The sequence below is a fragment of the Occallatibacter sp. genome (genome assembly GCF_049510455.1).
Classification (GTDB): domain Bacteria; phylum Acidobacteriota; class Terriglobia; order Terriglobales; family Acidobacteriaceae; genus Telmatobacter.
The window spans coordinates 1-52,265 of the sequence record NZ_JBEKYX010000014.1; the positions used below are offsets into that span (position 1 = coordinate 1).

General features: G+C 56.7%; 44 protein-coding genes and 1 pseudogene. 29 read left to right on the forward strand and 16 right to left on the reverse strand.

The features are described 5' to 3' along the window. On the forward strand, nucleotides 1–201 hold a 201-nt coding region (locus ABSG47_RS04205; RefSeq protein ID WP_424166802.1), incomplete at its 5' end, for a DUF2277 domain-containing protein. A gap of 12 nt (nucleotides 202–213) precedes the next feature. Here the strand turns inward: ABSG47_RS04205 and ABSG47_RS04210 are convergent. The 5 genes from ABSG47_RS04210 to cdd all read right to left on the reverse strand — a co-directional run bounded on the left by ABSG47_RS04210 (nucleotide 214) and on the right by cdd (nucleotide 4,058). Further along, a complete protein-coding gene (locus ABSG47_RS04210) occupies nucleotides 214–429 on the reverse strand; it encodes an antitoxin Xre/MbcA/ParS toxin-binding domain-containing protein (RefSeq protein WP_424166805.1) in 216 nt (71 codons plus the stop codon). Continuing rightward, nucleotides 423–836 carry a hypothetical protein gene (locus tag ABSG47_RS04215; protein ID WP_424166808.1) on the reverse strand — a complete coding sequence of 138 codons (414 nt, stop codon included), beginning with the start codon at nucleotides 834–836 and terminating at the stop codon, nucleotides 423–425. Before ABSG47_RS04215 ends, ABSG47_RS04210 begins: the two co-directional genes overlap by 7 nt. After that, nucleotides 833–2,107 (reverse strand): NupC/NupG family nucleoside CNT transporter, encoded by a 1,275-nt coding sequence (locus tag ABSG47_RS04220; RefSeq protein WP_424166811.1) that lies wholly within the window; start codon nucleotides 2,105–2,107, stop codon nucleotides 833–835. Before ABSG47_RS04220 ends, ABSG47_RS04215 begins: the two co-directional genes overlap by 4 nt. A 141-nt stretch (nucleotides 2,108–2,248) precedes the next feature. Then, the gene (locus ABSG47_RS04225) at nucleotides 2,249–3,616 is read right to left on the reverse strand and encodes a thymidine phosphorylase (RefSeq protein WP_424166813.1); all 1,368 of its coding nucleotides are present in this window, start codon (nucleotides 3,614–3,616) and stop codon (nucleotides 2,249–2,251) included. Nucleotides 3,617–3,629: 13 nt separating this feature from the next. Then, on the reverse strand, nucleotides 3,630–4,058 hold the full coding sequence (gene cdd / locus ABSG47_RS04230) for a cytidine deaminase (RefSeq protein ID WP_424166816.1): 429 nt from the start codon (nucleotides 4,056–4,058) through the stop codon (nucleotides 3,630–3,632). 289 nt (nucleotides 4,059–4,347) lie between these two features. Between cdd and ABSG47_RS04235 the strand changes: the two genes are divergently transcribed. Genes ABSG47_RS04235 through ABSG47_RS04255 form a run of 5 tightly spaced genes read left to right on the forward strand, consistent with a single transcriptional unit; the run spans nucleotide 4,348 to nucleotide 9,422 of the window. Continuing rightward, complete coding sequence (locus ABSG47_RS04235; RefSeq protein WP_424166819.1) at nucleotides 4,348–6,564, forward strand: chemotaxis protein CheW; 2,217 nt, start codon at nucleotides 4,348–4,350, stop codon at nucleotides 6,562–6,564. After that, on the forward strand, nucleotides 6,561–7,046 hold the full coding sequence (locus ABSG47_RS04240) for a chemotaxis protein CheW (RefSeq protein ID WP_424166822.1): 486 nt from the start codon (nucleotides 6,561–6,563) through the stop codon (nucleotides 7,044–7,046). The genes ABSG47_RS04235 and ABSG47_RS04240 overlap by 4 nt, the downstream gene beginning before the upstream one ends. Before the next feature lie 25 nt (nucleotides 7,047–7,071). Continuing rightward, nucleotides 7,072–7,440, forward strand: a complete 369-nt coding sequence (locus tag ABSG47_RS04245; RefSeq protein WP_424166825.1) for a response regulator — start codon at nucleotides 7,072–7,074, stop codon at nucleotides 7,438–7,440. Between the two features lie 3 nt (nucleotides 7,441–7,443). Beyond that, complete coding sequence (locus ABSG47_RS04250; protein WP_424166828.1) at nucleotides 7,444–8,583, forward strand: protein-glutamate methylesterase/protein-glutamine glutaminase; 1,140 nt, start codon at nucleotides 7,444–7,446, stop codon at nucleotides 8,581–8,583. Nucleotides 8,584–8,585: 2 nt separating this feature from the next. Then, a complete protein-coding gene (locus tag ABSG47_RS04255; protein WP_424166830.1) occupies nucleotides 8,586–9,422 on the forward strand; it encodes a CheR family methyltransferase in 837 nt (278 codons plus the stop codon). On the opposite strand, the gene ABSG47_RS04260 is transcribed toward ABSG47_RS04255, so the two are convergent. The 3 genes from ABSG47_RS04260 to ABSG47_RS04270 all read right to left on the reverse strand — a co-directional run bounded on the left by ABSG47_RS04260 (nucleotide 9,419) and on the right by ABSG47_RS04270 (nucleotide 14,241). Next, entirely contained in the window at nucleotides 9,419–12,070 is a 2,652-nt protein-coding gene (locus ABSG47_RS04260) for an AMP-binding protein (protein WP_424166833.1), read from the reverse strand. The two genes, ABSG47_RS04255 and ABSG47_RS04260, sit on opposite strands and share 4 nt — an antisense overlap. 72 nt (nucleotides 12,071–12,142) lie before the next feature. Then, complete coding sequence (locus tag ABSG47_RS04265) at nucleotides 12,143–12,925, reverse strand: response regulator transcription factor (RefSeq protein ID WP_424166836.1); 783 nt, start codon at nucleotides 12,923–12,925, stop codon at nucleotides 12,143–12,145. Continuing rightward, the gene (locus ABSG47_RS04270) at nucleotides 12,922–14,241 is read right to left on the reverse strand and encodes a sensor histidine kinase (RefSeq protein ID WP_424166840.1); all 1,320 of its coding nucleotides are present in this window, start codon (nucleotides 14,239–14,241) and stop codon (nucleotides 12,922–12,924) included. Before ABSG47_RS04270 ends, ABSG47_RS04265 begins: the two co-directional genes overlap by 4 nt. A 425-nt stretch (nucleotides 14,242–14,666) precedes the next feature. Here ABSG47_RS04270 and ABSG47_RS04275 point away from each other — a divergent pair, with 425 nt between their 5' ends. The 3 genes from ABSG47_RS04275 to ABSG47_RS04285 all read left to right on the forward strand — a co-directional run bounded on the left by ABSG47_RS04275 (nucleotide 14,667) and on the right by ABSG47_RS04285 (nucleotide 16,858). Continuing rightward, the gene (locus ABSG47_RS04275) at nucleotides 14,667–16,097 is read left to right on the forward strand and encodes a glutamine synthetase family protein (RefSeq protein WP_424166843.1); all 1,431 of its coding nucleotides are present in this window, start codon (nucleotides 14,667–14,669) and stop codon (nucleotides 16,095–16,097) included. Nucleotides 16,098–16,236: 139 nt separating this feature from the next. Continuing rightward, nucleotides 16,237–16,515, forward strand: a complete 279-nt coding sequence (locus tag ABSG47_RS04280) for a type II toxin-antitoxin system RelE/ParE family toxin (protein ID WP_424166846.1) — start codon at nucleotides 16,237–16,239, stop codon at nucleotides 16,513–16,515. A 16-nt stretch (nucleotides 16,516–16,531) separates the two neighbouring features. Next, nucleotides 16,532–16,858, forward strand: coding sequence for a HigA family addiction module antitoxin (locus ABSG47_RS04285; RefSeq protein WP_424166848.1), 327 nt, complete (start codon nucleotides 16,532–16,534; stop codon nucleotides 16,856–16,858). A 35-nt stretch (nucleotides 16,859–16,893) separates the two neighbouring features. Here ABSG47_RS04285 and gad read toward each other — a convergent pair whose 3' ends face one another. Continuing rightward, nucleotides 16,894–18,306, reverse strand: coding sequence for a glutamate decarboxylase (gad, locus tag ABSG47_RS04290; RefSeq protein ID WP_424166851.1), 1,413 nt, complete (start codon nucleotides 18,304–18,306; stop codon nucleotides 16,894–16,896). Nucleotides 18,307–18,539: 233 nt separating this feature from the next. Between gad and ABSG47_RS04295 the strand changes: the two genes are divergently transcribed. The 4 genes from ABSG47_RS04295 to ABSG47_RS04310 all read left to right on the forward strand — a co-directional run bounded on the left by ABSG47_RS04295 (nucleotide 18,540) and on the right by ABSG47_RS04310 (nucleotide 22,601). Continuing rightward, a complete protein-coding gene (locus ABSG47_RS04295) occupies nucleotides 18,540–19,904 on the forward strand; it encodes a DUF3300 domain-containing protein (RefSeq protein ID WP_424166854.1) in 1,365 nt (454 codons plus the stop codon). A gap of 128 nt (nucleotides 19,905–20,032) precedes the next feature. Continuing rightward, entirely contained in the window at nucleotides 20,033–20,950 is a 918-nt protein-coding gene (locus ABSG47_RS04300) for a DUF2950 family protein (RefSeq protein WP_424166856.1), read from the forward strand. A 41-nt stretch (nucleotides 20,951–20,991) separates the two neighbouring features. Then, nucleotides 20,992–22,170: a serine hydrolase domain-containing protein gene (locus ABSG47_RS04305; RefSeq protein WP_424166859.1), complete on the forward strand. Its 1,179-nt coding sequence runs from the start codon at nucleotides 20,992–20,994 to the stop codon at nucleotides 22,168–22,170. A gap of 128 nt (nucleotides 22,171–22,298) precedes the next feature. After that, nucleotides 22,299–22,601: a hypothetical protein gene (locus ABSG47_RS04310; protein WP_424166861.1), complete on the forward strand. Its 303-nt coding sequence runs from the start codon at nucleotides 22,299–22,301 to the stop codon at nucleotides 22,599–22,601. A gap of 160 nt (nucleotides 22,602–22,761) precedes the next feature. Here ABSG47_RS04310 and ABSG47_RS04315 read toward each other — a convergent pair whose 3' ends face one another. Further along, the gene (locus ABSG47_RS04315) at nucleotides 22,762–23,127 is read right to left on the reverse strand and encodes a response regulator transcription factor (protein WP_424166864.1); all 366 of its coding nucleotides are present in this window, start codon (nucleotides 23,125–23,127) and stop codon (nucleotides 22,762–22,764) included. Nucleotides 23,128–23,375: 248 nt separating this feature from the next. Here ABSG47_RS04315 and ABSG47_RS04320 point away from each other — a divergent pair, with 248 nt between their 5' ends. The 4 genes from ABSG47_RS04320 (at nucleotide 23,376) to ABSG47_RS04335 (ending at nucleotide 28,989) form a co-directional block, all read left to right on the forward strand. Beyond that, the gene (locus ABSG47_RS04320) at nucleotides 23,376–26,378 is read left to right on the forward strand and encodes a sensor histidine kinase (RefSeq protein WP_424166867.1); all 3,003 of its coding nucleotides are present in this window, start codon (nucleotides 23,376–23,378) and stop codon (nucleotides 26,376–26,378) included. A 58-nt stretch (nucleotides 26,379–26,436) separates the two neighbouring features. After that, nucleotides 26,437–27,516 carry a LamG domain-containing protein gene (locus ABSG47_RS04325; protein WP_424166869.1) on the forward strand — a complete coding sequence of 360 codons (1,080 nt, stop codon included), beginning with the start codon at nucleotides 26,437–26,439 and terminating at the stop codon, nucleotides 27,514–27,516. A 69-nt stretch (nucleotides 27,517–27,585) separates the two neighbouring features. Beyond that, nucleotides 27,586–28,242, forward strand: coding sequence for a response regulator (locus ABSG47_RS04330; RefSeq protein WP_424166872.1), 657 nt, complete (start codon nucleotides 27,586–27,588; stop codon nucleotides 28,240–28,242). A gap of 444 nt (nucleotides 28,243–28,686) precedes the next feature. Continuing rightward, nucleotides 28,687–28,989 (forward strand): hypothetical protein, encoded by a 303-nt coding sequence (locus ABSG47_RS04335; RefSeq protein WP_424166875.1) that lies wholly within the window; start codon nucleotides 28,687–28,689, stop codon nucleotides 28,987–28,989. A gap of 7 nt (nucleotides 28,990–28,996) precedes the next feature. Here the strand turns inward: ABSG47_RS04335 and ABSG47_RS04340 are convergent, their stop codons facing one another. Then, nucleotides 28,997–29,257: a hypothetical protein gene (locus tag ABSG47_RS04340; protein ID WP_424166878.1), complete on the reverse strand. Its 261-nt coding sequence runs from the start codon at nucleotides 29,255–29,257 to the stop codon at nucleotides 28,997–28,999. Nucleotides 29,258–29,293: 36 nt separating this feature from the next. Further along, nucleotides 29,294–29,560, reverse strand: coding sequence for a hypothetical protein (locus ABSG47_RS04345; protein WP_424166880.1), 267 nt, complete (start codon nucleotides 29,558–29,560; stop codon nucleotides 29,294–29,296). A gap of 40 nt (nucleotides 29,561–29,600) precedes the next feature. Between ABSG47_RS04345 and ABSG47_RS04350 the strand changes: the two genes are divergently transcribed. The 6 genes from ABSG47_RS04350 (at nucleotide 29,601) to ABSG47_RS04375 (ending at nucleotide 39,576) form a co-directional block, all read left to right on the forward strand. Further along, the gene (locus ABSG47_RS04350; protein WP_424166883.1) at nucleotides 29,601–31,121 is read left to right on the forward strand and encodes an autotransporter outer membrane beta-barrel domain-containing protein; all 1,521 of its coding nucleotides are present in this window, start codon (nucleotides 29,601–29,603) and stop codon (nucleotides 31,119–31,121) included. A 140-nt stretch (nucleotides 31,122–31,261) separates the two neighbouring features. Beyond that, nucleotides 31,262–31,504: an excisionase family DNA-binding protein gene (locus tag ABSG47_RS04355; RefSeq protein WP_424166886.1), complete on the forward strand. Its 243-nt coding sequence runs from the start codon at nucleotides 31,262–31,264 to the stop codon at nucleotides 31,502–31,504. 180 nt (nucleotides 31,505–31,684) lie between these two features. Further along, nucleotides 31,685–33,427, forward strand: coding sequence for a S1 RNA-binding domain-containing protein (locus tag ABSG47_RS04360; protein WP_424166889.1), 1,743 nt, complete (start codon nucleotides 31,685–31,687; stop codon nucleotides 33,425–33,427). 451 nt (nucleotides 33,428–33,878) lie between these two features. Next, nucleotides 33,879–37,292 (forward strand): TonB-dependent receptor, encoded by a 3,414-nt coding sequence (locus ABSG47_RS04365; RefSeq protein ID WP_424166891.1) that lies wholly within the window; start codon nucleotides 33,879–33,881, stop codon nucleotides 37,290–37,292. Nucleotides 37,293–37,345: 53 nt separating this feature from the next. Then, a complete protein-coding gene (locus ABSG47_RS04370) occupies nucleotides 37,346–39,319 on the forward strand; it encodes a S9 family peptidase (protein ID WP_424166894.1) in 1,974 nt (657 codons plus the stop codon). A 59-nt stretch (nucleotides 39,320–39,378) separates the two neighbouring features. Beyond that, entirely contained in the window at nucleotides 39,379–39,576 is a 198-nt protein-coding gene (locus tag ABSG47_RS04375; protein ID WP_424166897.1) for a hypothetical protein, read from the forward strand. 272 nt (nucleotides 39,577–39,848) lie between these two features. On the opposite strand, the gene ABSG47_RS04380 is transcribed toward ABSG47_RS04375, so the two are convergent. Further along, the gene (locus ABSG47_RS04380; RefSeq protein ID WP_424166900.1) at nucleotides 39,849–42,089 is read right to left on the reverse strand and encodes a formylglycine-generating enzyme family protein; all 2,241 of its coding nucleotides are present in this window, start codon (nucleotides 42,087–42,089) and stop codon (nucleotides 39,849–39,851) included. Between the two features lie 267 nt (nucleotides 42,090–42,356). Between ABSG47_RS04380 and ABSG47_RS04385 the strand changes: the two genes are divergently transcribed. Continuing rightward, entirely contained in the window at nucleotides 42,357–42,542 is a 186-nt protein-coding gene (locus tag ABSG47_RS04385; RefSeq protein WP_424166903.1) for a hypothetical protein, read from the forward strand. On the opposite strand, the gene nqrF is transcribed toward ABSG47_RS04385, so the two are convergent. Together nqrF and ABSG47_RS04395 are read right to left on the reverse strand one after the other, a co-directional pair. Then, entirely contained in the window at nucleotides 42,501–44,780 is a 2,280-nt protein-coding gene (nqrF, locus tag ABSG47_RS04390) for an NADH:ubiquinone reductase (Na(+)-transporting) subunit F (RefSeq protein ID WP_424166906.1), read from the reverse strand. The genes ABSG47_RS04385 and nqrF overlap by 42 nt on opposite strands. A 102-nt stretch (nucleotides 44,781–44,882) precedes the next feature. Then, complete coding sequence (locus ABSG47_RS04395; protein WP_424166909.1) at nucleotides 44,883–46,271, reverse strand: sugar porter family MFS transporter; 1,389 nt, start codon at nucleotides 46,269–46,271, stop codon at nucleotides 44,883–44,885. 180 nt (nucleotides 46,272–46,451) lie between these two features. Between ABSG47_RS04395 and ABSG47_RS04400 the strand changes: the two genes are divergently transcribed. Further along, a complete protein-coding gene (locus tag ABSG47_RS04400; RefSeq protein ID WP_424166912.1) occupies nucleotides 46,452–47,288 on the forward strand; it encodes a helix-turn-helix transcriptional regulator in 837 nt (278 codons plus the stop codon). A 7-nt stretch (nucleotides 47,289–47,295) separates the two neighbouring features. On the opposite strand, the gene ABSG47_RS04405 is transcribed toward ABSG47_RS04400, so the two are convergent. After that, the gene (locus ABSG47_RS04405; RefSeq protein WP_424166915.1) at nucleotides 47,296–48,015 is read right to left on the reverse strand and encodes a FadR/GntR family transcriptional regulator; all 720 of its coding nucleotides are present in this window, start codon (nucleotides 48,013–48,015) and stop codon (nucleotides 47,296–47,298) included. A 184-nt stretch (nucleotides 48,016–48,199) separates the two neighbouring features. On the opposite strand from ABSG47_RS04405, the gene ABSG47_RS04410 reads away from it, so the two are divergent. From ABSG47_RS04410 to ABSG47_RS04425, 4 genes and pseudogenes are all read left to right on the forward strand, one after another. Then, complete coding sequence (locus ABSG47_RS04410) at nucleotides 48,200–49,195, forward strand: zinc-binding alcohol dehydrogenase family protein (RefSeq protein WP_424166917.1); 996 nt, start codon at nucleotides 48,200–48,202, stop codon at nucleotides 49,193–49,195. Next, nucleotides 49,195–50,820, forward strand: a complete 1,626-nt coding sequence (locus ABSG47_RS04415) for a sodium:solute symporter (RefSeq protein ID WP_424166920.1) — start codon at nucleotides 49,195–49,197, stop codon at nucleotides 50,818–50,820. The genes ABSG47_RS04410 and ABSG47_RS04415 overlap by 1 nt, the downstream gene beginning before the upstream one ends. A gap of 6 nt (nucleotides 50,821–50,826) precedes the next feature. After that, nucleotides 50,827–51,759 carry an aldo/keto reductase gene (locus ABSG47_RS04420; protein ID WP_424166923.1) on the forward strand — a complete coding sequence of 311 codons (933 nt, stop codon included), beginning with the start codon at nucleotides 50,827–50,829 and terminating at the stop codon, nucleotides 51,757–51,759. A gap of 282 nt (nucleotides 51,760–52,041) precedes the next feature. After that, a pseudogene (locus ABSG47_RS04425) lies at nucleotides 52,042–52,265 on the forward strand (EamA/RhaT family transporter); the annotation flags it as partial.

Genomic DNA, 52,265 nt, shown 5'->3' on the forward strand with positions numbered 1-52,265 from the left:
TCTGTGCAGTTTGTGCGGAAGATCAGTGGGTTTGCTAAGCCTTCGAAGGCGAATGAGGCGGCGTTTGATGCGGCGGTGAGTGAGATTGCTGCGGCTTCTGCGCGGTTGCTTGGGGCGCTGGAAACGAATGCGCCGCAGCGGAATCGGGAAGAGGAGGCTGCGAAGGCTAAGGCGCGGGGTGAGGCGCGGTTTGCCAAGTAAGGATTTATTTCTTCAGGCGGGGACGCCGTGTTCAATTCGGCCAAGAACGGCGAGAACGCGCTCACGGCCGTTGGCGTCGTGCATGAGGGAGATTGGCGTTGCGTAATTAAGAGCACGCACTGGAGTGCCAAGCCAGCACATCGCTGCGGGCTGATCGCCTATGACTTCAATGGCGCGACGAATAACAGCGGACTGTACCTGATCGGTAGCATCTGCATCTATTAACATTGATTCCATTCTTCGTTCGTATAGTACAGAACGGCATACCAGTATCTTTCGAGCCGATGTACTTCTGGAACATCACAAGGAATGCCATTGAACTTGCCTGATAAGTGCTTGCGCGCCGGTTCGGCGAGTGAATCGTCAGGATCAAAGACAAGATAAACATCTGTGTCGCTTCCGAAACCTCCCCAGCCATCCCATTCGATATGGCGTAATTCGCGATTTGGCGGAGTTGGCTGTGCCATAAGCTCTGCTTTGTAGCTATTCGAATGAAAAAGCCATCTTACGGTGCTACTCAGTGGATGTATATTCGCAGCGCCTGCAATAACACCGGCGATGAGTAGCGGCAGAACTACCGCTGCCACATAAACAAATCGCAGCAAGATCAGCCTTGTCTTTCTTTTCCTCCTCATGTCTGACTTATCCGAGAAACATTCCTGCGATTGAGGCGCTGATCAGGTTGGCCATGGTGCCGGCTAGCATGGCGCGGATGCCTAGTTTTGCGAGGTCGTTGCGGCGTTCGGGGACAAGTGCGCCGATGCCGCCGATTTGCATGCCGATGGAGCCGAGGTTTGCGAAGCCGCAAAGTGCGAAGGTTGCTATGGTGAAGGCGCGGGGTGAGAGCGTGTGAGAGCGTGGACCTTTCAGCGCCGAGTTGGATGTAGGCGATGACTTCATTGAGGGCCATGCGCGTGCCTAGTAGGTTGCCGATGGCGAGGCAGTCATGCCAGGGCACGCCGATGAGCCATGCTACCGGGGCGAAGACGAAGCCGAGGATCTGGCCGAGGCTCGATGGGAACCAGCCGATGTGCGTGTGGACCCATGCGAGCAGCATGTCAAGCAGGGCTACGAGCGCGAGGAAGCTGATGAGCATGATGGCCACGTTCAGGGCGAGCTTGCCTCCGTCGATGGTGCCGCGGGCGATGGCGCCGATGAGGTTCTCGTCCTTGTGCTGCTCATCCTTGGGGATGACGACTTTGCCTTCGGTGGCGGGGATTTCGGTTTCCGGCACGAGCATCTTGGCCATGAGGATGGTGCCGGGCGAGGTCATGATGACGGCGGAGAGAAGATGGCGGGCTTCGACGCCCTGGGAGATGTACATGGCCATGATGCCGCCGGAGACGTGCGCCATGCCGCTGGTCATGATGGTCATGAGCTCGGAGCGCGTGGCCTTCGAGAGAAAGGGGCGGATGGTGAGCGGGGCTTCGGTCTGGCCCATGAAGATGGAGGCGGCGACGTTCATGCTTTCCGCGCCTGAGATGCGCATGGTTTTGAGCATGATCCATGCGAGCGCGCGGATGATGAGCTGCATGACGCCGATGTGATACAAGACCGCGAAGAAGGCGGAGATGAAGATGATTGTCGGCAGAACCTGGAAGGCGAAGATGGAGCCTGATGCGGGCGCGATGAGCTTGCCGAAGGCTCCGGCGTTGGGGAGGCCGAGTTCCCCGAAGAGGATGCGGGTGCCTGCGGTGGTGGCGGAGAGCATGCTGTTGACTACGCCGCCGGCCCAGGTCATGAATTGCTGGCCGAAGGTGAATTTGAGCACGAAGAAGGCGAAGAGGACTTGCAGGCCGAGTCCCCAAGCTACGGTGCGCCAGCGAATTTTGCTGCGATTGGTGGAACCAAGCCAAGCCGCAAGCAGCACGGCGAGAATCCCTAAAATGCCCGTGAAACGATCCAAGATAGCTCCTGCGGAGCTAGGGACTAAGGGACTTGGGGACTGAGGGACTAGAAGCCCAATCGAACTGCATGCAATCATGGGCACTTTGACTTGTCCGTAGTACCTGGTACCTGTTCCCTGCTTTTGAAATACCTTAGCAAACTAGGCCAGATATTCCCTTGCAATTTCTTGGGTGATGATGCGGCTTACGAGCGGGGGACCTGCGGACGGCGACTCTTTGGAGATGTGGATTGCGGAACGAAGCAATGCCTCGGCTTCCGCGAGATGCGTTTCGCTTGTGCCGTAGAACGTGGCTAGCGGCTGGCCCTTTTCGATGCGCGCGCCGCGTTTGGCGTGGAACTCGATGCCTGCGTGGGGATCGACGGACTCGCCTGCCTTCTCTCGGCCTGCGCCGGTGCGTTGCACGGCCCAGCCGATGACTGTTGTGTCCATCTCCGCGACGTAACCGGATTCCCATGCTGCGAGGACTGTGGTTGCGGCGGGCTTGTGCGAGGCTTTTAGATCGTTAAAGACGCTGAGATCGCCGCCCTGCGCTTTCACCATTTTTAGAAATGCGGTCAATGCGGAGCCGCCTGCGAGAGCGCGTTCGGCGGATTGGTAGCCCGCTTCGGCTGAGGGGGCCTGGCCGCCGAGGTAGATCATCCATCCGGCGAGGATGAGCGATAGCTCGCGGAGGTCTTCACTTGCTGCAGGCCGCTCGCCGCGCAGGAGAGCGATGCACTCAGCAATTTCAATCCAGTTGCCTGCGGTGTAGCCGAGCGGCTGGTTCATGTCGGTAAGCAGAGCCACGGTGCGTGTGCCGGCGGCTTCCGCTGTGGCCACCATGAGCGCGGCGAGAAATTCGGCATCTTCGTATTTGCGGAGGAATGCGCCGGAGCCAGTTTTGACATCGAGCACGAGTGCGTCGAGGCCCGCGGCGAGCTTCTTGCTGAGGATGGAGGCGCAGATGAGGCCCGGGTTTTCGACGGTCGCAGTGCGATCACGCAAGGCGTAGAGAACACGGTCGGCGGGAACGAGCTTTGGCGTCTGACTGACAATGGACGCGCCGCATGTGCGGAGTACAGATTCGAATTCTGAGAGCGAGAGCGCGGTGCGGAAGCCGGGGATGGATTCGAGCTTGTCGAGCGTGCCTCCGGTGTGGCCGAGGGCACGGCCGCTGATCATGGGCACGGCTACGCCGCAGGCCGCCGCGAGAGGCGCGATGAGGAAGCTGGTCTTGTCGCCTACGCCGCCGGTGGAATGCTTATCGACGGCGACTTTGCCGAGGCTGTGTGGGTTGAACTTTTCGCCGGAGTCACGCATCGCCAGGGTGAGAGCGCGAACTTCATCGAGGGCGAGGCCGCGCAGCCAGGCGGCCATGAGCCATGCGGCGAGTTGATCCGATGGGATGGAGCCGGTGGCTGCGCCTGTGACGAGAAATTCGATCTCGCGCGCGGTGAGGGTTTCGCTGTCGCGTTTTTTGCGGATGAGATCGACGGCGTGGAGGGGAGTTTCTGCGCTACTACTCATTAGGAACCGCGCCTCACTTCAGTTTCATATCAAAACAGTTGGGCAGGAGATCAGAGAAGGTCATGGTGCGCGGGCCGTTGATGGATGGGAAGACGACTGGCGTATCGGGCTCGGCGAACTCTGCGAGCATCTGACGGCATGCGCCGCAGGGAGGGCTGGGAGCATCGTTGAGATTTGCCACGGCGACGGCTTTGATCCGAATTGCGGGACCGAACTCTGCGATGGCGCGCACCAGTGCTGAGCGCTCCGCACAGAAGGTGAGGCCGTAGCTGACGTTCTCTACGTTGGTCCCGGTGACGATGGAGCCGTTTGAGAGCAAGAGTGCTGCGCCGACCTTGAAATTCGAGTAAGGCGAGTAGGAGTTCTGCGCAACGCGGCGCGCAGCCTTCATGAGCAGTTCCAGTTCAGCGCCCATCGCTTGCGTGCTCTCTGCATTCATCATGAGAATTTGAGGCTAGCACAACGAGGACGCCCCTCATTAGCGTTCTTCAATCTATGTAACATCTCAGTCTGAAGAAACTACCTCAGAGGCTAAAGCCCAATTTTATTTTTATCGTCATTTTGGCACGACTAAAGTCATGCCCTGTTACAAAGCAATTCAAATTAGTGTTTTTCAATCTCCACCTTCCGTTCCTTCTCATATTCTGACCTGCCCTCACTCAAGTTGCCCCGCAACTCTACCGATATACGGCAATAAGGCCACCGCTGCGCAAAAGGCAGAAGACGAGATTATGGATGAATTAACGCGGGAGTTTTTGATTGAAAGCCAGGAGGGGCTGGACCGCATGGAGCGGTGCCTGACTGAGCTGGAAAGCAGGCCGGATGACACAGCGTTGCTGGCCGACATCTTCCGCTCAGTGCATACCATTAAAGGCACGACGGGGTTTCTGGGGTTTAAGCGGCTGGAGAAGCTGGCTCATGCGGGCGAGAATCTTCTGGGGCTGTTGCGTGACGGGAAGCTGGCCGCGAAACGATCCATCATAACTGGGCTGCTGGAGCTTCTGGATGGTCTGCGGTCCATTCTGAGCAACATTGAGGCCGACGGTGACGAGGGCGCTGGCGAGGACGTGGAACTGATCGCCAGGCTGGAAGAGTTGCAGGAGCTGGACGAAGAGCTGCAAGTTGAAGAACACAATGCCGCGTTGACCTCTACGCAGGTGCAGAATCCACTGATAATGGCGATGGTGCAGGAGCAGAAGCAGGCTGAGACGCAGAAGAAAACTGCTGCTGAAGTTGCTGCGCCTGCAAGCGCGGCCGAACCCGTGAAGGCCGCAGCAATGACTGCCTCCTCATCTGCCGCGGAGAGCACGCTGCGCGTGGATGTAACTCTGCTGAACAGGATGATGAACCTGGTGGGCGAGCTGGTGCTGACGCGCAACCAGGTGCTTCAGGCTACCGCCTCCGATCCCAAGATGACTCTGCTTACAAGGCGGCTGGATATGGTAACGGCTGACCTGCGCGAGAGTGTGATGAAGGCACGCATGCAGCCGGTTTCAAATATCTTTTCGAAGATGCCGCGCATTGTGCGCGATGTTTCGCAACTACTGGGCCGCAAGGTGCGACTTGAAATGGAGGGCCAGGAGACGGAGTTGGACAAGAGTCTGCTGGAGGCAATCAAGGATCCGCTGACGCATGCTGTGCGGAACTCGCTGGATCACGGTATTGAGCCGCCGGAGGTTCGTGTTGCTGCTGGGAAAAGTGTTGAAGGCACGCTCAAGCTGCGGGCTGCGCAAGAAGGCAGCCACGTGATTGTGGAAGTGGGCGATGACGGCGCAGGAATCTCGGCCGAGAAGGTTCGCAAAAAAGCGGTTGAGCGCGGGCTGATTACGTTTGAGGCTGCGACGCAGCTTCCTGATCGCGAGTTGTTGAACCTGATCTTTTTGCCTGGTTTCTCCACTGCCGCCGCTGTGACCAGCGTGAGTGGACGTGGCGTGGGGATGGACGTGGTGAAGACCAATGTGGAGAAGATTGGCGGCAAGGTGGAGATTGAATCGCGCCTGGGCAAGGGCACGACGCTGCGCCTGCGGATTCCGCTAACGCTGGCGATTATTCCCGCGCTGATTGTTCGCAGTTTGGAAAAGAGCTTTGCGGTGCCGCAAGGGGCTCTGTCAGAGCTGGTGCATCTGAGCGTTGAGCAGGCCGCGGAAGCGATTGAGTGGATAGAAAATGCGCCGCTGTACCGGCTGCGCGGGCAGCTATTGCCGCTGGTCTTTTTGGACCGGATGTTGACGGCGGGCAAGAGCGCGCAGTTGAGCGAGGTGCGGGATGTGTTTGTCGCGGTTCTCGATGCAGATGGCCGCAGGTACGGTTTGGTGGTGGATGGGTTGGCCGATCCGGAAGAGATTGTGGTTAAGCCGCTGAGCCCTGTGCTCAAGGACATTGGTTTGTACTCAGGCGCGACTGTGCTGGGCAATGGAGACCTGGCGCTGATTCTGGATCCGGGGGCAATTGCCGCGAAGGCCGGTGTGGCCATGCGCGCAGAGGAGCAGATCAAGATGAGAGACACGGAGGTTGAGGCCGAAGAGGCGCAAGGCAACGAGTATCTGCTTGTGGAAGTGGCCGGACGACGCGCAGCGGTGCGGCTTGCGGATGTGCTCCGCATTGAGCAGTTGCCGGCATCGCGAGTGGAATACATTGGCGTGCGGCCTGTGGTTCACTTCGGTGGGCAGTTGCTTGCTGTGGAAGATGCGGGGGGCCTGCTGGCAGAGGCGCGCGGTGAGATGCAGGTGATTATTGTGGTCTGCCGCGAAGCCGGCCGCCAGGTGGGCATTGCTGTTTCGCATGTGCTGGATGTGGCGGCGGGCAGCGATCTGTTTGAGGCCGGCACGGCGCAGACGGCGAGCGGCGTGACTCTGCTCAAAGATCGGGTAACCGGCATTGTTGATCTGGGCAGCGTTGCTGCGCTGCCCATGCCAGAAGCTGCTGCATATATGGAGAATGAACAATGAGCGCAACTGCAAACAGCCTTCGCTCCCGCAAGAAAGAGACCGCCGCAGAAATGGCCGAGGTCTGCTCTATTCATCTTGGCGATGGTCTTTATGGTCTCCCCATCTCGCACATTCTGGAGATTGTGGGCGATACGAAGCCTGAGACCGTGCCACTGGCGCCAGCCTTTGTGGGCGGGCTGGTGCACTATCGCGGCGATGTGCTGACGACGGTGTGCGCGCGCCAACTGCTGGGCATGCCGCCGCTTGAGGGCAAGGTTCCGGACCTGCTGGTGGTGGAGAGCGTCAACGGCTGCTTCGGCCTGATTGTGGATTCGGTGCGCGAGGTACTTACTGTTTCGCGGGAAGACTTTGAGCCGAACCCGTCCACGATCCACGAGCGATCGAAGGCCTTCTTTGCGGGCACATACAAGCTCAAGGATAGGCTCATGGTCATGCTGGACCCGGCACGCATTGACCCGCTTGAACTGGCCAGAGCAAACTGAGCCGCATTTACTGAACGGAGAGATTATGCGAGCGCTCATTGTCGACGACTCACGCTTTATCCGCAACCATCTGCGCGGCCTGCTTGCGCCGCTTGGCATGGAGTGCGAGGAAGCCGCCAACGGTGCGGATGGATTGGCGATGCTTCACTCGTCTACGCCATTTGACCTGGCACTGCTGGACTGGAATATGCCCATCATGAGCGGCCTGGAGATGCTGAGCCAGATGCGGGCTGAGGGATATACCTCGGTGAAGGTTTTGATGGTGACTACGCGGTCTGAGAACGATAACATCATGCGCGCACTGGAGGCTGGTGCGGACGAATATTTGATGAAGCCGTTTGAAGCTGAAGCGCTCTCCGGCAAACTGGCAATGATGGGCCTAGTGGAGGCGTAGCCGATGCTGGAGTTACAGTCAAAGGCGCGTGCAGCGTCCCGCATTCGTGTCCTTATTGTGGATGACTCCGCAGTGATGCGCAGTTTGCTCCGCTCGGTGGTCTCGACAGACTCCGTTCTGGAGGTGGCCGGAACGGCATCGGATGGGCTTTCCGCACTCAACGCGCTTTCTGTTGTGCGGCCCGATCTTGTTTTGCTGGATGTGGAGATGCCGGTGATGGATGGGCTTGCGACGCTCAAGCAGATGCGCGAGCGCGCTCCGCGGCTGCCCATCATCATGTGCAGCGCACTGACGCAGCGCGGCGCGCAGGTCACGATTGAGTCGCTTGCCAGCGGAGCATCCGATTATGTGGCCAAGCCAACAGGGCAAACCAGCCGCGAGGCGGCCATGCAGGCGCTGGCTGCGGAACTGATTCCGAAGATTCGCGCGCTGACGATGCGCAGCACTTTGTCGTCGGCAACTCGCTGGCCGAATCTCCCTGCTGGCACGGCTGCGCCGCATCTTTCCGCGCGCCCGGCGCACTCCGCCGCTCCGGGTGCTGTGGTGATTGGAGTTTCTACCGGCGGCCCAGCGGCGCTCGATGTGATTCTGCCTGCGCTGCCCGCGTCGTTTCCAGTGCCGGTGTTTGTGGTGCAGCACATGCCCGATCTTTTTACGCGGCAACTTGCGGAACGGCTGAACAGGCGCTGCGCTCTTGGAGTTTGTGAGGCAGCAGAGGGAATGGCAGTGCGCCCCGGACAGGTCTATATTGCCCGCGGCGACTGGCATTTGAAGCTCGTGACTGCGCCGGGACAGTCGCAGACGCTGCATCTGGATCAGTCTCCACTGGAGAATCACTGCAGGCCATCCGTCGATGTATTGTTCCGCTCAGCGGCTCAGGCCTATGGCGGAAACCTGCTGGCGGTGATGCTGACCGGGATGGGCCATGACGGCCTGGAGGGCGCGCGTACTCTCTATGATCTGGGCGCAACGATTCTTGCTCAGGACGAAGCCAGCAGTGCCGTGTGGGGCATGCCGGGAGCGATTGTTCATGAAAATCTGGCGCACGCTGTGCTGCCTCTTCAACGAATGGCGGCGGAGATTTTGCGCCTTTGCACCAAGCCCGATAGCGAAGCGATCATGCTTCGGGAATCGGCGGTATAAATATGCAGGCCGATTTCAACTATCTGCGCAAGATGGTGAATTCCCTTTCGCACAATGTTCTTGATCCCTCTCGCGATTATCTCTTTGAGACGCGATTGGCGCGGCTGCTGCGGAGTCGCGAGATGAGCCACATTGGCGAGCTGGTGGAGCAGCTTCGCGGGCAGCGCGACGCGGCGCTGGAACGCGCCGTGGCTGAGGCCATGACGATCAATGAGACGAGCTTCTTTCGCGATGGACGACCTTTTGAGCTGCTCCGCACGGAACTGCTGCCGAGCCTGATTGAAAAGCGGATGAGCACGCGCAAGCTGCGCTTCTGGTCTGCGGCCTGCTCTGCCGGGCAGGAGGCCTATTCACTTGCGATGCTGCTGCGCGAACATTTTCCGCTGCTTGCCAGCTGGGAGATTCGCATTGAGGGTACGGACTTCTCCGCGGAGATGGTTGCGCGCGCGAGTGCAGGCCGCTATCACCGCATCGAGATCAACCGCGGGCTGCCGGCGCGCTCTGTGGTCCGCTTCTTTGAGCATCAAGGCGAGGAGTGGGCGATCAAGCCGGAGCTTCGGCGGATGTGCAACTTTCAGCAGGCCGATCTCTGCCAGACGCCGCTGCCCCTTGCGGAGCGATTCGATGTGATTTTCCTTCGCAATGTGATGCTTTACTTTTCAAATGAGTCACGCAGGAAGGTGCTGGCTGAAGCGCACAGGCTGCTTGCGCCGGATGGAGTGCTCTTTCTTGGATCGAGCGAACAGCCTGCGGATCTGTCGCAGTGGAATCCTGTTTTGATCGGGGGAACTTGCCACTATACGCCGAAAGCACAACTGACCAATCGCAACATCGCTTAACCATTGACGAGGCGTGCGATCTCCGTGTGCAACTGTTCGGTGATGTGCGCCTCGGTCACATCGCGATCAAAGCGAATGGGCTCGCCGACGCGAACTTCAATTTTGCCGGAGCGGAACCAACCGCGGCCTTTCTGCTTCAGCTCGCCGAGGCCAAGCAATGCCACCGGGAAAACGGGTACGTTGGACTGTTTTACCAGCAATCCAATTCCCTGCCGGAATGGGGCCAGTTTGCCTACTTCCGAGCGCGTGCCCTCTGGAAAGACGAGCACATTGTAGCCGCGATCGAGCGCGTGGCCTGCGTGAGTGAAGCTGCGTTGAAAGTCGCGCGCGCGAGGTAACGGGAAGACGTTGTAGAGCGCCGTGATGAGGAACCATGCGATGGGTCCGAAGGGGGAGAATTTGCCGTAACGCGGGCCGCGCTCAGGATTGCGGAAATGGAGCATATCATCGAGCATCTCGCCCGACATGGCTGCTGCGATGTGACGGCGCAAATGGCCGGGGAGTGCATATTGCACGAGTGGGCCGTCGTAGCTGGAGATGTGGTTGGCGATGATGAGCATGGGGCCGGCGGGAGTGCCGAGGTTCTTCTGCTTTGAGACGCGTGGGGCGGCGAGGAACCATGTGAGAGGACGTGCAATGACTTCTTGAAACACGGCGCGCAGTGCTTGCGCAGGCCAGGTCCATGGCCAGAGGGGATAGGTGTAATTTCGCGCCGCACGCGAAGCTACCGCTTGAACTGAAGTGGTGGTTTCGCTTGTGGCCGACGATTGATTGGTGTGTGGGGCGTTTGCTGAGGCTGTATCTGCATACGATGCGCTGCCACCTGCCAGTGCGCGGAGTTCGCCGAGGGTGCGAATCTCTTCGAGGAATCCGGATTCGGGCGGCATGCCCAGCTTTTGCTCGATTGCGGCGGCAAGCTGTACGCGGCCCAGGCTGTCGAGATGCAGGTCTTCATCGAGGCGCAGTTCGTCGCCTACGTTGTGCGGCGTTTCGCCGGTGATTCCAGAGATCAGATGCAGCAGCCAGTCCGAGGACGGCGCGAAAGCTGTTTCAGAGCGAAGGCCGAGCCGAGCAGCTTCGACGCTGTGAACCCATTCGGAGACGGCTTTGCGGCGAACCTTGCCTGTCGTCGTGCGCGGCAGGTCCGGTTCCGGCCATAACAGCCAGCGACGTATGCGCTGAAAGCCTGCGAGACGCGTGTTGGCTTGGTCGATTGCATCAACTGCGCCTTCACCTGCACCGCGCATGGCCAGCACTGCACACGGCTCAGGACCTGACGGAGTTTCAAGAGCAACCACGGCGCAGGCCGCTACACCTGGCTGCTGCTCAATGACTGCTTCGAGGTCTTCCGGATGAATGTTGACGCCGGATGCGGTGACGATGACTTCGCTTTTGCGGCCGAGGAATTTAAGCTCGCCGGTTTCCTGAGCTTCCGCAAGATCGCCTGTGGCGAGCCATTCATCTTCACGCTGGTGCAACTCACCACCGGACCATGTTGCGCTGGAGATCATGGGACCGCGCACAAGCACTTCGCCATCGGCGCCGATTTTTACTTCGCGTCCGGGGAGTGGCTTGCCGATGGTGCCCTTTGCAACTTTGAAAGGATGATTGAGCGTGATGAGGGCGGTAGTTTCGGTCATGCCATAGCCTTGCACGAGCACGAATCCGAGGGCATTCCAAAATTCTTCGACGCTTGGGGAGAGCGCGCCACCGCCTGAGATGAGCGCCCAGAATTTGAACCCGAAGGCTCGATGCACGCTGCGATACCACCACCAGCGCTTCCAGCCGAACTTGCCTGCGGGTTTGCCGCGCGATTCCTCGACATGCACCGACAAATCAGGGATGGTGGCTTCAAGATGCGTTTTGAGCAGCGCAAAAACGCGTGGCACCGCAGCGAGGACGGAGATGCGCTCGCGCTGGATGGTTTCGATCAGGCGAGGAGCTACGAGGCGGCTTTCAAAATGGACTTCAGCGCGAAAGATGGGCGGAATCCAGAGGCCCATGGTTTGCCCGAAGACGTGGCTGAGCGGCAGCGTGTGGAGAAACCGCAGAGGATGCACGTACTTTTCATAGCGCATGTAACGCTGCGCGGCCTGCTCGATGGGGCCTATGCTGGCAAGCATATTTCCGTGGGTGTGGACGATACCTTTGGGGTCGCCGGTGGTGCCGGAGGTGAAGAGTATCTGCAGCGGAGTGTCGCGGTTGAGCCCTTCGATTGAGCGTAGCTCCTGCTGCGGCAGGACTGCGGGACAATCTTCGAAAGCGATGAGCGGAAAATGATGATCCGCGTCTGAGGGTAGCTGCTTCAGGAGATTTGCGTCGCCTACGGCAATTTTGGGTTGGACATCGGCGGCTATGCGGGCTGCGAATTCTGCGCTGCCGAAGGCATCGAGCGGCACTGCGAGTGCACCGCGCAGAATGCAGCCGTGAAATGCGGCGATCCATTCGGCGGAGTTTTCACCCCAGATGAGAACGCGGTCGCCGGGTGCGACATGATGTGCCGCAAGCAGCGCGGCGAAGCGCCCGGCGAGGGCTGCTATTTCGCCATAGGTGGCGACACGGCGGCGATTGCCCTCCGTACGCACCACGGCAATCTCATGCCCGTAGCGGCGAAAATCTTCAACGAGTGTGGCAAGATGCTCGCGCATACATTAGCAGCATCATGTTAACAAGCGCGGCTCATGCAATTCGGACGCGATTGGGACAGTTTTCAAACTGCGTTATTCCTGAGCGGCCTCCGCGGGCACTACGCCGTCCGCCGAGCCGGGCTCACGTGCCGCGTGCGCTTCTTCGAGCATCTGCTGATCGGCAAAGCGATAGCCAACGTAAATATCGGTGAGCAGGTAGACGGGCCGCGCTGGATCATCCTCGATTTTTTTGCGAAGCTGGCGGACAAACGTCCGCAGATACTCTACTTCTTCGCGGCAATCTGCGCCCCATACCGCTGTGAGCAGCCGGGCATACGTCACTACGCGACCGGCGCGGCTCATGAGGCAGTGGAGAATGTCGAACTCCTTGCGTGTGAGGTGAATCGGCTGGTTGCGCCGTGTGACCAGGCGCCGAGGAGGATTCAACTTGATCTCGCCGATCTCAATAGGGGCGTCGTCTTGCCGCTGCGGCTGCTGTACACGGCGCACCGTGGCGCGAATGCGAGCTACGAGCTCGCGCACGCTGAAGGGCTTGGTGACGTAATCATCCGCACCGGCCTCAAGCGCATGCACCTTCTCATCTTCAGTATCGCGAACGGTGAGCATGAGCACCGGCAGGCGAGGCGAGGCTGCACGAATCCGCCGCAGCGTCTCGAGGCCGCCAATGCCGGGCATATTTACATCGAGCAGGACCACGTCATAGGGCTCGGCGCGGAGCATCTCCAGGGCAATCTCGCCACGCGAGGCCTCGGCAACTTCAAATCCCAGCTCCGTCAGCGGAGGCCGAAGAGCGCGGCGAATTGCCGGTTCGTCATCCACGATCAAAACGCGCAGTGCCGTCTGCGTCTGCGTCATATAGCCATGCTCCTCTTTCGGTTCGCGGCTACAGGAGCCGCCTCTGTCCCATTTGCGGGGGCGAGCGGAATTGCGGCGAAGAAAGTAGTTCCCTCCTCCGCGCCGCTTGCTGCCCATACCGATCCGCCATGCGCCAGCGCTACGCGCTTGGCCACGGAAAGCCCTATGCCCGTGCCTGCGGCGTGCGCAACGCCGGAGGCCGAGCGGTAGAAGCGATCGAAGATGCGCTCGCGATCTGACTGCGGAATGACAGGGCCGAAGTTCCGTACGGAGAAGATCGCTTCATCGCCCGTGCGCTCGGCGCGTATCACAATGGGTGTGCCCATGTCTGAGTACTTGCAGGCATTCTCCACATATTGAGCGAGCAGCAGGGAGATCATCTGCCGGTCACAGCGCAGCGCCAGCTTTTCGTCCGGCAATTCCAGTTGCGTGTCGGCAGCGCGCTCGCCCAGAAGCGTGCATGCCTCTTCCAGGAGGCTGGCCGCGGATACCGCGGAAATCTGCAGCGTGAAGGCTATCTGACTGGCTTCTCCATCGCCGCCTGCCAGTCGCGCGGTCTTGAGCAGGCGCGTGGTCAAGTCGCTGAGCAGGCGCGCCTGATCGTCAATCAGCGCCACGAGATCCGCCTGTGACGGACTGAGCTTCTGCATCTCCTGCAGACCGCTGGCAGCGGCGCGAATGGCGGTCAGCGGCGTTTTGTAAGCGTGGGCAAGGCCGTCCAATACTGCTGTCCGCAACTGCTCGGCCTCGCGTTCGGCCTCAATGCGGCTCTCGTTCGCCGTTGCGCGATAACGGTCAAAGGTCATTGCCGCTATATCCGCAATGGCATCATTCACCAGCGGAGAAATCTCGCCGCGCAGCACCAGGCTGCCGACGGGCACAGCGCCAAGGCGCAGAACACGCCTGCTGATGCCGGTCGCCGCATCGTCGGAGGTCGTCTCGAAGTGATACACATTCTGAGCGAGCTCGCCGGGATCTTTGCTCCACTCTCCGGCCTGATACACGGCATGCAGATCGCGGTCAAAGATAGCAACTGCTTCCAGTGCAAAGATTTCGTGGATAAGCTCGGCGAGGCGCGGACCGGGCTCCTGGTGCAAATCCAACTGCAGAGTACGCCGCGTGAGCTCGTGCAGGCTGCTCATCTCCCATTCCGCGGAGCGCGCTTCTGCAGGGACTGGATTGGGCGCTTTGGGGTTCTGCCGTGGGGATGCGACTGCGCGCAATCCAGCCACAATCCGCCGGATACCACCCTTAGCCTGTGCGCGTTTCTGGGCCCGGTTAGCCGGGTCGCGCATTGGTACGGGAAACCCTGCCAAAACTGCCCCCTGAAAACTCCCTGCAGAATTCGCTCTGCGCCGGGTAAAACGTTGTTCTACTTATTCAACTGGGCTTAGCTCGAAGTCTTTCCGGCAATAATCGATAAAGAAGTAACTGGCTATTGTATGGATTCTAACAGATTCCTTACCGCATCTTTACAGTAATGTGCCAATTCAACCTCCCTTTCTGATGCGGCCAGCATTGCATTTTTACGGCACCGCCAGACTGCGGCGCCTGGAGCTTGCTGCTGGATGGCGGCTGATTTACTTGCATCCTTCCTGTTTCCGGTTGTTATTCTGTTTTTGACAATCCCTGGATGCCGGCGCTTCAGGAGAGCTTCTGCGAATATTTTCATGTGATCCTTATGAGCCGAACCCTAGACTGATCTGTTCGCAAACCTTTATTCCGCACCTGAAGGAGATTCATGTCCATTGAGTACCGCAATTTTCTGGCTCTTCCCTATGACGAGCTGGAAGAACTGAACCTGACAGCCAAGGCCGATCGCATCAACCGCGTCTCTATTGACGAAATCCGCGAGAAGCGTCTCAAGTATCTGGCCGAAGAAAAGCGCATCAAGGCCGTGACGGTTCTCTTCTCCGATCTCGAAGGCCGCTTGCATCTGCTCGATTACGACAAGAAGTTCCTGCTGAGCAGCTATGAGAACCTGACCTTCGACGGCTCATCGATCCGCGGCTTTACTGCGCAAAAGGAAAGCGATCTGCGGCTCGGCATTGACTGGAGCGCGTTTTACTGGGTTCCGGCGGACGTGTTCGGCACGGGCAAGGTGCTGGTCTTCGGCATTGTCATCGACAAGGATGGCACGCCCTACTCTGGCGATCTGCGCGGTGTGCTCAAGGCGTACTCCGACAAGCTGTACGCCGAAAAGGGCTACACGCTGAATGCGGCGAACGAGATTGAAGGCTTCCTGTTCGCGGGCAAGGATGCGGAAAAGAACTTTCACACGACGGGCAGATTCGATTATGTGAATTCGGGTGGCTATTACCACTCGCTTCCGCTTGATCCGCTGCGCCAGTTCATTGATACCGCTGCTGAAGTACAGCGCTCCATGGGCTTCCAGAACGAGAAAGACCACCCCGAGGTTGCGCCCAGCCAGTTTGAGATCAACTACGGCTACGGCGAAGTGGTTGCGGCTGCGGATCAGATTCAGCTCTACAAGCTGCTGACGCGCCAGATTGCCACCAACATGGGCTACACGGCGAGCTTTCTGCCCAAGCCTGTTGTGGGCGTAAACGGCTCCGGTATGCATACGAATCTTTCGGTCTCGCACAACAAGACCAACCTGATGTGGGACGAGCACGGCCAGGAGAAGCTCTCGGAGTTCGGCTGGGATTTTATCGACCGCATTCTGTCGCGCGCGCTTGATATCTGCCTCATCCTAAACCCCAGTGTGAATGCTTATCGCCGCCTGGACCCGCACTTTGAAGCGCCGAACCAGATCAAGGCTTCCGCCACGGATCGTGGCTCCATGGTGCGCGTGCCGATCGGCAACTCGAAGTCGATGCGCGTGGAAGTTCGCTCAGTGGCTCCGGATGCGAACCCGTACCTTGCGCTCTACTCCATCTTCAAGACCGGCATTGACGGCACCAAGGCGGAGATCAAGAACCTGCGCCAGGCCAGCCGCTATCTGCCCGATAACGTACAGCAGGCCATTGAGGACTTCAAGAAATCCAAGTGGATTGCGGAGATTCTTGGAGCCGATGTGCAGGGCCGCTTTACGGAACTGAAGCAGTCTGCAGCGGATCGCTGCCCCAAGGCTCTCGGTACGTTCGTGAAGGGACCCGAGGTGCAGTACCACCATGAGGTTTATAACCAGTCGCTTTGGAACTTGTTTTAGACGATAGCTTGGTGAGAAACGCGATCGGCGCGGCCTACAAGGCCGCGCCGATTTGTTTCATGACAGAATGAAAGAATCATTATAATACGGAAAACATATAATGCTTTACATATAACGGTATTCGCAATATCCTTATTTCATGATCCAAAGCTTCCGGGACGCAGACACGCAAGCGCTTTTTGAAGCCCGATCCAATAGACGATGGGCTGCAATTCAGTCCGTGGCTCTCCGCAAGCTTGATCAAATGGAGGCCGCAACGGCTCTAAATGATCTAAGGATGCCGCCGGGGAATCGTCTGGAAGCTCTGAAAGGCGATAGACCCGGCCAGTACAGCATTCGAGTCAACAATCAGTATCGGATTTGCTTCATTTGGGTGGAAGACGGCGCACACGAAGTCGAGATTACGGATTACCACTAGCCGGAACGGAGTGATTATGACCATCAAGAGACCAACATCGGGGTGGAAGCTGAACCGAGTTACCACGCATCCCGGTGAAATGCTGCAGCAAGAGTTTCTTGCTCCGCTCAGCCTCTCGCAGAATGCGCTGGCGATGAAGATTCGCGTGCCCGCTACGCGCATCGGCGACATTGTGCATGGCCGCCGCGGCATCTCGCCGGACACAGCGCTGCGACTTGCGCGCTTCTTCGGCACCAGTCCTGAGTTCTGGCTGAATCTCCAGCAGATGCACGACCTCTCGAAGGCCCGCCTTGAGCTTGGCAAGACCATTGAGCGCGAAGTAGAGGCCTACTCCGCTGCCTGACAAGCGGAGCAGGCCGGCCCGGACGCAATCACAGTCTAGTGATGAAACCCCGCTCCATTTTCAGATGCTTTGAAGCCGGGCTGCGAAGCGAACCAGTGGATATGTCGTTCGATATCGCGTATGAGCATGGCTGCCAAATCATGCGTGAAACCGTTGCGGATTACCGCGCGCTGCACGATTACATATTCGCGATTAGCCGGCAGGCGATAGCTTGGAACCTGCCAGCCGCGGTCGCGCAGGCGGTCTGACAGATCGTAGAGGGACCAGTTTGTGGGTTCCTTCAGCTTCCATGCAACGACAGGCAAATCATGTCCGGTTGAAAGAACATCAAATGGTCCGAGTTTGCCAATCTTGTGCGCGAGCTCCGCTGCTACTTCGCGGCAGGCTTCATGAACGGCGCGATACCCGGCACGTCCAAGGCGAATCAGGTTGTAATACTGGGCGACGATCTGGCTTGCGGGGCGTGAAAAATTGATAGCCAGCGTCGGCATCTGTCCGCCGAGATAATCCACGTTGAAGACCAGAGCCGGATCGAGATCTTCCGTTGTACGCCAGATGATCCAGCCCACGCCGGGATAGACAAGACCATATTTATGTCCAGAAGTATTGATAGATTTCACACGCGGCAGGCGAAAATCCCACTGCAACTCCGGCTGCAGAAATGGCGCGACGAAGCCGCCGCTTGCGCCGTCGACATGAATGGGAATGTCGAGGCCGGTGCTCTGCTGAAGCTGATCCAACGCTTCGCTTAACGCGGGTACATCCTCGTAGTGGCCGGTGAAGGTGCTTCCCAGCACGGAGACTACTCCGATTGTGTTCTCATCGCAGACCGCAGCAGCTTTTTTAGGATTTGTTACCACCTCTCCGTGTTCGAGCGGCACTTCGCGCGGTTCTACATCCCAGTAACGCGCAAACTTGTGCCAGCAGACCTGTGTGTTCGATCCCATGACGAGATTCGGCTTGTCGGTTGGCTTGCCCAGCTTGCGCATCTTTTCTCGCCAGGCCCACTTCAACGCCAGCCCGCCGAGCATGCATGCTTCGCTTGAGCCGATGGTGGATGTGCCAATCGTGCGGCGCGGGTCGGGCGCGTTCCACAGATCGGCCAGCATGTGTACGCAGCGCATCTCCAGCTCCGCGGTCTGCGGATACTCATCCTTGTCGATCATGTTCTTGTCGAATGTTTCGGACATGAGCTTGTGCGCTTCCGGCTCCATCCACGTGCTGCAGAAGGTAGCCAGATTAAAACGCGAGCTGCCATCCATGATCAGCTCGTCATGAATCAGATGGTAGGCCGTGCTCGGCGCCATGCTGTGCTCCGGAATGGCGTGCAGCGGGGCCGGCCCCAATAGCGCATGGCGCGCATACATGGGACGAATCGAATCAAGACTGTAGTGTTTCCGCGCGGGGTGAGTTGGGGACTGACCAACGATTTCCGGCTCTGTGGACATGTGCAACCTCCAGAAAATTCATCCTATCTGCAAGACCGCACTCAACGCGTCAATACTTTGCGAATCTTCACAAGATAAGTGGCCAGCACCTGTGTGGAACTACACGGATGGTTGTGTAGCGCCCTCTATTGGATGCAAGGTGGAAGTCGCATACTCTCGTCTTGGACATACTCATTCCTACATGAAAGAGCGGTCCGCAGCCCGGAATTACAGGGGTTGGAACGGGAGAAACCATGATGCTCAAGGGAACCAAATCGTCTTTCACGCATGCATCGCGCTCAAGCCTGATCGCTCTTCTTGCCCTGACGGGCATAGCGCAGGCAGCCGTGTCTCAAACGAGTTCAGGCGCGCCTTCGGCGACACCGGCGGCTACATCCGCGCCGACCGCAGCGCCGCTGAGCAAAGACAAGCTTGATGCGCTGGTTGCGCCGATTGCTCTTTATCCCGATTCCCTGGTGGCCCAGATTCTGGCGGCGGCGACGAACCCGGAAGAGGTGGCGACGGCCGAGCAGTGGATGAAGCAGAACAATACGCTGAGCGGATCGATGCTGGTGTCTGCGATTGACGAGCAGCCGTGGAATCCGAGCACCAAAGCTCTCACGCAGTTCCCTTCTGTGCTGGCAAATCTTGATAGCAATCTGCCGTGGACATCGAGTCTGGGAGAAGCCTTCAGCCATCAGCAATCGGATGTGATGCACGCCGTGCAGAGAATGCGCGCCAAGGCACAGGCCGCAGGAAATCTCACGTCCACGTCACAGGTAAAGGTCGTGCAGCAGAATCCCTCGACGATTGTGATTCAGCCTGCGAGCGCGCAGACCATTTATGTGCCGCAATATAATCCGGCGCTGGTTTATGGAGCGCCTATCGTGGTGCCGTATTACACGCCGCCTGTGGTGTTGGCTTCGCCGGTGCTTGCCTGGGGACCGGGAATCACAGTGAATGTGGGGTGGGGCGGCGGCTGGGGTGGTTGGGGCGCATGGAACTGCAACTGGGGTGGCGGGGGTGTGTTCTACAACAACACTGTCTGGATCAATAACAACACCTACAACAACTATCATCCGTGGGGACCTGGGTGGGGACCACATGGACCTTATGGGCCGAATGGGCCTGGCGGTGGTGGATTTGGTCCTGGCGGCGGTGGCTATCACCCGATGGGGCCCAGTGGTCCTGGCGGTGGTGGGCAGCCTTACGGTCCTGGCGGCGGTGGATACCATCCCTCTGCTCCGAATGGCGGCGGTGGGCAGCCCAATGGTCCCGGTGGCGGCGGTGGATATCGGCCTTCAGGGCCAGGTGGCGGCAGCCCGCAAGGCGGCGGAGGCAATGGATTTCACCCCAATGGCGGTGGTTACCAACCTCAAGGCGGTTCTGCAAATGGCGGCCGCCCGTCCGGTTCCGGTGGATTTCAGCCTCAAGGTGGTGGCTTCAACGGAAACCGCAATTCGAATGGGCTCGGCATGAATCGCCAACGTTCGTATATGAGCGGCTCCGGGATGAACGATCGGGCTGCCGGCATGCGAGGCCGCTCCAGCATGGGCGGGTTCGGCGGAGGACGCGGCTCTGGTGGTGGTGGACGCGGCTTTGGCGGGGGCAGACGCTAAAGCTATCCGATAGCAGCGGAACAAACATTGCAAGGCTATCTTGCGCAAATACGCAACGCGAAGCCAGACGGAGTTAAAAAATGAAACTGAAATCACAACGCGCACTGAATTGGATCTTATGCATCGCGATGACCGTGCCATTGCTCGAAGTTGGCCTCATGCTTGGCTGCCGAAGCAAGCATTCTGAAGGCAAAGCGGCACAGGTCAGCTCCTTTGCCACGCCGGAAGAGGCTGGTGAAGTTCTTGCCAAGGCCGCGAAGGGTAACGATGATGCGGAACTGCTACGCGTGCTTGGGCCGGACTCGAAGCAGATTCTCAGCTCCGGAGACGCCAAGGAAGATCAGGGTGCGCTGGCCGATTTCGCCGCGAAGTATCAGCAGATGAATCGCTGGGCAGCAATGACCGATGGCAGCGAGATTCTCTTTATAGGAGCGGACAACTATCCTTTCCCGATTCCTCTTGTGAGCGATGGCCAGGGACGGTGGCGCTTTGACACGGAAAAAGGAAAGGATGAGATCCTTGCGCGGCGCATCGGCGAGAACGAACTGCTCGGCATCGACGCGGCGAATGCGATGGCTGGAGCTGAGGAGCTGTATCGCCGGCAGGCGCATGATGGCAACCCTGCGGGGCAATATACCACTTTGATTCTGAGCACGGCCGGCAAGCAGAACGGCCTCTATTGGGAGGTGCCACACGACAAGCCTTCGAGCCCGCTTGGGCGCCTGAATGAATTTGCCCAGGATGTCATTCATTCAACACCCTCGGGCGCCGCGCCGATTTTCGATGGCTACGAATTTCGCATTTTCACAGTAGCGCCGAATAAAACGCAGAGTAACGATCAGAGCCAATCTGATGCGGAAAAAGCAAAAAGCGAATTTGTCGTAGTTGCAGCTCCGGTTGAGTACGACAACTCCGGCATTATGACCTTCATCGCCGGGAAGGATGGCGTGGTCTATCAGAAAGACCTGGGCAAGGACACACGAGAGATCGCTGCTTCCATCAGCAGCTACAAACCTGGGGATGGCTGGGCGCGAGCCGACCAGTAAGAGGCATTGAGCCGCAAGCGAAAGACAGATAGGAACGAGTCATGATGAATCGACGTACGGCAATTCAAGAAATACTCGGCGCCGGCTTTGCGCTATCTCTTGCGCCACGGCTCCATGCGCTGGCCGAAGCCGGCATGGGACAGAACGGACACCCCCATCAGGAAGCCCACAAGGAAATGGTGGCCATTGGCCAGCAGTTCATGCAGCAGTACTTTGCACCGGCACTGTCCGTTGCCATAGTGCGCAATAGCCGCTTTGTGTATGAGCGGCCTTTTGGTATGGCCTATCCGAAGGGCTTTGAGCAGACAACCAGCGGGACGCTTTTTCGCATTGGAACGGCATCGATGCCCATTACGTCTGTGGCCATCTTTACCTTGATTGAGAAAGGCAAGATGAGTCTTGCAGACAAGGTGTTTGGGCCGAATGGAATTCTTGGCGATGCTTACAAGAAGAAAGAGTACAAGCAGTATGTCACCGACATTACAGTGGATCATCTGCTGACTCATACCTGCGGCGGATGGCCGAGCGACGCAACCGACCCGATGATGCACAACAATGGCTGGGACGCTGAGAAGTTGATCTCCTCGACGATCGAGGATTCTGCCTTGACTTCGGCTCCCGGCACAAAATGGGCGTATTCCAACTTTGGGTACTTTCTTCTTGGCCGCATCATCGAGAAGGTCTCTGGAATGTCGTACCAGGACTACGTTAAGCAGACCGTGCTTGCTCCGTGCGGCATTACCGCCATGCACATTGCCGCTAACTCGCTGAAGGAGCGCGATCCTAATGAAGCCGAGTACCTGGGTCAGTTCAACGAGAAGCCATACAGCATCAACGTGAGTCGTATGGACTCCGCGGCGGGATGGATCGCCTCTCCATCGGACATGGCGCGCTTTCTCACACATGTGGCAGGCACGCCTACGATTCCGAGTTTGCTGAGGCCCGAGACGATCATGCTGATGACCACACCGGTCGCGGCTTATCCGCAAAACTCGCCTGCAAGATACGCGCGAGGCTGGATGGTGGCCGAGAACGGAAAAGGGCTGTGGTTTCACTACGGTACGCTGCCGGGTTCAACTTCGGTCATTGTCAGAAGGCCGGACAGCATGTGCTGGTCTGCAATCACGAGCACCCGCAGTCTGCCCGCAGACACCATGACCAGCGCTCTGGACAAGATGGTCTGGGACATGGTTTCCCAGATGCCGCAGTGGGATTCGTAAGCAGCAGCGCCTTCGGACGCAGCTCACATTTCAGAAAGGAATGCATCATGACACACATACAACGTAAATCGATTCAACTTCTCCTATGCTCATTGCTTGCCTGCGTAAGCTTGTCAGCACAGCAGGAGATGTCAAACCAGGCTCCGGACAACGTTGCTGGTAAGTGGACCGTCTCTACGCTCGGTGAAACTGGCGTAGTTCATACCGATCACCTCACTATCAAGCAAGATGGCACCGTGCTGACCGGCAAATTCAAAGGGCCGAATCAGTCCGGTTCCATCAACGGGGGCATTAACGTGCACCATATCGAGATTCGAAGCAACACGAATCATCCGGTGGTGTTCCGCGGCCGTGTGGACGGCGACACGATCACTGGAAAGGTTCACGTGATGGGAAGAGTAGGAGAGTTTCGCGCGGTACGAGAGCCTTGATCTGCTGAATGCATCCGCAGCAAAGGCAATCGCCGCATCCTTGGATGCGGCGATTGCCTTTTGCAGCGAAAAATGTGCCCAATGCTCTCGGGCGGAAATGCTTACGGATATTTATGTGGCGCTGGTTTGCTCCAAATTCTGAATAATGTCAGGTCAGACTTTAATTCAGGCCTTCGTTTCGCATGCAAGTGGCGACAATCTCAGACAGGCTTGCGAGCTCTTCTTTCAAAACATAATTGCACGCTCCGGCCTTCACGGCCGCCGCGCGCAGATCGTCGTCATCGTAGTCGGTGACTAATATAATTCGCGCCGTGGGGTAGGAGCTGCGGATCTGCCGAGTCGCGGTCAGTCCATCCATCCTGGTCATGCGAACGTCCATCAGAACAACATCCGGCCGGTGCTTTTCATAGGCCCCCAAAGCATCCCAACCGTCGGTACACTCCTGGATCTCGCTCGCCATGTCCGCCAGAGATCGCCGCAGTACACGTCGGATTCCAGCATTATCATCCACAATCAATATCTTCATGTCGTTCTATTTCGTCCGTTCTGGAACTTCCAGTGCAGCACCCAGGTAAGCTAGCACGCAGCGAAAGGCCATCGATCCTTCTCAAGGTTAACGAAACCATACGTCCTGGAAAATAGAGGATGCTACATACAGACCCGTGTGGTACCACATGGGTTCCCGGCAAACCTCTTATAATCAAAGCCTAACCTCAGACCATGCTTTCGGTTCAGACAATTGTCCGGTAAATCTTCAGTGATATGTTGGCTCGTATGATTTCGGCCCGAAATCCAGATCAACTGCTTTACAGGCTGGCTCGCAGGCTCTCCGGCGGCTGGCTATGCGCAGTCATGGCCTGCCTGTTTTTGGCAGGATGGCCCGCCGCAGCTTCTGCCGCGGAATATCACCTGAAAACCTGGACTGTGGAAAATGGTCTTCCTCAAAATGTCATTCGCGGAATTGCTCAAACACCGGATGGTTATCTCTGGATTGCCACACTGGACGGCTTGGCGCGCTTCGATGGCGTGCGGTTTACTACCTTCAACAAGAGCAATGCAACTGGCATTGCTTCCAACCGGTTCAGCAGAATGGTGCAGGATCGGAGTGGCGATCTGTGGCTGAGCACTGAAAGCGGAGGACTGACGCGCTATCACGGCGGAACATTCCACTCGTTTGGGCCGGAAGACGGCATTCCGGCGGGCAGTGTCCGCGCGGTTCTCCGTGCCTCCGCTGGGGGAATATGGGTTTTGTCGGAAGATTCGATCCTGCGATTCAATCCGCAGACATCTGATTTTATGGATGTTACGCCCGCAGATGCCAAGGTACGCTATCAACCTCTTGTATGGGACAGCGCCGGATTTTGGGCCCAGGATAGCACGGGGTTACATCTTTTCATCGATGGAAGGTTTACCAGCTATCCACTGCCTGCCTGGCTTTCGGAAAAACCGCTCTGGGGTGTTGGCAGGGATCAAGGCGGCGGCCTATGGCTCGAAGCAGCAGATGGACGCCAAGGGATCATTCCCCCGGGTTCACAGACAGTTAAGCCAGTTGATACCAAACATCCTCAGACGACTCCTTACGTCGACTCCAATGGAAGGCAGTGGACGATCAGAATAAGCGGCCGACTGTCACGTCAACTGGAAGTCCAATCTTCCGGGCACATTGCCATTATTCCTATGACCCGCGTTTTTGAAGATAAAGAGGGCAACGTATGGATTGGTACGGAGGGTGACGGACTTTATCAACTACGGGAAGAAACAATCACTGTCTATTCAAAGGCCCAGGGATTGATTGACAAGGGTGCTTACCCTATCTATCAGGACAAATCCGGAACGATATGGATCGGCGCATGGAATCTTGGGCTCAGCAGCTTCCGTGATGGGCGGTTCACCAATTACTCGGTTGCACAAGGATTGCCTGCTCCACTGGTGAGTGCGCTGGGCGGAGACCGCGATGGCAACCTCTGGGTTGGCACGCATGGTGACTTAGCTGTCTTTCGCAATGAAACATTTCACACGCCCGATGTCTTTCTGCCTGAGCATTCGGTGGTCCACGCCATTCTGCAGGATCGCGGCGGAACCTTATGGCTCGGCACGACAAATGGTCTTGTTGCTTACAGGAATGGCCAGAGCCGCATCATCACCGAGCAGGATGGCCTGGCAAGCAATGACGTAAAGATCATCATCGAGAGCGCGTCAGGAGACTTATGGGTCGGAGGCTTCGGCGGCCTCACGCGGATTCACGGCAGCCAATTCACGCATTGGACAGAACGCGACGGACTGCCGAGCGACAACATCCGGTCCTTATATGAGGATGCGGACGGCGTTCTCTGGATTGGCACCTATGATGGCGGTCTGGGACGTTTCAAGAACGGGCAATTCACCCGCTACTCAGAACACAACGGCCTCTTCAACAACGGGGTATTCCAGGTTCTTGAAGATGGCAGAGGGAACCTCTGGATGAGCAGCAACAGAGGAATCTATCGCGTAAGCAAGAACGACCTGAATGCTGTGGCGAATGGCCGACAGACATCCATTACTTCCGTGGCCTACGGCAAGGCCGATGGCATGTTGAATGAGGAATGCAACGGAGGTATGGCTCCTGCCGGCATTAAGACCAAGGACGGCAAACTGTGGTTTCCGACGCAGGATGGCGTTGCCGTGATTGATCCTGGCACTGTCTGGATCAATCACCAATCGCCGCCGGTGATGATTGAATCCGCGTTAGTTGAAAGGGTTCCGGCGAACATCCAGAATGTCTTACGCATACCTCCGGGTAAAGAAAATCTTGAGATCGAATATACGGCTCTCAGCTTTGTTCGTTCGGAGCAGATTCGCTTTCGATACAAACTCGACGGGCTCGATTCCAACTGGATAGATGCTGGGGCCCGGCGCACCGCGTACTATTCGCACCTTCCGCCGGGGACATACACGTTTCACGTGATTGCCGCTAATAGCGACGGCGTGTGGAATACCGATGGCCAAAGCCTGACGATTACGGTGCAGGCGCCGTTTTACAGGACATGGTGGTTCATCGCCATTGTGGCGCTGTTTATCGCTGCATTGATCGCGCTTGCGGTTTACTATCGCATATCGCAGCTTAAGCATACGCAGGCTCTACAGAAGGCTTTTTCACAGCAGCTCATCGCTTCACAGGAAAGCGAACGGCAGAGAATTGCATCCGAACTGCACGATAGCCTCGGTCAGAGATTGCTGGTGATCAATAATCTGCTGAAGTTAGTGCTGGGAAAACAAAACAAAGGTATCGCGCCCAGCCAGGAAACGATGCAGGAGATCAGCGGGGAAACATCGCTCGCTATCCAGGAAACCCGCGAGATTTCGTACAACCTGCGGCCGTTTCAGCTGGATCGTCTTGGTTTGACCAAGGCGATAGAAATTGTGGGGCGTACAGTCTCTTCGGCTTCTAGAATTCCTATCGAATGCGATCTCGATAACATTGACGATGCATTGCCTGAGAATCTGCGGATCAACTTCTATCGAATTGTGCAGGAGTCTTTGAATAACGTCATGAAGCATTCGCAGGCTACCGAGGTAACGATCCGGATCATACGTAACGACGAGCGAATCGTGCTGACAGTTCGCGATAATGGCGTTGGCTTTATGCCGACAAATCACCCTTCAAAAGGCGGAAAGAGTGGATTCGGATTGACCGGAATGGCAGAGCGGGCGCATTCGCTTGGAGGCGTGTTCCGTTTTCGATCGGCCCCGACGCAAGGAACGACAATGACGGTCGAGATCCCGATTGACAACAGATGAAAGATGACTTCGGCGTAGCACTATTGCGGCAAGTGCAGTTGAATTAAGGAGGAAACCTGTGAAGATCGGGATTCGCAATTTGAATCTACTGACGTATTTCCCGATGACCGTAGGGCTGCTGTTGGCTGGCTGCAAATCACAGGCTAAGCCTGCGATTGCAATTACGCAGGTGCCGACGGCAGCTACGGGTGGGCCATCGCAGATGGAGCCGATAGCAGGAAACGTCACCAATGCCAAAACTGGCGACCAGGTGGTCCTGTATGCGCGAAGCGGCGTGTGGTGGCTTCAGCCGCTCACGGATCAGCCATACACCAAGGTTCCGGCAGACTCCCACTGGAAAAATCTCACACATCTCGGAACCGAATATGCCGCGCTGCTGGTTGAGCCCGGCTATAAGCCGGCCTCGAAGGCCATTACATTGCCAGCCGAAGGCGATGGCGTTCTGGCGGTCGCTGTCATGAAAGGCAGTGCAACTGCGGCTGACACGCCTCCAGGCATTCAATTCAGCGGGTATGACTGGACTGTCCAGACAGGAATGAGTGACCACGGCGGCCAGCCTTATGCTTATGATTCGGCAAATGCCTGGACTGACATCAAAGGCTATCTCCACCTTCGCATGGACTACCGCAATGGCCGCTGGGCCTGCGCGGAAGTGAGTCTGCAGAAGAGCCTGGGATATGGCACGTACAAGTTTGTAGTACAGGATTCCGCTCACCTGCGGCCATCTGCTGTGCTGGGAATGTTTACCTGGGATGATGCACACTCGACAAATTTCCGCAATGAAGTGGACATTGAGTTGAGCAAGTGGGGAAAAGCAGACAATTTAAACGCGCAATTTGTTGTGCAGCCTTTCTACGGCCCGGATAATCAATCCCGCTTCAGCACACCTGCTGGAGTTGAGACGTACGTTTTTCAATGGGCACCGGGCAAAGCGTCCTTCAGTGCGTTCACCGGCGAGGCGGCCGGCCAGGCAAAGCCGGTTTATGAACATGTTTTTCAGTCAGGAGTGCCGACTCCGGCGAACGAAAAAGTACACATGGATCTCTACGATTTTCATCATTCCGAGGGGCTTTCAGGCCAGCCCGAGGAGGCAATCATCGAGAGCTTCAGCTTTGTTCCGGCGCCGAAAGCGAATTGACTACAGAAAGACTTTGTGATGCGCTGGAGATCGGGAGATAATAGGGTGAATCTTTCGTAAGAGGCGACCATGGCAGCAGTCATCCGGGTTCTTATCGCCGACGATCACCCCCTCATGCGAAAGGGCCTGCGTATGAGCATTGAAGAGGATGCGACGCTGAAGGTGGTTGGGGAGGCATCAGACGGTGAAATGGCATTGTCACTTATCGAAGAGCTCCGGCCAAATGTTGCACTGCTTGATATCGAAATGCCGAAGCTTGACGGTCTGAAGGTTGCGCGGGAGATTTTCAAGCGCGGATTGAAGACTGAGGTGATTTTCCTTACATTTCATGCAAGCAGAGATCTCTTCCAGGATGCAATTGACCTTGGAGGCAAGGGATACATTCTGAAAGACAGCGCTGTGCAGGAAGTTGTAGCCGGCATTCATGCAGTAGCTTCCGGAAAGCCGTATCTCAGCTCCGCAATGACGATGGATTTGCTGCACAAGCCGGCGGCTGCAGCACAGAACACGAACTCGATGGATGGAGTTCACCTTACGCCAACGGAACGCCGCATTCTTCGCTTAATAAGCACCGGCAAAACCAGCAAAGAGATTGGAGACGAGCTCTCCATTCACTATCGGACCGTTGAGAACCACCGAACCAATATCTGTCGCAAGCTTGAGCTTGATGGCGAAGGCGCAAATGCGCTCCTTCGATTCGCTCTGCAAAACAAAACCATTCTTTAAGCCCCCTCGCACAATTCCCTCTTGTTACGACCTATGTGGAAGCACACGGGTCTTCGTGTAGTGTCCTCTATTTTGGTTTTCCTTGAGACTTCATACTCTTGGATCAAGGAGAACAGGCCGGCACACGGCAACTGCTCTCAAATTGCACAAAGTTTGTAAAACGAAGCGGCGGCGAGCTGATGCTCACCGGGCAATTGCCCCACCATGGCCAAATTCTGGTTTTGAACCTAGACAGAGGACATTATGCACATACCTAATTGCACCGTCGCTGGACGGATCAGGAACAGAGGAATCGCTCTGTATTTTTTCCTGGTTCCTGCCTGGCTGTTTATTCTCACGCTCACCATGAACGGGCAGACCGCATCGGTTCGGCCTGTTTCAGCTACATCAACATACCAGTTTCCTCAGATCACGATGACAGGGACTGTCCGGCAGTTAACGACTATGCAGACCACTGGCAAGTCGACTGGCAATCAGCTTGTCGTAGATGGTCCGCAAGGAACATTCACAGCGAACCTCGGCCCGAATATCAGCCGCAGTCTCCAGCAAAACCTCTCTTCTGGCAAGTCAGTTCAGGTATCGGGAACGATGCAGACAACTGGCGGCCAGGAATACCTGGTGGCCTATGTTCTCACCGTGGATGGCAACCAGATCACGATCCGCAACAAAAACGGATTTCTTGCTCACACACCATCTCGCGCACGCAATGCCTCAACCAGCGGCGCTCTCTATGGGGGTACAAAGTGAAATTGCGTCATATTTCCAGCCTTCTTGCTGCATTTGCTCTCGCGGTCACGGTTGTCGGCTGCGGCGGCTCATCGTCTAATCCGCCGACCCCGCAAGCGATTTCGGTTAGCATCAGCCCGGCGCCACCGTCGTCGATCGATGCGGGATCATCCATCAACGTGACAGCGGTCGTCAGCAATGACAGCGCCAATGCGGGAGTAAAGTGGTCTGTAAGTTGCTCCCTCTCCGCATGTGGAAGCGTTTCTGCCGCCAGCACCGCCAGCGGCACAGCAACTAAGTATTCCGCGCCTGCGTCGGTTGCCAGTCAGACCAGCGTGATAATCACTGCAACCTCGGTCTCGGACTCCACCAAGTCTGCGACAGCGACAATCTCGATTTCACCTGCAAATGCACCCATCTCCGTAGCACTGAGCGCTCCGCCCACCTCGATTACTGTCGGCGCTACCGCGCTATTGACGGCTAATGTGAGTAATGACAGCGCGAATGCTGGTGTTACCTGGTCCGTGACATGCGGAAGCTCCCTGTGCGGCAGCTTCAATCCAACTTCAACAGCTAGTGGTACGGCCACCACTTATACTGCTCCGGCTGCTGTTCCTTCACCAGCTACAGTGATGGTCACAGCGACATCCGTTACCGATACAACCAAGTCCGCTTCGGAAACCGTTAGCATCACGGCTCCGCAGCCGCTGCTTACCGATGGCAATTATGTGTTTCATCTCGCAGGCCAGGACAACTCCGGTTATTACTACGTCGCAGGCACATTTTCCGTGGCAAGCGGCGTTATCACAGCGGGAGAGCAGGACATGGTGGACGATAACAATTACTTCACCAACAGCCTCACTGCTTCGGGGTCAAGCCTGAGCAATGTGAATGGGAATATTCAGATCGCTCTGAATACCGGAAACACCAGCCTCGGCCAGAATGGTATAGAAACCATCCACGGCACCGTTGTATCCGCAACGCGTGTCTTGATCTCTGAGTTCGATACGTTCGCAAGCGCTACCGGCTCCATTGATCAGCAGACCAGCACAGACGCACCTTCAGGCGGATACGCTTTCAACGTGGGTGGGTTTGATGGCAACAATCCTCAATACACATTTGGGATTGGCGGCGTTATCAACATCAGCGGCTCGTCGATCGTAACCAGCGGCAGCGTGCTCGACTATAACGATGGCGGAACCCCTGCGCAAGATTTTGGCTTCGCTTCTGGCACTGTCAGCGCGCCTGACTCCTTTGGCCGCGTTGTCTTCACTCTGAACCCGAGTTCGGCCTCTGGTCTTCCGTCCTTCGCACTGGCGGGATACATCATTGGCTCGAACCAGATTCAACTGGTGGAAACCGCGGATTCTCTACAGGGCGATCTTGGCGGCACTGCTCTCGGCCAGGGAAACAATGCCGGCAAGTTCAGCGCGGCAAGCGTCGCAGCAGGCACGTATATCCTGGGTGCAAACGGAGAGGACGCCATCAGCAACGTAAGCACAGTGTTTCAAATGGCTGGCGCCTTTGCCTTCAACTCCGACGGTACGGTATCCGGAGTTGTCCCATTCAACGATCTGACCATCCATCCCGGCGCTCAGATCACATCGGGCAATTACACCGTGGATGCAACAGGCCGCGTTACGGTCAATGTGAACACGGATGTAAATGGCAGCAACTTACCCTTCGTCTTCCAGTTCTATCTGGATGGCAATGGAAACGCGCTGGAACTAGGCGTGGACCCGATAGAGGTTACGTGGGGACAGGCTTATCTGCAGAATTCCCCTCCCAGCGATGTGGAAGGCAACTTTGCGCTCGCTGCGTACGGTTTCAACAATTCCAATATGATTCCGGCTATGGGCGCAGTAGGCCCTGTGGCAGTGTCCTCTGACAACTTCTCGGGGTACACAGACATGAGCGTCCAGAATGCCGATAACTCAGCGTCCATCGTTACTCCGGGCGTAACCCTCACAGGTACGGTAGATACCTCTACCGGTCAATTCGCCCTGTACGGACTTAACGCCACGCTAAATTCACAGACGCTATCCAGCTTCGGCTACTATCCCATCGATGCCCAGAGAATTCTCGCAATCGAACTGGATGGGCAGCAGATGAGCTTGGTGATGATGGAACAAATACAGCAACTACAGCAATAGCAATCCAGAATAGTCCGGCGGCTGCACCACAGCCGCCGGACATAAACAAACCCAGTTACTGCAACCGCTTCAACTAGCCCGGCTGCGTCTTAGCCATTGAACCCTGGATTCATAAGAGCGGGAAAAGAGGTCTACCTCAAATGAATATAAAATCGATGCCCGAATGGAAAGCCAACTCTGCCAGCGAATGGCTCACCGAAGCAGAAGCAGCCCAATATCTTAGAGTCAATCTGCTCACGCTGTTCCAATGGGTGCGTGAAAGAAAGGTTCCGGCACATCAACTTTCCGGTGTTCGGCGCTGTGTCTGGAAATTTCTGCGGCCTGAGTTGGATGCCGTGCTGGACCCATCCGCCCGTGCCGCTGCTGACAGGAGACAGCAATAAGGGTTCGGCGATATATTCACAGAGGTGTTCACGAAAATGCTTAGGTTAGTGCTGGAATTGAGACAGGAAATGCGTGAGACCTCGCCTTATGATTCAAAGCCAATTGGCATTCTGTCCGATTGTGCGAGACCGGAACGAGACTCGCAGCACAAAGCCATGAAACAATAAAATATATTCGCCATGAACCAAGACAACGCGCCTGAAAACCAGCCCATTCCTGAAATCACTTCCGAGCCCGTGGCCGAGGCCGCTGCCGAACCCACTGAAAGCTTTGGTGACCTGCTCGCCCAGTTCGAGAGATCCCACGCGCATCCTCCGCAGGCAGGACAACGACAGCTTGAAGGAACAGTGATCTCCGTCTCAGCAGACAAGGTCTTTCTCGACATCGGGTATAAGATCGAGGGCGTCCTTCCACTTTCCGCTTTCGATCGCAACGGCCTGGATGTAGCGGCCGGCCAAACTTATCCCGTCTCCATTACAGGCCGTAACGAGGAAGGCTACTACGATCTTTCGCGTTTCAAGGTCGCCCAACCTAAAGACTGGTCTGCCCTTGAAGAAGCCTTTGAGCAGAAGCTTGCGGTTGTGGGTACGGTTACAGCGATTGTGAAAGGCGGAGCCAGCGTCGATATCGGCGTTCGTGCCTTTATGCCCGCCAGCCGCAGCGGAACCCACGATGCAGCCGCGCTGGAGGCCCTGGTTGGCCAGCAGATTACGTGTCGCATCACCAAACTCGACGTCGCCGATGAAGATGTTGTCGTCGACCGCCGCGTTGTCCTCGAAGAGCAGACGCGCATGGAGGCCGAGGGCCGTTACGCCACACTCAAGGAAGGTGATACGGTTACCGGCACGGTACGCACGCTTATGCCTTATGGCGCATTCCTTGACCTTGGCGGCGTTGATGGCCTTCTGCATGTCAGCGACATTGCATGGACACGCATCACCAAGCCCGAAGATGTGCTCGCAGTCGGACAGAAGCTCGAAGTCAAAATTCTTAAAATCGATTCCGACACGAAAAAGATCTCGCTCGGCCTCAAGCAACTTCAGTCCGAACCGTGGCAAGCTGTTCCTGAGCGCTATCAGCCTGGCCAACGCATCAGCGGTTCCGTTACACGCGTCACCGACTTTGGCGCATTCGTAGAGCTCGAGCCCGGCATTGAAGGGCTTATCCACGTTTCAGAGATGTCCTGGGGCAAGAAGGTTCGCGTTGCCAGCGATATCGTAAAACCCGGTGAACGCGTCGATGCCGTCATTCTTTCCATCAAGCCGCCGGAAGGTCCGCAGCAGCCTGGTCGCATTTCGCTCGGCCTCAAACAGACCCTCACCGATCCGTGGACTGAGTTTGCACAGAAGTTTCCTGTTGGCGCTCATGTTCAGGGCCCTGTCACCAAAATGATGGCGTTTGGCGCATTCGTGCAAATCGCCGAAGGCCTGGAAGGTCTTGTCCATATCAGCGAAATCGTTGCCGACCGCCGCCTCAATCATCCCTCGGAGGTGCTTCACACAGGCCAGACCGTACAAGCGCAGATCCTTGCTCTCGATGCGGGCAAGCGTCAGATCAAGCTCAGCATGAAGCAACTCATCCCTACCGGCCTTGACGAGTACATTGCCGAGCACAAGGTGGGTGACAAAGTCTCTGGCCGCGTAGTCACTGAGTCGCCGGCCATCATTGAATTAGGCGAAGGCATCCGCGCCGCTTGCGGTATATCAGATGCGCTTTCGACGCCGGCTCTCAACGCAGCGACGTCCACGACATCTGGCAAAGCCGACCTGTCGTCGTTAAGCTCGATGCTGCAGGCCCGCTGGAAGGGCAGTGCGCCCGCTGCTGCCAATCAACCAGCGCCGCTGCAGGCCGGCCAAATCCGCACCTTTAAAATCACCAGGCTTGACCCTGCAAGCAAATCCATCGAAGTCGATCTCGCGTAATTCATTCAAGTCTTCCGCTCTGCTGAGCGCTCCAGAGCGGAAGACGATCAATTCACCACTCTTCGCTTTTTCTGATTCCTTGTCTCATCTGATCCTGCTGGTTGGATGGTCCGTGCTGCTCGCGTGAAGAAAAACTTTGACAGCATATTGATATGTGATATACAAGACACATGCACAAGCGCAGCTATAGATTCGATGGTCGTTCTATTGCCGCAGCGGCGTGCTTCCTGCCTTGTCGATGTCGCTAACGACATCCGATCTTATCCCATTGCCATCCGCATTGAGCTATAGCTGACCCACAAAGTCACGGTGCCTTGTATGGTTTCGTGTACCTGAAATCTGCGCATTCTCCTGGTTGTTCCGCAGTGTGAATTTGTGCGTCTCGGCTCGCCCTTGATCTGCGTGCATTTGCACGTGCAGCCAGCACATTCTCACGCTCCGGGAGATAAAAATGATTTCAAAAAAAATTTCCGCCCTCTTGTTTGCATTTTTCCTGTTCGTATTGCCAGTGCCCTTCATCTTTGGGCAGACACTCACCAGTGCAACCGTTGTTGGCACGGTGAGAGACACGAGCGGCGCGGTTCTAGCAGGTGCCACAGTCCGCATCCGACAGCCTCAGACAGACGCTATCAGTACAACCGTCAGCGGCTCGACCGGACAGTATCGCTTTCCGTTTCTCAAGCCTGGCGATTATGAGATTTCAGCGGAGGCCAACGGGCTATCGGGAGCACGAGTGATTGTTCATCTGCTGGTGGGGCAGGAGCAGTCTGTCGATCTGGCGCTTTCGGTGGCGTCCGTGAGCCAGACGGTTCACGTGGAAGCCGGCAACTCTCTGCTGCAAACAGAAAATGGAAATAACCTGACCGACTACAACATGCATTACGTGGAAAATACACCCGTCAATGGTGGCGACATCACCAATGTCGCGTTTTCAACGCCGGGTGTGCGCGTGAATGTTGGCGGCGGCAACACCAACTTCAATGTCAACGGCCTTCCCTTCAGCTCGGTGCTTTTTACCTACAACGGCGCCGACATTGTCGAACCCTACAACCTGAACAACAAGTCGGGATCGAGCAACAACACGCTGGGGCAGAACGATGTCGCGGAAGCATCGGTAATCACGAATGCCTATAGCGCACAATATGGGCGCATGGCCGGCGCGCAGGTGAACTACATCAGCAAGTCGGGCACCAACCGGTTCCACGGCAACCTGGTGGAAAATTACAACGGCGACGTGCTGAATGCGAATGACTATTTCAGCAACGCGTCGGGCACGCCGCGCGGCCGTTCCGTGGCCAACCAATACGCCGGCTCGCTTGGCGGGCCGATCAAGAAAGACAAGATCAACTTCTACTTCAACTATGAGGGCCTGCGTTACGCGCTGCCGACCAACCAGGTGGTTTCTCTGCCGTCGACGGCATTGCAGAGCTATGTTCTGGCGGAGTTGCCGAGTGCATCCGTGCCATATTATCAGGACCTTTTCAAGTTGTATAACGCGGCGCCCGGAATTAACCGCGCTGTTGTCGTGACGAATGGGACGGGGCAACTGCAGGATGGCACGGGCAACTCAGGCTGCGGAAAGAATAACGGTCTGACCGGAGTTGCGGTGCCGGGCGGAGGAGGCGCTACGTTCGGCGGTACTGACGGCGTTTCGTGCGCGGTGGCGTTTGTTTCCACGGCGTCAAGCGTGAACACGGAATATCTGACGAGCGGTCGCGTGGACTGGAATATCGACACCAAGCAGAAGCTCTACTTTCGCATCAGCCGCGATTACGGAGTTCAGGCCAGCAGCACCAGTCCGATCAGCCCGTTGTTCGACGGCTTCAGCCCGCAGCCGTGGGTGATTCCGCAACTGAACTATACCTACGCCATTACGCCGAACCTGGTGAACAACCTGGTGCTGAACGGCAATTACTACACGGCCGTGTTCTACGGATCGAGCAACTTTCAGCAATCGCAGGCGGCGCTTCCGCTTGCGTTCAGCTTCACAGATGGCGGCGCGGGAGACGCGGGCTTCCAGGCTCTGGGGCCGGCAGCGCCGGAAGGCCGTCTGGGCCAGCAGCTCGGCATTATCGACGATCTTTCATGGACGCATGGAAAGCACACTTTGCAATTCGGCGTGAACAACCGCAACAACCGCATTACGAGCACCGCGAACCAGGCGGGAACAGTGATTGGGACCTATGCATTCGGCAGCGTTGCTGACTTCGCTGATGGCAACATTGCGGATGCTAAGAATTACAACAGCTTCACGCAGTCGTTTCCGCTACTGCCCACGGTTCACCTTCGCGTTGACTCGCTGGGCTTTTATGGGCAGGACGAATGGGCGATTCTGAAGAATCTGAAGCTGACCTACGGCGCCAGGTTCGAATACCAGGGAAATCCCTGGTGCAAGGAAGCGTGCTACTCGCGTGCGAATACGGAGTTTCTGGCGAACGGCTATGAGGCGGGAAGCAATGTGGCATACAACGCGACACTGCAGACGGGCATTCACACGGACTTTACGCACTTCGAAGGTGTGATTCCAGAGCCGCGCGTCGCTGTTGCTTACTCGCCATTCGGAGAAGGCAAAACTGTGGTTCGCGGCGGCATCGGACTGTTTGCCAATACGATTGCCGCCAGCATTGCCGCCAACGTTTACGGAAATGCTCCGAACAAGTTTTCGCCAAAGGTGACGAACGGCATTGTGGGCCTGACAAGCGACAGCGGCTCATCGCAGGCTACCGCTATTGCCTCCAACACCGCATTTCAGACGGGTTTCTCGCAGGGCGATACGCTGAATGAACTCCAGGCAGCAGTGCCGAGCGGGGTCACATTTTCTACACCTACTCTTTACGTAAACCCTAATCGCTTTCATACCATCAAGACACTGGAGTGGAGCTTTGAGGTTGAGCAGCCGCTGACGCATCGCGATGTGTTTTCCATTGCGTATGCCGGCAATCACGGCTACAACGAGCCGCTTTCCAACACCGCGGCAAATGGCTGGGCCGCAAACGGATTCGGCGGCCTGCCAACTGCGATTCCCGATCCTCGCTTCTCTACTGTCACGCAGATCTTTGACGAGGGCTATTCGCGTTACAACGGTGTCACGCTTGTGGAACGGCACGCGTTGTCGCACAACCTGCAGGGACAGGCCAGCTACACATGGAGCAAGGCGCTTCAGCTAGGCACGATTTACAACCCCACGGTGTACGCGTTGAACGGCGCGGATGCCACCGGAACGCCGAATCAGAATTACGGTCCCACGGCGTTCGACACGCGGCATAACTTTACCGCGGATCTTGTCTACTCCACGCCGCGGCTAAGCAAGGCATATTTGAACAGGGCTCTGGGCAACTGGAAGCTGGGCGGCAAGATGTACCTCTACAGTGGCCGGCCATTCGCGGTGACAAACAGCGGCGTGAGCACGGCCAATGTGTTTTCAAGCTCGTTTACCGGCACAGTGCTTGCGGACACAACCAACAACTCGGTGCTTGGAATTCATTGCGGCAAGGGAGCCGTGACCACGCCCTGCCTGAACACCAGCGATTTCAGCCCTGCGACGGCCACGGAGACGACTGCAGCGCAGGCAGACTGGGGCAACACAAAGCCAGACAGCTTCCGCGGACCGGGCTTCGCCTCCTATTCCGCGCAACTCGGTAAAGAGATTCACGTTACCGAAAGCACGCGCTTTGAGATTGGCGCTTCCGCCTACAACTTGTTCAATCATCCGAATTTCGGCGTGCCGAACTTAGACGTAAACAAGGGGCAGACTCTGGGTACGGTCACGACAGATGTGAGCGTACCGACCAGCATTTACGGAACCGGTCAGGGAGCGATCGTCTCCGGGCGTGTTCTTGTGGTTTACGGCAAGTTCGTCTTCTAACCGCATCGAGGCCAAATTCGCGGCCTCTATCTGCATGATTTGGAGCATACGCAATGCGAAAAACACTGTTGATGATTCTGCTGGCATCGCCTGTATTGCTCGCGGCACAGGCGCAGAAGCTGACGATTGATGACTTGCTGGGCGCGGGAGTTGGAGGCGGCGGCTTCGCGCGTGGCGGCGGAGAGACGACCACGCCGGATGGGAAGTACACCGTCACACTCGACAAGGGACAGATTGCACTCAGGCCCGCAGACGGTGGAACAGAGAAGCTGCTGACATCATCGCCTGAACCAAAGTCCGAGCTTGCGTTGGCGCCGGATGGCCTGCATGTGGCTTACATCAGCAAGGGCCAGGTGTGGTCGGTCGCCCTGAATGGAGGCGATCCCGTTCAGTTGACCCACGACCCGGCAGGCCCCGGCGACCCGCGCGGCGCGACGGACCATCATCCGCAATGGAACCCGAAGGGCAAGTGGATTCTCTATGAGTCCGGCCAGAAGGGGTTCAATGAACTCTATGTGGTGAGCGAAGACGGCAAGACGCTCAACCTCCTGGCCGTGACGGAGATTTATCACGGCGCCGATGTGATCGCGAACTCCGCGCCGGATCACGGCGACGCAGTCTCTTCCGATCGCTTCGATCCGCGGCCGCAATGGGCTCCGGATGGAACACGCGTGTCCTATACGGAACGCTCGCGTGAATTTTTCTCCGGCAAGCTGAAAGTGCTTCCCTTCAACCAGAAGACTGGAAGCGCAGCCGGCACAGCCATTGATGTGTATGTGGCAAAGAATGATCCGGGCGGCGCGTGGGCTATCAATACAGCTGCATGGTCACCGGACAGCCGCACGCTTGCAGTGGTTCTGCAAGAAACGCATTGGGATAAGATCTGGACCATCCCCGCGGCTGGCGGAAAACCAACGGAGCTTACCTTCGGAACTGGCGAAGATGAAGAACCGGTGTACTCGCCCGATGGCAAGTGGATCGCATTTGAGTCCAATCGCGGCATCGCGGAAGAACGGCACATCTGGGTAGTCTCATCGTCCGGCGGCGATGCCCATCGAATCACGAACCTTAAAGGTTTTGAAAGCGGGCTGCGCTGGTCCGCGGACAGCAACTCGATTCGCTTCCAGTGGCGGTCCACGCTTGGCGCATCGGCAACATACATTGCGGCCGTCTCGGGCAAAGACGAACCGCAACTGCAGGGCTCGGTCCACCCTTCCCGCTTTGAAGAGCTCGGCATCGTGCCTGAGGTTGTGCATTACAACAGCAAGGATGGTCTCCCGTTGGCCGGGATTCTTTACAAGCCGGTGGGGTATCAAGCGGGCAAGCGTTATCCAGCCGTGATTCTTGCGCATGGCGGCCCGGAAGGCCAGGTAACTTTAAGCATCGCACCGTGGTCCATCTTTCTTGCGGACCAGGGTTATGTAGTGCTTGAGCCGAATTTTCGCGGCAGCACCGGCTACGGCGAACGGTTCCGCAACGCGAATGTCGAGGACTCCGGCGGCGGTGAGATCGATGACATCGCAGCATCGGTGAAGTACCTGGTAAATGCGGGCCTGACAGACCCCAGGCGTGTTGGAATCTCCGGCGGCAGCCATGGAGGCACTGTAGTGGCCAACGCGGTGGCAAAACTTCCGGACACGTTTGCCGTGGGCATTGAGAAATTCGGCGTGGTCGATCGCGCACTGTTCTTGCGCTACACCAATCGCAACTCCGAAATTCGCTGGGAGACCAAGATGGGCGGACCTCCGGAGAAAAAACCGGCCGTCTATCGCAAGGCCAACATTCTTCCGGACGTGGCAAATATCAAAACGCCGCTCCTGATTCTGCATGGCGAAGAAGATCCGCAGGTGCCTCCGCAGGAGTCGCAAGAGCTTGCCGCAGCGCTGAAACAAGCTGGAAAAACCTTTACCTACATCACGTATCCGGGCGAAGGTCACGGCTTCCAGCAGCGCGAACACAGGCGCGATGCGTTTGAAAAGGAACTTGCGTACCTGAACAAATATCTGCAGCCGGAATCGGCGCAATGACACGGCGCATGGACCACGAACCGAGTGATTCGAACGTGGTCCATGCCTGAGGATGGGAAATGAATTTTCGCGGCTGGCATCCATTCAAGCTTCAAATTTTCTGTGACACCGTTTTTTCTCTCACTGCAGTTGCTGTAATTGCACAACATCACAGCGATACGAGCACATATAATCCCGGCGTTCAGCCGGTGACCAATGCACCGGGCTTGCCGGCGTGGTATCCGGAGAGTTTTTTCAGTACGATTCAGCGTCGCTGAGCCTCGATGAGCCCGCTCAGCTTTGACTGTCGATGAAGGCAATCAGGCGGTCGCGCACCAATGTGATATGGCCCTGCATTGCATTGGACAAAATTGAAATCATATACACAGCGTTTCGTCAGCTTTCTTGATGAAGCTGCGTTCTTGGGCACTGGATTAATTCTCCCAATTGCTATCAAGGAAGATAGCAATTTCAATGGCGTTTCCTTGGTAGAACTGTGCGGAAGAACAATTTCTGACGTCTGAAATACTGCAACAGATTGCTTTTGCGTTTAGCGCATTGCTTCCTCTGTGTCTTTTACGCAGCGGAAGCCGATGGCGCCGGAGCGATCATAGCTGGGCGCCATGAGCAGCAGCTTGCTGTGCTGCGAGTTCAGGTATGCCTGCGGAAAGTACCATATTGAGCCGAGTGGATGGTAATGGCTGCCGCCGCGAAGAATGGCAGCCCGTGTGTGATCGTCCGTGTATTCATCCGTCCACTGCCAGACATTGCCAACCATATCCATGACACCGAAGGGGCTGGCTCCGGATGGATGCGCGTCCACGTCGTTGGCCGGAAGCATGACGCGACCGTGATCGGAAAGCGGCGCGAGAGTACTTAGCGCGTCTGCTCCAGAAGCGCAGGAGGAAATTTGCTCGGTAGGCTGGTGTGACTGCCAGTTGCAATTTCCCCAGGGATAGAGGCGTCCGTCGCTGCCTTGCGCGGCATATTGCCATTCCCACTCATGCGGCAACCGCTTGCCTGCCCATAGCGCGTAGGCGCGCGCATCCTCCAGCGAAACCCAGGTGACAGGTTTGTTTGCGGCGCCTTCGGGATAGGTTCCATTCTTCCAGTCTTTGAGAAAGTTGAGATCGTCTTTGGGATGATAGTGCGAAACATCAAGAAACTTCCGGAACTCCGCATTGGTCACCGGGTACTTGTCCATGTAAAAGGAATGGATCTGCATGGGGTGCTCGTGGAAGCGTCGCGGGCTGTCTTCCCACGGATACTGCACATCGACGCCGATGGCGTCAGCGCCTTCTATCTCGATACCTTCCACTTTGAAGTCGAAACTGCCGGATGGGACTTGCACCATGCCGGACGGCGCGGAAGATACGGTCGTGGTGGTCGGAATTTCGATGAGCTGCTGCGGGAGTTGCGTCCATTGGTTGGAGTAACTGGAGAGCGGCTTGGATGTCATCCGCGCCATCTTTGCCATTGAATCGATAAGACGCGCATCGGGCTCACCGTGAATTGCAAAGACTGCGCCGTAGCCTTGCGCTTCGATGGAAAATTCGAGCACCGACTCCGAGCCTCGATGAATGGGGGTTAACTCTACTCCATGATAGAGATCGAAGTAGCGCGTGCCGGGATCGGCGGCCACAATCGTCTGCGGGCCGCTGACGTTGTACTCGTTGCGGTTGACGATGGTCCAGACAGCTTGATTGCCAAGAGGCCAGCGGCTGGAATAGACGCCGTAGTGAAGCATGGGGTAGAACGGCTGCCAGTCAGAACTGACGAGAAAGGGAGCAACGGCGCGCTCGATGGCGGAGACGCGGCGCGTGGCCTCAGCAGCGCGCGGCGTGATGCCGTTCCATACGCCCCATACATTTTCCCAGCTCTCCCAGCCTTCGCCGTTGAAGAAGGCGAATTGCAGATCATCGGTCTTATCGCGGCCCCAACGGTCCTGGATATTGACCTGGTGACGCGGCTCAAGCCAGCGGTAGCGATCAACTGTGGGAACGAATTGAAAAGAATACTGGCCCCAGGTGAGAACATTCCACGCCAACTCTTCGTCGTTCGGGCCGCCTTCGGGCTCGAATGCGAGAGGATGATTGATTTTTTCGGCAGCGAGGGGAAATGCGAGCGGCACACCATCCTGCGTATCGCCGTTTATGCCGTCGGCGTCAATCTCTTTCATCAACGCGGCAATAGCATCTGGCCACGGCTCTCCGGGGTCATGCGTGCCCTGGTCCCACATCATCATGGGGAAGAGTACCTTGACGCCGCGGTGGTGAAAATCGGCCACCATTTTGCGGACGCCTTCCACGCCGCCAGGCATGGACCGAATCATATCGAGCTGATTGCGGTCATCTATGCCCATGTTGGGGTAAGTTGCCCAGACAAGCACGGCATCAATGCCGCCATAACGGCGATTGAGGTCGTCGAGATAGCGATCTACGGTGTAAGCGCCTGCGGTGGGGTCGTAGAAGTAACGATCATGCACCATCATTTGCGGTTGCAGGAAGGCGGACTGCGCCCACTTGAGAGCTGGAAAGTCGTATCGCTCGGCGCTGTATCCGACGCGGATGCGACGTTCAGTGCGCCAGTGCGTGATGTCCGCGAGCCAGTCACGGTAATTAGCCTGAGTGCAGGAGGCAAATCTGCCTTGCCATGCATCGCGCGTGTCGAGACAAGTGGGCGGAGGTATTTGCTGGCCGCGCGGAGCGAAGGCGGTGTCCTGTGCGGCAGAGAATGCTGCAAGCAGTCCAAAAGCAACTGCGGATTGAAGCGCAATCGAGGTGATTTTCACATGGCCTGCCGAAATTTTTATACGAACTTGCGAGCAGTGTAACGCAAATCACGCGGAAAGCATGCTGCGCTTTCCGCGTGATTTGCGATCTATCGATGTTACACGGCTCACTGGGCCAGCGTGATGGCAGCGGTGCTGGAGCCCGATGGCGCAGTGCATAGGAGGCGGTGGGAAAACAAATTGTTCAAGTGAAGTGAGCGAGCGATGAGCTATGTCATTCGATATTTATGGATGCCACAGCTACGCGCGGGAGGGAATGCAGCAGGCATGACCCGAGAAAAGGGCGTCAACGCCATCAAATTCATTGAACAGACGCAAGCTGTAAATTCAGTGCAGAAGCTGCCGCCCAGGGTCGCCAAGACACTGAGAGCCTCAAAGGAAGCGCAGGCAATTCTTACGACGGACCACAACCTAGAACTCATCAAAAGCAATCTGCCGCTCTGCGACACCTAGTTCGTTCAGCATTCTTGTGCAGGCTTTAATCATCATCGGAGGACCGCATAGATAGTATTCAGCCTGCTGAGGAGCAAGATGATTGCGCAGATAACTTTCAAGCAGAACCTCATGAATAAAGCCGGAGTGGCCCGTCCATACGTCCTCGGGAAGAGGCGAAGAAAGTGCGAGATGAAAATGGAAGTTTGGGAATCGCTCGGCCAGGTGCTCGAAGTAGTCTGCGTAGAAAATCTCCTGGCGTGAGCGCGCGCCATACCAGAAGCTGATTCGCCGAGCGCTCTGTTCGGTCTCAAGCAGGTGGGAGATATGTGCACGAAGTGGAGCCATACCTGCTCCGCCGCCGATGTAGACCATTTCCCGCTGCGTAGGCTTGATGTGAAAATCGCCAAATGGACCGATGGCTGTTACTGTATCGCCAGGCTTGAGGCTGAAGATATAGCTTGAGCCAGCGCCGGGAGCGCAATCCTGGCCCGGCGGTGGTGTTGCGATGCGCACGTTGAAGCGAAGGGTTCCTTCTGTCTGACGATTGCTTGCCAGGGAGTAATTATTGCGGCGATTTCCGCCAGGGTTGCGCGCAATCAGTTCAAAGACATGCTGCTGCTCCCATACTTTGCGGAATGGTTGGGGAATGTCAAAATCGCGGAAGCGAATTTCCTTGTATTCCGGAATATCTACCTGCAAATAATCTCCCGGAAGAAAGGCGACTTCCTCGTCTGCCTCCGGAACGAGCACAAGCTCCTTGATAAAAGTGGCGACATTCTGATTGCTCACCACACGAAACCGGTATGTATTTTGCGCGCGTGCGCCGACGCCGCCCGGCTTTGCGACATTGATTTGCAGCAGCCCACTTCGCTCCTCCATGGGATAGGTCGCGAGGCCGCGGCAAATTGGCGCACGCGCTGGTGAGCCATCCGCCAGAAAGAAGCGGCCATTATGCTTGGAACATTCAATGATGTTGCCCTTGACCAGTCCTTCACTCAGATGCACATTTCCATGCGTGCAAATGCCGTCGGTTGCATACAGTCGGCCGGCATCATCCCGATAAACCGCGTAGCTCTTCTTGCCGTGATCGAAGCGGAGCACATCTGCGCAGGCGAGACGGCTTGCATCGCAGACCTGAACCCAACCATCTGCGTCAGGAGAATCCTTTGAAATGACAATGCTTTTATTGGATCGCTTGCAAGTTTCGGGCAGCTTACGCTTGATGTGATATGCCGGATCCTTCACCTGCTTCAGAACCGCTGGAAAGATCTCTCGCCAGGCCGTAAGCAGGCTTGGATAGGGTACTGGGCAGTCCTCTTTCACCGCTTGATGCAGCTGAGGTAACGCGTGGTAAGGAACCAGCGGAAACATGTGATGCTCTACGTGGTAGTTCATGTTCCAGTAGAGAAAGCGATGCACCGGATTCATGTATACGGTGCGGCAGTTGAGCCGATGGTCTAGCACATTTTCGGCCAGGCCGGCATGTTGTGTGAGCCCATAGACCACCATGAGCCACGTGCCGAAGAGATTCGTAAGGCCGACTAACATCAGCGGCAGAATGCCTCGCATGCTTGCAGCGAGTAGGATAACCGCGATGTAAATGGCGAGATAAACACGCGCCCTGCGAAAGACTTTGGGAAACTCCATTTCAGGAATAAAGGTTTTTTCTGCCGCGGTCATTTTGCCGAAGGCATGGACTACGATATGCCGAAAATAAGAGGGGTATACAGGCAGGTTGAAGAAGGCGCCAATGAGGCGCGGAAGACTTGGCGGCCTGGGCACGGCGATTTCGGGGTCGCGGCCCACAATAATCGTATCGCTATGATGCCGCGTGTGGCTCCAGCGCCACACGATGGATTCGCGCATAACCATGAAGGATGCAATTTCATAGAGCGCGTTATTCATCCAGTCTGTTTTAAAGGCGGTACCGTGACCTGACTCGTGCCAGCGAGAATCGGAGGTAGAGGCATACAGCACGGCGTATAGAAGATATGGGATTGCAGCCCACCATGTGCCCCACAATCGCCATGTGGCGATTCCGCTGCCTATGATGAGCGCAAACCATAACAAGGTGTCGCGGATTGCCGGCCCGTCACGCCGCTCCAGCAATGTGCGCATGGTGGCGCGTGGTACATCGCATTGGTACCAGTCCGCTTCCGCGAGTCCGCGCTCAACAGCAAGCCTCGCGTTGACGCCGATCAGACTGTAATCCAACGCCAGTGTCTTTACCTCTGCGGCTTCAACAGGGACAGACATAAGAAGACTCCCTTCAGAAAATGCGTCTGCAGCCGTATAGTGATCTGGCTGCAATCGCCGCATGCATCTTCATTTCCGGGCCCGGCAGCACAGGCGCGGAGACTATTCGGGCGCTTTTAAGAAAGCTTCTTCTGTCGATCGCGCCCACTCCTCACTGGACCACTGACGTGCAATCTCTTCCAGCCGTTTGTTCTTAGTTTCGGGAACAAGCATGGCGACAACCCAGATTTCCAACAAGCAGAAGACCGCATATAGAAAGAAGGGAAAACCGTGGCCAAATCTTGCAATTAACCACGCGCTCTGATCCAGCATGGGGAACGTCTGCGAGACGGCGAAGTTCGCTGTCCAGAGCGCCGCTGTGCTAACGGCCATTACCAGACCTCGTTCGGCGGATGGGAATAACTCTGAGAGCAGAATCCATGTGACTGGCCCAACAGAAAGCGCAAAGCAGGCGATATATGACAATACACACAGGAGAAGCCATGCGGAATTGCTGCCATGCATGACGGCCCAGCCCATCGCTGTCAGACATACAAGCATTCCCGCCGATCCCCAGAGAAGCAGCGGTTTGCGTCCGATGCGATCCACGAACATCATGGCCGCAATGGTAAATAGAACGTTGACCGCGCCGACGGCAATCGTCTGCAAGAGTGCGGAGTCACCTGAATGGCTGACATGCGCAAAAATCGACGGCGCGTAATAGAGAAATACATTGATTCCAGTGATCTGCTGCAGCACCGCCAGGAGAATGCCTACAGCGTACATCCGTTTGCGATTTGGAATGGTGGCTGTTACAGGGCGTTCGGCTGCGAGGATTTCGTTCAACATCTCCGAGCCTGTGCGCGCAGCCACTTTTTCAGCTTCGGCGCGCTGACCTTTGAGCAGCAGAAAGCGTGCTGTCTCCGGCACAGTGAAAAGAAGAAGCAACAGTAATGCTGAAGGGAGCACGCCGGAGGCAAACATCCAGCGCCAGCCTATGTTTTCGTTCCATTGTGCGTCGCTGTTGCGGGCGATCAGATAGTTCACCAGATAGATCAGGAGCATGCCGAAGACGATGGCGAGCTGATTGACCGCAACCAGCTTTCCCCTCCATCGGGCCGGAGAGGATTCAGAGATATAAAGCGGGCTTATCACGGAAGCTGCACCAATTCCTAGACCGCCCAGGATGCGGAAAATTACAAGCATACCGAGGGAGTTGGCCGCGGCTGCTCCGACCGCCGAAACGAAGAAGCAGACGCCTGCGAACAGAAGGAACCGATGACGGCCATACAAATCACAACCGAACCCGGCGCCGGCCGCGCCGAAAACACAACCGGCAAGCGCGGAGCTGGCAGCCCATCCCGTGGCAGCCGCTCCCAGGTGGAAATGAGCCGATAACGGGCCAATAGCTCCGGAGATGACGGCCGTGTCGTATCCGAAAAGCAGACCGCCGAGAGCGGCGACTCCCGTCATAAGCAAAAGGAACCAGGAGTATCTTCGCGCCGGCTTCACTTTTTCCCACCTCTCTAGCAACCAGCATGGCTGATTCGTGTATTTCGGCCACGATGGCGTGTAATCCGCAATGGAGAAAAGTCTGCTCTTCGCAACAGACAATAGACAATGGCCCAGGGGACAATATATATATCCCAGATGAACCTAATGGTCGCCCTATGCGGGTGATTGGAACTGCTCATGGATGAAATTTCCGCCGAACCCAGGCGCCTGACCAAGACCTATGCCCGCTTGCAGAGAGGCCGCGTGGTGATCGGCGATGTTCTCTACGCCAAGGGCGGGAGCTTTGGACCTCGGCGTCAACCCGACTATCAGCTCGTAGTCATCCATACGGGCTTTCTTGCTTTAACGCTTGACAGTCAGGTCATTGAAGTTCCTGAAGGGCATGGAATTCTTCTGAGCCCCGGTCATCGGGAACTCTTCCACTTTGCGCCGCACAGAGAAACAAGGCACAGTTGGGTAGCCATCGAGCCGTCGCTGCTTAGCTCGGAACTGCGGCAACAGTTTGAACGCTATGGCGGTCCCCTTCCCTTCCTTGGCCGAATGGCGACGCTGCTGGATATAGCGCGGCACGACGCCGTTTCTACTTCTACTACTGATTCTCTGCATAATGCAGCCTGCGAGGCGCTGGGCATCAGTATTCTGTGTTCGTTTGCCTCAGCAGTCCGCGACCGCCGCAAAGCCTCTTATCCCGGTGAGACTGTGCTTTGGCGAATGGATCGCTTTCTTGCTGAATCGTATGCGCGCCCGCTGCAGTTAAATGACATTGCACGCGCCGCCGGAGTTTCGCGACAGCACCTGCTCAAGCTATGCCGCCTGGCGAACCGGCCCACGCCGATGGAGCAGCTTTATGCCACACGCCTGGACCTGGCCTCGGACTTGTTACTCCACACTGGCTTTTCTATCGCGGAGATTGCGGATTACACCGGTTTTACGAATCAATTTCATCTATCGCGCCGCTTTAAGCAGCGCACCGGCAAGAGCCCTTCCGCCTGGCGCGGACAAGTATGGAAGTAGCCCTGTGTCAACGTGCATTCTTAGCGGGAGATTTTAGCGAAAGCAACGAGCGCGCGTCGAGAATGTGTTCCCGCATAGCCTGTCGCGCTGCTTCCGCGTCATGCCCGCGAACTGCCGCATAAATTCGTTTGTGAAAGCTGAGCGGTTGATCGAGCGAGACGCGGTTCGACAGATGGCCCATGCTGCTCAGTAGGGTGCGATGAATTCGCTTGAACAAAAGCTGACAGATGCGGTTGCCGCTGGCGCGAAAAATCGCATCATGGAACGCCATATCCGCAGCAAGCCGCTCCTCCGTGTTTGTGGAATTCTGCATCTCTGTGACTGCTGTGCGAAGCGCATGAAGATCTTCCGTGGTGGCGCGTTCGGCAGCGCGGGCAGCAAGCTCCGGCTCAACAATCAGACGCGTCTCGAAAAGCTCATGATGGGATAGATCGTCGAGCAACACCAGAAAGTCGAGAGGCTCGTTGAGAATTGCTTCCGCGCTCGTACTGAGGTAGGTTCCATCGCCGACACGCTGCGTCAGCACTCCCATCATCTCAAGCACCTTGAACACCTGCCGCACTGAGGCGCGATTGACATGAAACTGCTTCGCCAGATCTCGCTCAGCCGGGAGCCGCGAGCCGGGCCCCAGTGCTCCGCTGGCAATCATGCCCTTGATCTCAGAGATCAAGGAAGCGGTGACACGATTCTTAGGCGAGGAACTGCCAGGTATGCGCGGCTTAACCATTGTGACATTGATTATGTCACCGTCCCACGCCGGATGGAATGGTTACCCAATTCGAGGATGCCAATAGGTTGACCAATAAACTGTAAAAATCCTGAAAGGCTCTGAAATCAATTTCCAGTTGACGCTAATATGCCGATCACCGCATAATCTTTTTCTCAATTGAAAGGATGAACCAATCGACATTATGCGCCAACTTGTGCTCACTGCTCCGGGGCGATTTCTCCCTCGCGAAGTTGAGCAGCCCTCCCGCCTGGAGGGCTGTGCGCTGCTTCGCATCAATCGTATAGGCGTATGTGGGTCGGATTTTCATGCGTTTGCTGGGCGCCACCCTGCTTACACGTATCCCCGCGTGATTGGCCATGAGCTTGCCGGAACGGTAGTGAGCGCCGAGGACAATGAGTATGGCATCCAGGTTGGCGACCATTGCGCCATTGAACCCTATGTGAACTGCGGCGAGTGCAGCACGTGCCGAATGGGCCGGCCAAACTGCTGTGAGCGCCTTGAAGTCCTTGGCGTTCACCGCGATGGAGGGATGCAGGAGATACTTGCAGTTCCTTACAGGCTTCTTCACCGCTCGGCAACGCTTTCTCTGGATGAGCTTGCGCTTGTGGAGACGCTTGGCATTGGCAGCCATGCCGTAGTGCGTAGCGGAGCGCGCAAAGGCGAGTCTGCGCTGGTGGTCGGAGCGGGGCCTATTGGTCTTGGCACGGCGCTTTTTGCGAGTGCCGCGGGCTGCCATGTGGCCATAGCGGAACAGGATCAGAGCCGACGTGAGTTTGCGAAGCGGCAAGGATTCAATACTGTTGACTCAATGGAAGACCAGAGCGCCGACATCGTTTTTGACGCAACCGGCAATGCCAAGGTAATGGCAGAGAGCCTGTACCGTGTGGCGCCGGGAGGCAGGCTGGTCTTTGTTGGCCTTACCAGCAGCCCAGTCACGCTGGACGACGGGTTCTTTCATAAGCGTGAAATTACCTTGTTGTCCAGCCGCAACAGCGCTCACCAGTTTCCACGAATCCTGCGCATGCTGGAGAGTGGCGAGATCAGCGTGAAAGAGTGGATTACCCATCGGCTTTCTATCGTTGAGGTTGCCGGTGAATTTGCTGAATTACCATCGAGGCCCGGACTCATCAAGGCCATTGTTTCGCAAGATAGCGATACGATCGAGGACAACCGATAATGGCAAGCCATTCTACAGCCATTCCTCCTGTAGATTTGGTTGTCATTGTTGTCTATATCGTGTTGATACTGGCCGTCGGGCTGATGTCGGCAAGGCGATCCCGAATTACGAGCCAGGTCTTTTTTCTGGCAGGTAGAAGCCTTGCGTGGCCGGTTGTCGGTGCTGCGCTCTTTGCTTCCAACATATCCACCATTCACCTTGTCGGCCTGACCGCTTCCGGTTATACGGATGGTCTTGTCTGGGGCAACTTTGAATGGATGGCATCGTTCACGCTGGTTCTCCTCTCGCTCATCTTTGCGCCTTTTTATTTTCGTAGCCGCATTGGAACTCTTCCGGAGTTTCTGGAACGACGCTATTCGCCCGCTTCACGCTCCATTCTTGCCTGCATGGCGATTCTTGCAGCTCTGTTCATTCATATAGGCATGAGCCTCTATGCCGGCGCGGTTGTTTTCCATCAGTTCTTTAACCTGCCCGTTGAGCTATCGGTGTTGCTGATTGCAGTGATTATCTCCGTCTACACCATCGCCGGCGGATTGAAGGCTGTAGTCATGACGGAGACAATCAACACCTGCGTTTTGCTTTTTGGCATTTGCCTTATCACTTTCTTTGCCATTCACGCGCTGCCTGCGCATGGCATTCATTCGCTTGCGGATTTTCGAGCCGCAACCCGCCCAAACCAGCTTCATGTTCTACAAACACACAGCACAGTCGGGCTGAACTGGTACGCCATTTTTCTTGGCTATCCCATCCTTGGTATCTGGTACTGGTGTACTGACCAGACGATTGTGCAGCGCGTCCTGGGCGCGCGTTCCGAGCGTGACGCGCAGTTGGGACCTATCTTTGCCGGATACCTCAAGTTTCTCCCCATGTTCCTGCTGATACTGCCGGGAGTCATCGCTTATGTTCTCTTTAAGGATCGCATTGGCTCGGATGCGAATGCCACTCTTCCTGTACTGATTGAGCAGCTCATTCCCGCGGGGCTTCGCGGTGTAATCAGTGCGGCTGTGCTTGCTGCGCTCATGAGCGCCGTCTCCGCAGCGTTGAATAGTTCCGGCACGCTTCTGGCTGTCGATCTCGTCAAACGCGTGCGGCCATCGCTTTCGGACGCGCAAGTGGTACGTGCTGGGCGCATCAGCTCTGCCATCGTGATGTTGCTCGCGATTCTGTGGTCAACGCAGGGAGCCCGCTTCACCAGCATCTTTGCGGCGATCAACATCATTGCCTCGGATCTCGCTCCGCCCATCACAACTGTCTTCCTTTTCGGCGTCTTCTGGAAACGCGGCACATATCAGGCGTCGATTGCCACGCTCATTGGAGGCCTTGCAATGGGCATTGCCGCTTTCGTTGTTGATCTTCCGGTTATCGGTAACACTCGCCTGTTGAGCGATCGACTGGGCATCAGCTTTCTGATGCAGGCATGGTGGATGTTCTGCTTGTGCAGCCTCATCTATATCGTGGTCAGTCTCGCTACGCCGCCGCCACGCCCAGAGGCTATCGAAGGACTCACCTGGCCGAATCCCATCGCGGCACTTACGCGCGAGCCGCTCAGAAGCGCCAGCGATCCTCGCATCATGTCTGCCGTTCTTCTCGGCGTTCTTATCGCAATGTACGCCATCTTTCACTGAGGCTTTATGAAGCAAAACCCACTTGGGTCCACGGGCATCTCAGTTTCCGCTATCGGCTTTGGAGCCTCATCGCTTGGCGGCGGAGTCTTTGGCCCGGTCGAAGAGGCTGATGCCATTGCGGCTGTGCATGCGGCTCTGGCGTGCGGCATCACGCTGATTGATGTTTCTCCGTTCTACGGCGATACTCGTGCCGAAAGCGTGCTGGGCAAGGCTCTCAAGGACGTTTCGCGTGACCGCTTTCTCCTGTCCACCAAAGTTGGCCGCTATGGAGATGATGTTTTCGACTTCAGTCCTGCGCGTGCGCGCAGAAGCATTGAGGAAAGCCTGGTGCGCCTTGGACTGGATTATGTCGATCTGCTGCATGTGCATGACGTTGAGTACGGAGACCTCAGCAGCATCGCCGAGCAGACGATTCCGGAGCTGCATCGCATTGCCGCATCGGGCAAGGCACGATGGATTGGCGTTACCGGCTACCCACTCGCCGCTCTGCACACGCTCACCCGCACTGCTTCTGTGGATTGCGTGCTTTCCTACAATCACTGCGCGCTGAACGATACCACACTGCTCGACCGGCTGCCGGAGTGGACACGAAGCGGCATTGGAGTCATCAACGCGGGAGCGTTTTCCCAGGGCCTGCTTGTGGGTACGGTATTACCGCTGTGGCATCCCGCTCCGCCAAATGTCCGCAAAGCTTGTGCAGATGCAGTTAACTTTCTTCGCTGCCGGGGTGCAGATCCCGCAACACTTGCTATTCAGTATGCATCCACGCAGCCCGGAATTGCCTCGACCCTGATCGGAGTTATTAACGCCCATCAGGTGGAAGCAGCAGTGCGCGCAGCCGAAACTCCAATTGACGACGAATTGCTTCGCGAGGCACTGGGCATCCTGGAGCCAATTCATAACCATACATGGAAGACAGGACGTGCGGAGAACAACTAAATTTATATGTGCTGTATCTCTTCTATCTGGCTCCTGCGCTTCCCTGTTCACGATTCATGAAGAACTATTCACCAGGAACTTTCCAAGAGAATTGACAGAGCTTCTGCAAAAAAAATCAAGAGCTTTCTCTTACTGGTAAAGTAAGAGCGAGAAAGAAGATGCCATTGACCACAAACAGTCTCAGAACTATCGTTTCCGACGCCCACTTTCTCGTCCCGGCCGCCGTCCTTGTGCTGGGCATTCTACTGCTTGTCATTTTGAGTTAAACGGAGCTTCGGGCCTATGAGTCATACACCTGGCCATCATGAAGAGAGCCATCTGCATTGGCTCGGCATCTATTGCGCGCTTGTCGCCGGAGCATGGCTTGGCGCTGCGGAGGCGCCAACAAAACTCGTCACAATTGGCCTTTCGCCGTTTGCCATATCTCTCTGCATGGTGACAGGCGTATTTGTCGCGCGCTGGACCTTTCCCACGCTGCTCAAAGGCACCGGCTACATCTTCAGCGA

Excerpts from the sequence above, each read along its gene's own strand:
- ABSG47_RS04210 (WP_424166805.1), bottom strand. The coding sequence starts at position 429 with ATGTTAATAGATGCAGATGCTACCGATCAGGTACAGTCCGCTGTTATT.
- ABSG47_RS04215 (WP_424166808.1), bottom strand. The coding sequence starts at position 836 with ATGAGGAGGAAAAGAAAGACAAGGCTGATCTTGCTGCGATTTGTTTAT.
- ABSG47_RS04225 (WP_424166813.1), bottom strand. The coding sequence starts at position 3,616 with ATGAGTAGTAGCGCAGAAACTCCCCTCCACGCCGTCGATCTCATCCGC.
- cdd (WP_424166816.1), bottom strand. The coding sequence starts at position 4,058 with ATGATGAATGCAGAGAGCACGCAAGCGATGGGCGCTGAACTGGAACTG.
- ABSG47_RS04235 (WP_424166819.1), top strand. The coding sequence starts at position 4,348 with ATGGATGAATTAACGCGGGAGTTTTTGATTGAAAGCCAGGAGGGGCTG.
- ABSG47_RS04240 (WP_424166822.1), top strand. The coding sequence starts at position 6,561 with ATGAGCGCAACTGCAAACAGCCTTCGCTCCCGCAAGAAAGAGACCGCC.
- ABSG47_RS04245 (WP_424166825.1), top strand. The coding sequence starts at position 7,072 with ATGCGAGCGCTCATTGTCGACGACTCACGCTTTATCCGCAACCATCTG.
- ABSG47_RS04250 (WP_424166828.1), top strand. The coding sequence starts at position 7,444 with ATGCTGGAGTTACAGTCAAAGGCGCGTGCAGCGTCCCGCATTCGTGTC.
- ABSG47_RS04255 (WP_424166830.1), top strand. The coding sequence starts at position 8,586 with ATGCAGGCCGATTTCAACTATCTGCGCAAGATGGTGAATTCCCTTTCG.
- ABSG47_RS04260 (WP_424166833.1), bottom strand. The coding sequence starts at position 12,070 with ATGCGCGAGCATCTTGCCACACTCGTTGAAGATTTTCGCCGCTACGGG.
- ABSG47_RS04265 (WP_424166836.1), bottom strand. The coding sequence starts at position 12,925 with ATGACGCAGACGCAGACGGCACTGCGCGTTTTGATCGTGGATGACGAA.
- ABSG47_RS04275 (WP_424166843.1), top strand. The coding sequence starts at position 14,667 with ATGTCCATTGAGTACCGCAATTTTCTGGCTCTTCCCTATGACGAGCTG.
- ABSG47_RS04280 (WP_424166846.1), top strand. The coding sequence starts at position 16,237 with ATGATCCAAAGCTTCCGGGACGCAGACACGCAAGCGCTTTTTGAAGCC.
- ABSG47_RS04285 (WP_424166848.1), top strand. The coding sequence starts at position 16,532 with ATGACCATCAAGAGACCAACATCGGGGTGGAAGCTGAACCGAGTTACC.
- gad (WP_424166851.1), bottom strand. The coding sequence starts at position 18,306 with ATGTCCACAGAGCCGGAAATCGTTGGTCAGTCCCCAACTCACCCCGCG.
- ABSG47_RS04295 (WP_424166854.1), top strand. The coding sequence starts at position 18,540 with ATGATGCTCAAGGGAACCAAATCGTCTTTCACGCATGCATCGCGCTCA.
- ABSG47_RS04300 (WP_424166856.1), top strand. The coding sequence starts at position 20,033 with ATGACCGTGCCATTGCTCGAAGTTGGCCTCATGCTTGGCTGCCGAAGC.
- ABSG47_RS04305 (WP_424166859.1), top strand. The coding sequence starts at position 20,992 with ATGATGAATCGACGTACGGCAATTCAAGAAATACTCGGCGCCGGCTTT.
- ABSG47_RS04310 (WP_424166861.1), top strand. The coding sequence starts at position 22,299 with ATGTCAAACCAGGCTCCGGACAACGTTGCTGGTAAGTGGACCGTCTCT.
- ABSG47_RS04315 (WP_424166864.1), bottom strand. The coding sequence starts at position 23,127 with ATGAAGATATTGATTGTGGATGATAATGCTGGAATCCGACGTGTACTG.
- ABSG47_RS04320 (WP_424166867.1), top strand. The coding sequence starts at position 23,376 with ATGATTTCGGCCCGAAATCCAGATCAACTGCTTTACAGGCTGGCTCGC.
- ABSG47_RS04330 (WP_424166872.1), top strand. The coding sequence starts at position 27,586 with ATGGCAGCAGTCATCCGGGTTCTTATCGCCGACGATCACCCCCTCATG.
- ABSG47_RS04335 (WP_424166875.1), top strand. The coding sequence starts at position 28,687 with ATGCAGACCACTGGCAAGTCGACTGGCAATCAGCTTGTCGTAGATGGT.
- ABSG47_RS04350 (WP_424166883.1), top strand. The coding sequence starts at position 29,601 with ATGGTCACAGCGACATCCGTTACCGATACAACCAAGTCCGCTTCGGAA.
- ABSG47_RS04355 (WP_424166886.1), top strand. The coding sequence starts at position 31,262 with ATGAATATAAAATCGATGCCCGAATGGAAAGCCAACTCTGCCAGCGAA.
- ABSG47_RS04360 (WP_424166889.1), top strand. The coding sequence starts at position 31,685 with ATGAACCAAGACAACGCGCCTGAAAACCAGCCCATTCCTGAAATCACT.
- ABSG47_RS04365 (WP_424166891.1), top strand. The coding sequence starts at position 33,879 with ATGATTTCAAAAAAAATTTCCGCCCTCTTGTTTGCATTTTTCCTGTTC.
- ABSG47_RS04370 (WP_424166894.1), top strand. The coding sequence starts at position 37,346 with ATGCGAAAAACACTGTTGATGATTCTGCTGGCATCGCCTGTATTGCTC.
- ABSG47_RS04375 (WP_424166897.1), top strand. The coding sequence starts at position 39,379 with ATGAATTTTCGCGGCTGGCATCCATTCAAGCTTCAAATTTTCTGTGAC.
- ABSG47_RS04385 (WP_424166903.1), top strand. The coding sequence starts at position 42,357 with ATGACCCGAGAAAAGGGCGTCAACGCCATCAAATTCATTGAACAGACG.
- nqrF (WP_424166906.1), bottom strand. The coding sequence starts at position 44,780 with ATGTCTGTCCCTGTTGAAGCCGCAGAGGTAAAGACACTGGCGTTGGAT.
- ABSG47_RS04400 (WP_424166912.1), top strand. The coding sequence starts at position 46,452 with ATGGATGAAATTTCCGCCGAACCCAGGCGCCTGACCAAGACCTATGCC.
- ABSG47_RS04405 (WP_424166915.1), bottom strand. The coding sequence starts at position 48,015 with ATGGTTAAGCCGCGCATACCTGGCAGTTCCTCGCCTAAGAATCGTGTC.
- ABSG47_RS04410 (WP_424166917.1), top strand. The coding sequence starts at position 48,200 with ATGCGCCAACTTGTGCTCACTGCTCCGGGGCGATTTCTCCCTCGCGAA.
- ABSG47_RS04415 (WP_424166920.1), top strand. The coding sequence starts at position 49,195 with ATGGCAAGCCATTCTACAGCCATTCCTCCTGTAGATTTGGTTGTCATT.
- ABSG47_RS04420 (WP_424166923.1), top strand. The coding sequence starts at position 50,827 with ATGAAGCAAAACCCACTTGGGTCCACGGGCATCTCAGTTTCCGCTATC.